At 71.7% G+C, this 56,412-nt stretch carries 51 protein-coding genes and 3 tRNA genes (1 of these 54 running past the window's edge); 30 read left to right on the top strand and 24 right to left on the bottom strand.

Features of this window, described 5'->3' with window-relative positions:
- Nucleotides 1–262: ATP-binding protein (locus NGF19_RS14650; protein ID WP_252425313.1), on the top strand; the 262-nt coding region annotated here is incomplete at its 5' end.
- Nucleotides 263–310: 48 nt separating this feature from the next.
- On the opposite strand, the gene NGF19_RS14645 is transcribed toward NGF19_RS14650, so the two are convergent.
- From NGF19_RS14645 to NGF19_RS14630, 4 genes are all read right to left on the bottom strand, one after another.
- Nucleotides 311–383 (bottom strand) — tRNA-Gly (locus NGF19_RS14645).
- 262 nt (nucleotides 384–645) lie between these two features.
- Nucleotides 646–718, bottom strand: a tRNA-Gly gene (locus NGF19_RS14640).
- Nucleotides 719–770: 52 nt separating this feature from the next.
- Nucleotides 771–2,066: a M6 family metalloprotease domain-containing protein gene (locus tag NGF19_RS14635; RefSeq protein ID WP_252425312.1), complete on the bottom strand. Its 1,296-nt coding sequence runs from the start codon at nucleotides 2,064–2,066 to the stop codon at nucleotides 771–773.
- A gap of 258 nt (nucleotides 2,067–2,324) precedes the next feature.
- The gene (locus NGF19_RS14630) at nucleotides 2,325–2,828 is read right to left on the bottom strand and encodes a MarR family winged helix-turn-helix transcriptional regulator (protein WP_252425311.1); all 504 of its coding nucleotides are present in this window, start codon (nucleotides 2,826–2,828) and stop codon (nucleotides 2,325–2,327) included.
- 194 nt (nucleotides 2,829–3,022) lie between these two features.
- Between NGF19_RS14630 and NGF19_RS14625 the strand changes: the two genes are divergently transcribed.
- The gene (locus NGF19_RS14625; RefSeq protein ID WP_252425321.1) at nucleotides 3,023–3,790 is read left to right on the top strand and encodes a dioxygenase family protein; all 768 of its coding nucleotides are present in this window, start codon (nucleotides 3,023–3,025) and stop codon (nucleotides 3,788–3,790) included.
- Nucleotides 3,791–4,268: 478 nt separating this feature from the next.
- Nucleotides 4,269–5,267 carry a sigma-70 family RNA polymerase sigma factor gene (locus tag NGF19_RS14620; RefSeq protein ID WP_252425310.1) on the top strand — a complete coding sequence of 333 codons (999 nt, stop codon included), beginning with the start codon at nucleotides 4,269–4,271 and terminating at the stop codon, nucleotides 5,265–5,267.
- Between the two features lie 396 nt (nucleotides 5,268–5,663).
- Here NGF19_RS14620 and NGF19_RS14615 read toward each other — a convergent pair whose 3' ends face one another.
- Nucleotides 5,664–6,638, bottom strand: coding sequence for a helix-turn-helix transcriptional regulator (locus NGF19_RS14615; protein WP_252425309.1), 975 nt, complete (start codon nucleotides 6,636–6,638; stop codon nucleotides 5,664–5,666).
- 62 nt (nucleotides 6,639–6,700) lie between these two features.
- Between NGF19_RS14615 and NGF19_RS14610 the strand changes: the two genes are divergently transcribed.
- Nucleotides 6,701–8,227 carry an MFS transporter gene (locus NGF19_RS14610; RefSeq protein WP_252425308.1) on the top strand — a complete coding sequence of 509 codons (1,527 nt, stop codon included), beginning with the start codon at nucleotides 6,701–6,703 and terminating at the stop codon, nucleotides 8,225–8,227.
- A gap of 161 nt (nucleotides 8,228–8,388) precedes the next feature.
- On the opposite strand, the gene NGF19_RS14605 is transcribed toward NGF19_RS14610, so the two are convergent.
- The 4 genes from NGF19_RS14605 to NGF19_RS14590 all read right to left on the bottom strand — a co-directional run bounded on the left by NGF19_RS14605 (nucleotide 8,389) and on the right by NGF19_RS14590 (nucleotide 12,330).
- Nucleotides 8,389–9,147, bottom strand: coding sequence for a DUF6227 family protein (locus tag NGF19_RS14605; protein ID WP_252425307.1), 759 nt, complete (start codon nucleotides 9,145–9,147; stop codon nucleotides 8,389–8,391).
- Nucleotides 9,148–9,304: 157 nt separating this feature from the next.
- Complete coding sequence (locus NGF19_RS14600; protein WP_289734910.1) at nucleotides 9,305–10,504, bottom strand: L,D-transpeptidase; 1,200 nt, start codon at nucleotides 10,502–10,504, stop codon at nucleotides 9,305–9,307.
- 158 nt (nucleotides 10,505–10,662) lie between these two features.
- Entirely contained in the window at nucleotides 10,663–11,691 is a 1,029-nt protein-coding gene (locus NGF19_RS14595) for a P1 family peptidase (RefSeq protein ID WP_252425305.1), read from the bottom strand.
- Nucleotides 11,692–11,853: 162 nt separating this feature from the next.
- On the bottom strand, nucleotides 11,854–12,330 hold the full coding sequence (locus NGF19_RS14590; RefSeq protein ID WP_252425304.1) for a hypothetical protein: 477 nt from the start codon (nucleotides 12,328–12,330) through the stop codon (nucleotides 11,854–11,856).
- 58 nt (nucleotides 12,331–12,388) lie between these two features.
- On the opposite strand from NGF19_RS14590, the gene NGF19_RS14585 reads away from it, so the two are divergent.
- Nucleotides 12,389–12,562: a hypothetical protein gene (locus tag NGF19_RS14585; RefSeq protein ID WP_252425303.1), complete on the top strand. Its 174-nt coding sequence runs from the start codon at nucleotides 12,389–12,391 to the stop codon at nucleotides 12,560–12,562.
- A 31-nt stretch (nucleotides 12,563–12,593) separates the two neighbouring features.
- Here the strand turns inward: NGF19_RS14585 and NGF19_RS14580 are convergent, their stop codons facing one another.
- The 5 genes from NGF19_RS14580 to NGF19_RS14560 form a co-directional block, all read right to left on the bottom strand.
- Entirely contained in the window at nucleotides 12,594–13,229 is a 636-nt protein-coding gene (locus tag NGF19_RS14580) for a hypothetical protein (RefSeq protein WP_372505657.1), read from the bottom strand.
- A 156-nt stretch (nucleotides 13,230–13,385) separates the two neighbouring features.
- The gene (locus NGF19_RS14575; RefSeq protein WP_252425301.1) at nucleotides 13,386–14,219 is read right to left on the bottom strand and encodes an S-methyl-5'-thioadenosine phosphorylase; all 834 of its coding nucleotides are present in this window, start codon (nucleotides 14,217–14,219) and stop codon (nucleotides 13,386–13,388) included.
- Nucleotides 14,220–14,307: 88 nt separating this feature from the next.
- Complete coding sequence (locus NGF19_RS14570) at nucleotides 14,308–14,643, bottom strand: FmdB family zinc ribbon protein (protein WP_252425300.1); 336 nt, start codon at nucleotides 14,641–14,643, stop codon at nucleotides 14,308–14,310.
- A 68-nt stretch (nucleotides 14,644–14,711) separates the two neighbouring features.
- Complete coding sequence (locus NGF19_RS14565; protein WP_252425299.1) at nucleotides 14,712–15,983, bottom strand: MFS transporter; 1,272 nt, start codon at nucleotides 15,981–15,983, stop codon at nucleotides 14,712–14,714.
- A 204-nt stretch (nucleotides 15,984–16,187) separates the two neighbouring features.
- The gene (locus NGF19_RS14560) at nucleotides 16,188–17,735 is read right to left on the bottom strand and encodes a potassium/proton antiporter (RefSeq protein ID WP_252425298.1); all 1,548 of its coding nucleotides are present in this window, start codon (nucleotides 17,733–17,735) and stop codon (nucleotides 16,188–16,190) included.
- A gap of 267 nt (nucleotides 17,736–18,002) precedes the next feature.
- Here NGF19_RS14560 and NGF19_RS14555 point away from each other — a divergent pair, with 267 nt between their 5' ends.
- Nucleotides 18,003–20,900 (top strand): penicillin acylase family protein, encoded by a 2,898-nt coding sequence (locus NGF19_RS14555; protein ID WP_252425297.1) that lies wholly within the window; start codon nucleotides 18,003–18,005, stop codon nucleotides 20,898–20,900.
- 108 nt (nucleotides 20,901–21,008) lie between these two features.
- On the opposite strand, the gene NGF19_RS14550 is transcribed toward NGF19_RS14555, so the two are convergent.
- Nucleotides 21,009–21,614 carry a 5-formyltetrahydrofolate cyclo-ligase gene (locus tag NGF19_RS14550; protein WP_252425320.1) on the bottom strand — a complete coding sequence of 202 codons (606 nt, stop codon included), beginning with the start codon at nucleotides 21,612–21,614 and terminating at the stop codon, nucleotides 21,009–21,011.
- Nucleotides 21,615–21,717: 103 nt separating this feature from the next.
- On the opposite strand from NGF19_RS14550, the gene galU reads away from it, so the two are divergent.
- From galU to NGF19_RS14515, 7 genes are all read left to right on the top strand, one after another.
- Nucleotides 21,718–22,620: a UTP--glucose-1-phosphate uridylyltransferase GalU gene (galU, locus tag NGF19_RS14545; protein ID WP_252425296.1), complete on the top strand. Its 903-nt coding sequence runs from the start codon at nucleotides 21,718–21,720 to the stop codon at nucleotides 22,618–22,620.
- A 5-nt stretch (nucleotides 22,621–22,625) separates the two neighbouring features.
- Complete coding sequence (gene glp / locus NGF19_RS14540) at nucleotides 22,626–23,999, top strand: molybdotransferase-like divisome protein Glp (protein WP_252425295.1); 1,374 nt, start codon at nucleotides 22,626–22,628, stop codon at nucleotides 23,997–23,999.
- A gap of 111 nt (nucleotides 24,000–24,110) precedes the next feature.
- On the top strand, nucleotides 24,111–24,590 hold the full coding sequence (gene moaC, locus NGF19_RS14535) for a cyclic pyranopterin monophosphate synthase MoaC (RefSeq protein ID WP_252425294.1): 480 nt from the start codon (nucleotides 24,111–24,113) through the stop codon (nucleotides 24,588–24,590).
- Nucleotides 24,587–25,168: a MogA/MoaB family molybdenum cofactor biosynthesis protein gene (locus NGF19_RS14530; RefSeq protein ID WP_252425293.1), complete on the top strand. Its 582-nt coding sequence runs from the start codon at nucleotides 24,587–24,589 to the stop codon at nucleotides 25,166–25,168. Before moaC ends, NGF19_RS14530 begins: the two co-directional genes overlap by 4 nt.
- Entirely contained in the window at nucleotides 25,165–25,815 is a 651-nt protein-coding gene (locus NGF19_RS14525; protein ID WP_252425319.1) for a GNAT family N-acetyltransferase, read from the top strand. Before NGF19_RS14530 ends, NGF19_RS14525 begins: the two co-directional genes overlap by 4 nt.
- Nucleotides 25,816–25,988: 173 nt before the next feature.
- Nucleotides 25,989–27,179 carry a divisome protein SepX/GlpR gene (gene sepX / locus NGF19_RS14520; protein WP_252425292.1) on the top strand — a complete coding sequence of 397 codons (1,191 nt, stop codon included), beginning with the start codon at nucleotides 25,989–25,991 and terminating at the stop codon, nucleotides 27,177–27,179.
- 96 nt (nucleotides 27,180–27,275) lie between these two features.
- Nucleotides 27,276–27,349: transfer RNA gene (locus NGF19_RS14515), tRNA-Ala, on the top strand.
- A 422-nt stretch (nucleotides 27,350–27,771) separates the two neighbouring features.
- On the opposite strand, the gene NGF19_RS14510 is transcribed toward NGF19_RS14515, so the two are convergent.
- On the bottom strand, nucleotides 27,772–28,293 hold the full coding sequence (locus tag NGF19_RS14510; RefSeq protein ID WP_252425291.1) for a GNAT family N-acetyltransferase: 522 nt from the start codon (nucleotides 28,291–28,293) through the stop codon (nucleotides 27,772–27,774).
- A gap of 90 nt (nucleotides 28,294–28,383) precedes the next feature.
- Here NGF19_RS14510 and NGF19_RS14505 point away from each other — a divergent pair, with 90 nt between their 5' ends.
- From NGF19_RS14505 to NGF19_RS14475, 7 genes are all read left to right on the top strand, one after another.
- Complete coding sequence (locus tag NGF19_RS14505; protein ID WP_252425290.1) at nucleotides 28,384–29,187, top strand: exodeoxyribonuclease III; 804 nt, start codon at nucleotides 28,384–28,386, stop codon at nucleotides 29,185–29,187.
- A 117-nt stretch (nucleotides 29,188–29,304) separates the two neighbouring features.
- Nucleotides 29,305–30,060, top strand: coding sequence for a nucleotidyl cyclase domain-containing protein (locus tag NGF19_RS14500; RefSeq protein ID WP_252425289.1), 756 nt, complete (start codon nucleotides 29,305–29,307; stop codon nucleotides 30,058–30,060).
- A gap of 98 nt (nucleotides 30,061–30,158) precedes the next feature.
- Nucleotides 30,159–32,345, top strand: a complete 2,187-nt coding sequence (locus tag NGF19_RS14495) for an amino acid adenylation domain-containing protein (RefSeq protein ID WP_252425288.1) — start codon at nucleotides 30,159–30,161, stop codon at nucleotides 32,343–32,345.
- A 2-nt stretch (nucleotides 32,346–32,347) separates the two neighbouring features.
- Nucleotides 32,348–34,117: a vWA domain-containing protein gene (locus NGF19_RS14490; protein ID WP_252425287.1), complete on the top strand. Its 1,770-nt coding sequence runs from the start codon at nucleotides 32,348–32,350 to the stop codon at nucleotides 34,115–34,117.
- A 23-nt stretch (nucleotides 34,118–34,140) separates the two neighbouring features.
- Entirely contained in the window at nucleotides 34,141–34,818 is a 678-nt protein-coding gene (locus NGF19_RS14485) for a vWA domain-containing protein (protein ID WP_252425286.1), read from the top strand.
- 283 nt (nucleotides 34,819–35,101) lie between these two features.
- Nucleotides 35,102–36,382, top strand: coding sequence for a protein phosphatase 2C domain-containing protein (locus NGF19_RS14480; protein WP_252425285.1), 1,281 nt, complete (start codon nucleotides 35,102–35,104; stop codon nucleotides 36,380–36,382).
- Entirely contained in the window at nucleotides 36,379–38,061 is a 1,683-nt protein-coding gene (locus NGF19_RS14475; RefSeq protein WP_252425284.1) for a hypothetical protein, read from the top strand. Before NGF19_RS14480 ends, NGF19_RS14475 begins: the two co-directional genes overlap by 4 nt.
- Nucleotides 38,062–38,092: 31 nt before the next feature.
- On the opposite strand, the gene NGF19_RS14470 is transcribed toward NGF19_RS14475, so the two are convergent.
- From NGF19_RS14470 to NGF19_RS14460, 3 genes are all read right to left on the bottom strand, one after another.
- Nucleotides 38,093–38,824, bottom strand: a complete 732-nt coding sequence (locus NGF19_RS14470; protein WP_252425283.1) for a Crp/Fnr family transcriptional regulator — start codon at nucleotides 38,822–38,824, stop codon at nucleotides 38,093–38,095.
- A gap of 38 nt (nucleotides 38,825–38,862) precedes the next feature.
- Nucleotides 38,863–39,381 (bottom strand): Pycsar system effector family protein, encoded by a 519-nt coding sequence (locus NGF19_RS14465; RefSeq protein WP_252425282.1) that lies wholly within the window; start codon nucleotides 39,379–39,381, stop codon nucleotides 38,863–38,865.
- Nucleotides 39,382–39,483: 102 nt separating this feature from the next.
- Nucleotides 39,484–40,146, bottom strand: coding sequence for a MerR family transcriptional regulator (locus tag NGF19_RS14460; RefSeq protein WP_252425281.1), 663 nt, complete (start codon nucleotides 40,144–40,146; stop codon nucleotides 39,484–39,486).
- Between the two features lie 142 nt (nucleotides 40,147–40,288).
- On the opposite strand from NGF19_RS14460, the gene NGF19_RS14455 reads away from it, so the two are divergent.
- The 4 genes from NGF19_RS14455 (at nucleotide 40,289) to NGF19_RS14440 (ending at nucleotide 43,998) form a co-directional block, all read left to right on the top strand.
- On the top strand, nucleotides 40,289–41,815 hold the full coding sequence (locus tag NGF19_RS14455) for a flavin-containing monooxygenase (RefSeq protein ID WP_252425280.1): 1,527 nt from the start codon (nucleotides 40,289–40,291) through the stop codon (nucleotides 41,813–41,815).
- Nucleotides 41,812–42,774, top strand: coding sequence for an alpha/beta fold hydrolase (locus tag NGF19_RS14450; protein ID WP_252425279.1), 963 nt, complete (start codon nucleotides 41,812–41,814; stop codon nucleotides 42,772–42,774). The genes NGF19_RS14455 and NGF19_RS14450 overlap by 4 nt, the downstream gene beginning before the upstream one ends.
- Nucleotides 42,771–43,655, top strand: a complete 885-nt coding sequence (locus NGF19_RS14445) for an SDR family oxidoreductase (RefSeq protein WP_252425278.1) — start codon at nucleotides 42,771–42,773, stop codon at nucleotides 43,653–43,655. Before NGF19_RS14450 ends, NGF19_RS14445 begins: the two co-directional genes overlap by 4 nt.
- 103 nt (nucleotides 43,656–43,758) lie before the next feature.
- A complete protein-coding gene (locus NGF19_RS14440) occupies nucleotides 43,759–43,998 on the top strand; it encodes a hypothetical protein (protein WP_252425277.1) in 240 nt (79 codons plus the stop codon).
- An 83-nt stretch (nucleotides 43,999–44,081) separates the two neighbouring features.
- Here NGF19_RS14440 and NGF19_RS14435 read toward each other — a convergent pair whose 3' ends face one another.
- The gene (locus NGF19_RS14435; RefSeq protein WP_289734856.1) at nucleotides 44,082–47,429 is read right to left on the bottom strand and encodes a S41 family peptidase; all 3,348 of its coding nucleotides are present in this window, start codon (nucleotides 47,427–47,429) and stop codon (nucleotides 44,082–44,084) included.
- A 186-nt stretch (nucleotides 47,430–47,615) separates the two neighbouring features.
- On the opposite strand from NGF19_RS14435, the gene NGF19_RS14430 reads away from it, so the two are divergent.
- Nucleotides 47,616–48,248 (top strand): TetR/AcrR family transcriptional regulator, encoded by a 633-nt coding sequence (locus tag NGF19_RS14430; RefSeq protein ID WP_252425275.1) that lies wholly within the window; start codon nucleotides 47,616–47,618, stop codon nucleotides 48,246–48,248.
- 160 nt (nucleotides 48,249–48,408) lie between these two features.
- Entirely contained in the window at nucleotides 48,409–50,628 is a 2,220-nt protein-coding gene (locus NGF19_RS14425) for an MMPL family transporter (RefSeq protein ID WP_252425274.1), read from the top strand.
- Between the two features lie 69 nt (nucleotides 50,629–50,697).
- Here the strand turns inward: NGF19_RS14425 and NGF19_RS14420 are convergent, their stop codons facing one another.
- Nucleotides 50,698–51,084, bottom strand: coding sequence for a hypothetical protein (locus NGF19_RS14420; protein ID WP_252425273.1), 387 nt, complete (start codon nucleotides 51,082–51,084; stop codon nucleotides 50,698–50,700).
- A gap of 259 nt (nucleotides 51,085–51,343) precedes the next feature.
- Nucleotides 51,344–51,685: an SsgA family sporulation/cell division regulator gene (locus tag NGF19_RS14415; RefSeq protein ID WP_252425272.1), complete on the bottom strand. Its 342-nt coding sequence runs from the start codon at nucleotides 51,683–51,685 to the stop codon at nucleotides 51,344–51,346.
- A 172-nt stretch (nucleotides 51,686–51,857) separates the two neighbouring features.
- On the opposite strand from NGF19_RS14415, the gene NGF19_RS14410 reads away from it, so the two are divergent.
- The 4 genes from NGF19_RS14410 (at nucleotide 51,858) to NGF19_RS14395 (ending at nucleotide 55,709) form a co-directional block, all read left to right on the top strand.
- Nucleotides 51,858–52,892 carry an energy-coupling factor ABC transporter permease gene (locus tag NGF19_RS14410; protein WP_252425271.1) on the top strand — a complete coding sequence of 345 codons (1,035 nt, stop codon included), beginning with the start codon at nucleotides 51,858–51,860 and terminating at the stop codon, nucleotides 52,890–52,892.
- Between the two features lie 28 nt (nucleotides 52,893–52,920).
- Nucleotides 52,921–53,691: a cobalt ECF transporter T component CbiQ gene (gene cbiQ / locus NGF19_RS14405; RefSeq protein ID WP_252425270.1), complete on the top strand. Its 771-nt coding sequence runs from the start codon at nucleotides 52,921–52,923 to the stop codon at nucleotides 53,689–53,691.
- Nucleotides 53,679–54,464 carry an energy-coupling factor ABC transporter ATP-binding protein gene (locus tag NGF19_RS14400; RefSeq protein WP_252425269.1) on the top strand — a complete coding sequence of 262 codons (786 nt, stop codon included), beginning with the start codon at nucleotides 53,679–53,681 and terminating at the stop codon, nucleotides 54,462–54,464. The genes cbiQ and NGF19_RS14400 overlap by 13 nt, the downstream gene beginning before the upstream one ends.
- Nucleotides 54,465–54,548: 84 nt before the next feature.
- Nucleotides 54,549–55,709: a serine hydrolase domain-containing protein gene (locus NGF19_RS14395; RefSeq protein ID WP_252425268.1), complete on the top strand. Its 1,161-nt coding sequence runs from the start codon at nucleotides 54,549–54,551 to the stop codon at nucleotides 55,707–55,709.
- Nucleotides 55,710–55,825: 116 nt separating this feature from the next.
- Here the strand turns inward: NGF19_RS14395 and NGF19_RS14390 are convergent, their stop codons facing one another.
- On the bottom strand, nucleotides 55,826–56,104 hold the full coding sequence (locus NGF19_RS14390; protein WP_252425267.1) for a DUF1876 domain-containing protein: 279 nt from the start codon (nucleotides 56,102–56,104) through the stop codon (nucleotides 55,826–55,828).
- Nucleotides 56,105–56,178: 74 nt separating this feature from the next.
- Nucleotides 56,179–56,412, bottom strand: the 3' portion of a protein-coding gene (locus NGF19_RS14385) for an NAD(P)-dependent oxidoreductase (protein ID WP_252425266.1). It continues 657 nt past the right edge of the window; only the last 234 of its 891 coding nucleotides appear in the window; the start codon falls outside the window, past its right edge; the stop codon is at nucleotides 56,179–56,181.

The raw sequence follows: 56,412 nt of genomic DNA, 5'->3' as shown, positions 1-56,412 counted from the left end.
CCAGCACGGGCGGGTGCCGGGGGGCGACTTCTGTCTCCGGCTGGTCCTTGATGGGGAGTTGGGCGTGGTGCGGATCGAGGTCGATGACGCCTCGGGTGCGAAACGGCCCCCTGAGAGCCCGCCCTCGTCGTACCCCGAGGGCGAGTCGGGCCGTGGGCTTCTTCTGGTGGACGTTCTGGCGGTTCGCTGGGGCTCGGCGCCTCGTCATCCGTTGGGCAAGACGGTCTGGGCGGACGTGTCGATCGATGCTTCAGTCCACTGACCATGCAACGTACGAACCCCATCCCGCAGTTCGCGGAATGGGGTTCAGTGGAGCGCCGGGCAGGCCTTGCACCTGCACCTCCCCGCAGGAAGCGGGGCGTCTTTCCTTGGACCACCGACGCATCACCAGGTTCCGGGAGTTCCCGTGACCTCGTGATCATGAGTCTATGTCATACCGGCGGATGATCCAACTCGCGTGCCACCCACCCGATATCGGCGATCTCCAGCGCTGCCGTCCTCTCCGTGCAGGGCATGAACGGCAGGGTGTTCGTGCGGCCGCCTTGTGGCGGTCGGCGGCGTGGGTGGTGCAGTGTCAATGGGGCGTCGAACACACCTTGAACAACGCGAGAACCCCATCCCGCAGTGCACGGAATGGGGTTCTATTGGAGCGCCGGGCAGGCCTTGCACCTGCATCTCCCCGCAGGAAGCGGGGCGTCTTTCCTTGGACCACCAACGCATTACCAGGTTCCGGGAGTTCGTTCCGGCGACCTCGTGATCATGAGTCTACGTCATGCCGACGGATGATCCAACTCGCGTGTCACACGCACCCGGTAGCCACCGGAGGCGTTCGTTCCCTCGACGGTGACGGCGATGCCCGCCTTCGGGTCCCTGAAGGTCTGCCCGGGGGTGTACGGCGCGTCGGAGAGTTCGGCCTGGACGTTGGGGCTGCGGGTGCAACCGCCGCTGTCGGGGCGGGAGTCCTGCACCGTGATGGGCCCGTTGCCGGTGTCGACGTCCGCGTCCACCCGGTAGACGAGGACCCCGGGTCGGCACACCACCGTGTCGTTGCCCTCGGGGGTGCGCAGCTCAAGCGCGTACCCGGCCTGGGAGTTGATCGGTACGAAGACCAGCTTGCGGCCCCCGGCGCGGCCCAGCGGCGCGAGCGTGTACTCGGTGCTGCCGCGCCTGCTCGCACAGCTCACCTGGGAGTCGTCGAGCCAGCCGAGCTTCCACTTGTGCCAGGCGAGCAGGTCGTTGTCGGCGCCCCAGTCCTCGCTCATGATGTCCCAGTGCCCGGCCGCGGCCCCGCCCTCCTGGGTGTAGAGGTCCGGCAGGCCGAAGACATGGCTGTTCTCGTGCGGCAGGACCCGGTAGCCGGTCAGCGCGTAGGAGCCGGAACCGTCGTCCTGGCGGCCGTAGATGAAGGACGCGTTCGCGATCGGCACGCCGTCGGCGTCCGGGGCCTCGGCGTTGGCCGCGAAGGTCACCGACAGGACCGTGTCCAGGGCGGAGGGGCCCGCATTCGGGGTGGCCAGGACGTTCAGCAGGTCGTAGCGGCGGAAGTCCACCTGGGGGCCGGCGGCGGTCACGATGTCCCGGAGCAGCGCGCGGTAGCCGGGGTCGAAGGGGGCGCCGCGTTCGATCCCGTAGGCCTTGAACGGCTTGGGCATCCGCAGCCAGTGGCCTATCGGGGCCTGGGGGCGGTAGTCGAGGCGGCCGTACGAACTGGTGCTGAACCACTTGCGGGTCTGCGGGAAGAACTCGGCGTACCGGTCGAGTGCGCTGCCCTGGCCGGGCGCGTCGGAGAAGTCGATCATGAGGATCAGGGCCCGGACGGTGCCGGTGGAGCGGGCGTAGCCGGGGGCGGTCGGGATGCCCTCCGACATCTGGACGCCTATGCGGCCGTGGATCATGCAGGGGCGAAGGGCCGAGGAGCGGCCCGGGGCTATCGCGCCCGCCGTCGCCGGATCGTCCGCGCGCAGGGGCCCGTTGGTGGCGGAGGTGCTGACCGCCAGCGTCAGCAGGGTGACCGAGGCGAGTGCGGCGGCGCGGCGCGGGCGTATCCGGCGGCTGGACGGCTGCATGCAGTGCCCTTCGCTCCACGGCAGCCACCGGCCTCCGGCTGCACCCTTGCGATCACCCTCTGGCGGGGCGCGCGGGGGCGCTCGTTGGAGCGGCCCGAACGAGGGGTTGTCGGGTGCGGAAGGGGTGAAGAGCGGGGGAGCCGGGGCGTTCCGGCCGGGGGCGGGGCGGGGCGGGGCAGGGCAGGGCAGGCGGCACGGCTCCGCCTCGGTCGATCCGGTCGGGCTCAGTGCAGCCAGGGCGGGTCCATCCGGTCCGGCTCAGCGCAGCCAGGGCAGGTCCGCCCCCGACTCCTTCGGCTGCAGCCCCTCCGCGACGATCGTCATGATCTCGCCGAGGGCCGTCCGCTGCTCGGGGGTGAGCCGGTCGAACAGCGCCTGGCGCACCGCCGCCACATGGCCGGGCGCGGTGCGCGTCAGCGCCTCGTACCCCTCGTCCGTGAGGATCGCGAGTTGCCCGCGCTTGTCGGAGGGGCAGCTCTCGCGTCGTACCCAGCCGTTCTTCGCCAGGCTGGCGACGGCGTGGGAGAGCCGCGAGCGCGTGATCTTCGCGCGCCTGGCCAACTCGGTCATCCGCAGCCGACGGTCCGGGGCCTCGGCAAGCTGGACGAGCAGCCCGTAGTACACGTGCGGCATCCCCGCGTCCCGCTGCAACTGCCGGTCGAGATGGTCCTCGAGAAGGGTCACGGCGTGCATGTAGGCACGCCAGGTGCGCTGCTCCTCGTCGGTGAGCCAGCGGGTGCCCGCGGCGGATGCCCTCTCCATGCCCCCAACTGTACGAGAACTGTTCTTGAAGATTGAACAAGTGTGGCGTTACGCTGCCGGAGGGAAAGCTTGAGACTTCAAGCAACTCACAGCTCACCAGCTCACCAGCTCACCGGCTCGTCAACTCACCAGCTCATCGGCCGAGTACTGAACGACCGAGCAACCGAATCAACTGGAAGGGAGTCGCCGTGCGTATGCCCGCGCTCTATCTGAGTCATGGCGCGCCCCCGCTGGCCGACGACCCGGTCTGGCCCGGTCAGCTCGCCGCCTGGGCCGCCGACCTGCCACGGCCCAAGGCGGTCCTCATGGTCTCCGCCCACTGGGAGGAGGCCCCGCTGGCCCTCGGCGCGGTGCGCACCGTCCCCCTCGTGTACGACTTCTGGGGCTTCCCCGAGCACTACTACCGGGTGACCTACGAGGCTCCCGGCGCCCCGGAACTCGCCGACAGCGTACGGAAGTTGCTGCGCGCCCCCGGGGTCCCCGTACAGGACGTCCCGGAACGTGGCCTCGATCACGGCGCGTATGTCCCGCTGGTCGAGATGTTCCCCGAGGCCGACATCCCCGTTCTTCAGATCTCCCTGCCGACCCTCGATCCGGTGAAGCTGATGGAGATCGGCCGCAAGTTGGCGCCGCTGCGCGACGAGGGCGTCCTGATCGTCGGGTCGGGGTTCTTCACGCACAACCTCGCGGCCCTGCGTCACGCCGGCGGGGGAGCGCCGGGCTGGTCGGTGGAGTTCGACGACTGGGGGCGTCGTGCCCTGGACGACGGTGATGCCGACGCCCTCCTCGACTTCGCCCACGCGTCCCCGGCGGGCTCCCTCGCCCACCCCCGCACCGAGCACTTCGCCCCGCTCTTCGTGACGATGGGCGCGGCGGACGCGACGGGCGAACTGCGTGCGCAGCGGTCGGTGATCGACGGGTTCTGGATGGGGCTGGCGAAGCGGTCGGTGCAGTTCGGGTAGCGGGCGGCGGCTCGGGCGCGCGGCGCCCCGGGGTTGTCAGGTGCGCGCGTCAGGTCGCGCGCACCCACGGGTCCATCGCTGTGGCAACCATCGGCCGGTCTGGGTCGTCTTCAGGGTGGGAGAGCGGACGGGGAGCATTGCTCTTCCGGTGTGAAGACCTTGATGTCAGATGTGACGGGCGTCTCATTCATGACGGGGTGGGGGGCGCGCGTGAGGGCGGTGAGGTCACCGTCGACTCCCGGTCTGACCTGCACCTCACTACGTATCGTCAGCATCCTGTACCGCCGTGTGGTGGCGCAGGATACTGCATGATCACGAAACTTGAGGGACGGGTTGGGAATTCTGTCCGGATTCCAGTCGTTGTTTCCATCAGATGCCGGGCACCCGAAAGGTGGCCGAAGCGTCGCAGGACCATCGCCAGCCCTCCCCTGCTCTCGGGCTTGCTCGAGCGGGGGACCCCAACCGCAAGGGAGCACGCATGGCAACCCGTGCCGTCGCCCGTCGCAAGGCCGCCGCAGGCGGGACCATCGACGCGGCACACAGTGTTCGCGCCCATGGCGGCGAGATCGCCGATCGCGACCTGGTCGGCATGTACCTGGACGAGATCGCGCGTACGCCGCTGCTCGACGCCGCGAGGGAGGTCGAGCTGTCCCAGATCATCGAGGCCGGTGTGTTCGCGCGACAGATCCTCGACGGCGAGGAGAAGGCCAAGGCCGACGCCACGCGCGAGGAGCTGGAGGCTCTGGTCGCCGAAGGGGAGCGGGCGAAGGACGTCTTCATCCGCTCGAACCTCCGGCTCGTCGTCGCTGTGGCGCGCCGCTATCCGCGCAGCGGTCTTCCGCTGCTCGACCTGATCCAGGAGGGAAACGCAGGTCTGGTGCGCGCGGTCGAGAAGTTCGACTACCGCAAGGGCTTCAAGTTCTCCACCTACGCGACCTGGTGGATCCGTCAGGCCATCACGCGCTCCATCGCCGACCAGTCGCGGACCATCCGGCTGCCCGTCCATCTGGTCGAGGAGCTGGGCCGGATCCGCCGTGTCCAGCGGGAGTTCAACCGCGAGCACGGGCGCGAGCCGGAGCCGGGCGAGATCGCGGCGGAGCTGGGCGCGACCCCGGAGCGGGTCATCGACGTGCTCGACTGGGCCCGTGACCCGGTCTCGCTGAACATGTCGGTGGACGACGAGGGCGAGACGCAGTTCGGCGATCTGCTGGAGGACACCTCGGCGGTGACGCCGGAGCAGTCGGTGCTCACGCTGCTGCGCAGCGAGGAGTTGGACGACCTCATCGGCCGACTCGACCAGCGCACGGCGTCGATCATCAAGATGCGGTACGGCATCGAGGACGGCCGGGAGCGCACGCTGACGGAGGTCGGCAAGGAGCACGGCCTGACGCGTGAGCGGATCCGCCAGATCGAGAAGCACGCGCTGCTGGAACTGAAGAAGCTGGCCCGGGACACGGGGTTCGACGCGGCGGCGTGACCGCCCGCGCGGGCCTAAGACGCGTGGGATGTGGCGCTGTTACGTCGCTTCGACCTCGCGGACCGGGGCACAAGACCAACGAGCCCCTCGCTCGACGACAGGGGGCCGGGCCGGTACGGCTCGCGCCCCCGCAGACCGAGTCCCGACGCACTCCCCCCGGCGGCGGGACTCTCCCCGAGCCGGGCTTCGGCGCCGTTCCCCCGGGCGTCGGGGCCCGGCTCCACTCATGCCCCGTGCCGCAGGTCTCCGTACGGGTCACGCCCTGTGCGGGGCCTTGAGCACAGGCTCGACGGGCCGCCCCGGACCTGAACCCCGGGGCGGCCCGGAGCGCCGATTGTGCCACAGCGACGTAACCCGCTGTCCGCGCCCGGTGTCTCTCCGCGAGCGGGAACGCCCTTATGTGCCGGGGGAGTTCGCGGCCCTGCTCAACCGTTCCCCCAAGTCCCGTACCGCCGCGACCAGTTCGGGCGGCTGGTGCACGGTGAAGTCGCACTCGGCCAGCGCGAGGCGCACCGCGAGCCACTCCACGGAGTCGCTCGCGGTGCCGCGCAGCCGGCAGCTCTCCCTGTCGAGCGGTTCGGGCGTGCCGAACCAGCGGGGCAGCCGCGCCGCGACCAGGTCGGCGGGCGCGGCGAAGGTCACCTCGAACGCGTATGTCTCCTGCCTCCGTCGGACCGACCGTCGCAGATACTCCGCCGCGTCCCCCGTCGGCAGCTCCCGCGGCGTGAACCGCGCGCCCGTCGCGAACGGCTCGTCCACCCGGTCGACCCGGAACGTCCGCCAGTCGTCGCGATCGACGTCGTAGGCCACGAGGTACCAGCGGCGTCCGGTCGACACCAGCCGGTGCGGCTCCGTGAGGCGTCGCGACGGGGTGCCGTCCTTGGCGCGGTAGGCGAAGCGCAGCCGCTCCTGGCCCGCGATCGCCGAGGCCATCACGGTGAGGGTCTCGGGCGCGACGCGCACCCCGTCGCCGAAGGCCACGGCGGTGGTGGCGGCCTGCAGCGTGGCCACGCGGTGGCGCAGCCGGCTCGGCAGCACCTGCTCCAGCTTGGCCAGGGCCCGTACGGAGGCCTCGTCCACGCCCTCCACCGCGTGCCCGGCGCCGGCGCGCAGCCCCACCGCGATCGCCACGGCCTCCTCGTCGTCCAGCACCAGCGGTGGCATGGCCTTCCCGGCGGCCAGCCGGTAGCCGCCGTCGGCCCCCTTGGTGGCGTGCACCGGGTAGCCCAGCTCGCGCAGCCGGTCGATGTCCCGGCGGACGGTGCGCCGGGAGACACCGAGCCGCTCGGAGAGTTCCCCGCCGGGCCACTCGCGCGGCGTCTGGAGGAGCGAGAGGAGCTGGAGGAGGCGCGCCGGAGTGTCGGTCGTCATACGTTCCAGGGTGCCGCACCAGTAGGACACGATCTGACCTAATGGCCCCATAGCTTCGCGGCATGACCTCACCCGAGAGCACACTCAGTACCGCCGCGGGCGCGGACGACCGGCGTCGCTGGATCGCGCTCGCCATCGTGATGACCGCGGCCTTCATGGACCTGGTCGATGTCACCATCGTCAACATCGCGATCCCGTCGATCCAGCGGGACGCGGGCGCCACGTTCAGCCAGATCCAGTGGATCACCGCGGGGTACGCGCTCGCCTTCGCCGCCGGGCTCATCACCGGGGGCCGCCTCGGTGACATCCACGGTCGCAAGCGCGTCTTCCTGCTCGGCGTGGCCGGGTTCACGCTCGCCTCGGCGCTGTGCGGCTTCGCCGCGAACCCGGAGATGCTCGTCGCCTCGCGGATCCTTCAGGGCGCGATGGCCTCGTTGATGGTGCCGCAGGTGCTCGCGATCGTGCACGCCAGCTTCCCGGCGCACGAGCGGGGCAAGGTCTTCGGGCTCTTCGGCGCGATCGTCGGCCTGGGGGCGGTCTCGGGGCCGCTGCTCGGCGCGCTGCTCACCCAGTGGAACCTGTTCGGTCTCGAATGGCGCCCCATCTTCCTGATCAACCTGCCGGTCGGTTTCGCCGCGCTGGTCCTGGGGCGGCGCTTCATCACGGAGTCGAAGGCCCCGCGGGCGCTGCGCCTGGACCTTCCCGGGGTCGCCCTGGTCACCCTCGGCCTGCTGATGCTGCTCTACCCGCTCACCCGGGGCCGTGAGCTGGGCTGGCCGCTGTGGGGGTATCTGTCGATGGCGGGCGCGCTGGTCGTCTTCGCGGCGCTGGTCGCGTACGAGAAGCGCAAGGCGGCGCGCGACGGCTCCCCGCTGGTCGAGCTGTCCCTGTTCCGGGTGAAGAGCTTCGCGGCGGGCATCGCGGTGCAGACGGTGTTCGGGGTCGGCCTCGGCGTCTTCTTCCTGGTCTGGACGCTGTATCTGCAGGTCGGGCTGGGCTGGAGCGCGCTGCGGAGCGGGCTCACGGGCGTGCCGTTCTCGATCGCGGTCTCGGCGGCGGCCGGGATGTCCGTGCAGAAGCTTGTCCCGCGCTTCGGGCGCAAGGTGTTGCAGACGGGCGCGCTGGTGATGGCGGCGGGCGTCCTTCTCTACATCGCGGCGGCCGACCGCTACGGACCGGCCATCACCGCTTGGCAGATGATCCTGCCGCTGGTGGTCATGGGGGTGGGCATGGGCCTGATCGTGGCCCCGCTGACGGACGCGGTGCTCTCCGAGGTGCCGCGCGAGCACTCCGGGTCGGCGTCGGGTCTGATCAACACGGTGCAGCAGATGGGCAACGCGCTGGGTCTCGGGCTGGTGTCGGTGGTCTTCTTCGGTGAGATCGACGACCGGCTGCGTCCCGAGCAGGTGGGCCCGGCGTTCGCACACGCCTTCCAGCACGCACTGGGCTGGGTCGCGGCGGTCCTGGTGACGATCTTCCTGTTGATGTTCGCCCTGCCGAAGCGCCCGGCCCAACACGTCGAGGGCGCGGGGGACTCGGCGGCGTCCACCGAGACGGAGACGACCGAGGACCGGGTACTGGTCTCCTGAACGGTGCGGAAGCGCCGGGCAGTTGCTGCCGGGGCGCCGGCGGGTCTCGCACACGACGCGACCCGTCGGGCGCCGCTGTGCGCCGCGCGTGACCGCGGTGCTTCGTGCCATTCGTGCCATACGGGCCCCGCGGTGCTTCGTGCCGGGTGGGACGCCCGGGGTCAGCGGCCTTGGCCGCGTGGGGTGGCGCGGCGTTCCATCGCCTGGCGTGCCGCCTCCTCCGTCGTGTAGACCTCACACATATGGCGGCCGTCCGGCGTCGCCGTGTGCTCGACCTCCCACAGGGACAGCTCCCGGCCGTCGCGCAGCAGGAACGCGTGCTCGTAGAGCGAGAAGCACAGCCCCGCCCGGCCCGCCCGCCACGGCCGCCCGAAGGTCTGGGTGATCTCGTGAGCGAAGGCCGAGCGGAGCAGTAACGTCGTCAGATCCGGGCCCGGCCGGTCCGGGTTCTCCGCCCGGCGCAGCAGCCGGCGCGCATGGTCCGCGGAGTCGTCCGGCAGATACACATGGCGGGGCTCGGGGATCGACGCCAGATGCACCAGGACCGGCAGGTCGATGTCGGGGGTGTCCTGCGGCAGCGGAAGCCGCGCCGTGGCGGCGCGCAACTCCTCCTCGTCCACATACACCTCGTGCTCCAGATGCCCGCCCGGCGCCGTGTTGTGGACCAGCTCCCACAGGGTGACCGTCGAGCCGTCGGTGAGCAGCCAGGTGTGCCGGTACGTCTCCCGGTACAGCCCGGCGCTGTGGAGCGCGGAGTGCAGCGAACTGTCGTGCGCCAGCGCGCAGTCGAGCCGCTCGACCGTCTCGTCGGGCAGCTCGAAGGAGTTCAGGGTCCGGCCGAGGAGTCGCGCGAGGTGCTCCTCAGGAGACTCGGGCGACTCGGGTGGTTCGTACGCTGCCGTCTCGTACGGAACGCTCAAGGTCCCTCCCGGCGTTGCTACATGTCACCTAGTGGGTGCATACCGTAGCCCCTCGGTCGGACATCATGTCCGAGAACCGAGAAAACGTACGGGGGAAAAACGGGCGGGCCGCGCGACGAGTTCCCGCGCGGCCCGCCCTGCTGTCACCGTGCCCGGATCAGACGGCACTTCCCGCGGTCCACTCGCTCCACGGCATGTTCCAGCCGTTCAGGCCGTTGTCCGGGGAGACCGTCTTGTCGGGGGAGTTCTTGACGACCACGACGTCCCCCGTCAGCGAGCTGTCGTAGAACCACTTGGCGGAGGTGGCGCCCTGCCCGCCCTGTACGTCCGTCATGCCCACACAGCCATGGCTGGTGCCCTCGCGCCCGAAGGGTGGATTGCTCGGGTTGTACCAGTAGTTGCCGTGGATGAACGTGCCGGACTGCGTCAGCCGCATCGCGTGCGGCACATCCGCGATGTCGTACTCGCCGCCCATGCCGACCGTCTGGCTGTTCATCCGCGTCCGCAGGAACTTCTCCGAGATCACCATCTGCCCGTTGTACGTGGTGTGCTCCGCGCTGCCCGTGGACACCGGGATCGTCTTGACGGTCTGCCCGTCCCGCACGACCGTCATCGTCTGCGTCTGCGCGTCCACCGTGGAGACCTGGGAGCGGCCGACCGTGAACGTCATCGTCTTCTTCTGCACGCCGTAGACGCCGCTCGCGCCCTGCACCTTGTCGAGGTCGATCTTCACCGTGACCTTGGAGCCGGCCTTCCAGTAGTCCTCGGGACGGAAGTCCAGCCGCTGCGTCCCGAACCAGTGCCCCACGACCTGCTGCCCGCTGCTCGACGTCACCGAGATGCGCGACTGCACCGTCTTCCGGTTGGTGATCGCCTTGTCGAAGGTGAACGACACCGGCATGCCGACCCCGACCGTCGTCCCGTCGTCGGGCGTGTACGTCCCGATGAAGCTGTTGGCCGTGGTCACCGTGGTGAAGATGGAGTTGGCGGCGGCGACGCGGTCGTCCCCGTCCTTGGCGGTGGCGCTGATCTCGTACTTCGTCCCCCGTTCCAGCCGCTCCTTCGGCTTCCAGGACGTTCCGTCCGCGGCGATCTCCCCCGCCACGGCCGTGCCCGTCCCGGCCACCGTCATCTTCACCTCGGTCAGCTTCCCGTCACTGACCTTCACCCCGGTCGCGTTGATCGACGCACCCGTCGATCCGTCCTTCGCGGAGATGACGATCTTCGCGTCGGAGCTTCCGGCCGCGTTCTTCCCGCCGTTGTGGTTGTCGGCGTTGGCGCTGCCGCCGCAGGCAGTGAGGGTCAGGGCGCCGATCACAAGGGCGGCACTGGCCCCCAGTACGCGCCGCTCTCGCATGTTCGGCGTTGTCACGGGCTTCTCCCAAGTCATCGTCGTGGTGTACGTGGTCCGCTCGAGTACGTGGACATAGAGCGAAGGTCGCACCAAAGGGTTCCCGCACGCCGCGGGGAGCGCCATTGCGTGACAGAACCGCGACAATCGCCCGGCCCCGGTGATCACCGGCTTCCGTACAACTCCTCGTAGGACGGCCAGGTTCCGCCCGATCCGTCCACCGATACGGCGGCACGCACGGCCCGTACGATCGCGCGCGTCACCAGGTCCGCGCCCACCGCGAGCAGGTCGTTGAGCGCCAGCGGATGCGCGGGGGCCAGGGGCCGCGCTCCGGTCGCCAGCGCGAACACCGTGTCCCCGTCGTTGAGCAGATGCACCGGGCGCAGGGCACGCGCGATGCCGTCGTGCGCCGTACCCGCGAGCTTCTGCGCCTGCGCCTTGGTGAGATCGGCGTCGGTCGCCACGACCGCGAGCGTCGTGTTCAGCGTCGGCCGCCGGTTCGCGGCGTCGGCCTCGGCGAGCCGCCGACGCGCCGCCTCGTGCACCTCGCGCGCCGGGTGTTCGACCGGCCCCTGGAACAACTCCCCGTACAGCACGCCCGTTTCGGGGTCCAGCGCCGAACCCGCCGCGTTGCACACCACCAGCGCGCCGACCGTGATGCCCGAGTCGAGCACCGTACTTGCCGTCCCGACCCCGCCCTTGAGCGCCCCGACCACCGCGCCCGCACCCGCGCCCACGCAGCCCTCGGCGACGGGCGCCCCCGGCTCGGTCCCGGCGGCGGCCTCGACCGCGGCCCGGCCGACGGCCGCGTCCGGTCGTGCCCTGAACTCCCCACCGCGACCCAGGTCGAAGACGCAGGCGGCAGGCACGACCGGCACCACATGCGCCGGGTCGGGGCCGACGCGCACCCCGCGCCCCCGCTCCTCCAGCCAGGCCATCACCCCCGACGCCGCGTCGAGCCCGTACGCGCTGCCGCCCGTCAGGACGACCGCCTCGACCTTCTGCACGAGGTTGCGCGGATCCAGCGCGTCGGTCTCCTTGGTGCCGGGACCGCCGCCGCGTACGTCCACGGCCGCGACCGCGCCGCCCTCCGGAGCGAGCACCACCGTGGTGCCCGTGAGCCATCCCTCCCCGATCCGTGTGGCATGCCCCACACGCAGACCAGCGACATCCGTCAGAGCGTCAACTGTCATGAGTTCACGATCCATTGCTCCTCGGCGCCACGACCTCACACGCGGCCGTCCCTGCCGCCATTGTCCCCCCTCACGGCCACGACGGCCCCAAGTCCCGCGCCGATCACCGCCGTCGACGCCACCGCGGTCGATGCCACCGCCGCGGACGCCGCGGGCGCGCTGTCAGCGGAAGCGGTGGCCGTCGCGTATGCCGGGCGGGGGCGCGTCGGCTTCGTCGCGCACGTTGCGTCCCACCCTCACCACGTATGCCACGAGGCCAAGGGCCAGCGCGGTGCCCGCATACCCGATGAACATGTCGGTCCTGCGAGGCGACTCGGCATAGGCCTCGCCCTGAGCCGACACCCAGATCTGCTGACCGGTGACGTCCATGCCCAGCCCCTCCTCGTCCCACACGCCGTCCTCGGGCACGCCGTCGATGGGGCCGCGCACCGTGTGACCCGCCGGGTCCCTCCACGCGAAGACATCGGGGCCGTGCCCGTCGGTGACGACGGTCCGGTAGCCGGACAGATAGGCGTGTGTGGAGAACAGCCCGTACCCCAGCGGGAGCGCCACGACGACCAACGCCACCAGCCACCAGAACACCCGTGCCTTCCGGCGCGAGGTCTGGGGGCCGCGCCCCTTGTCTCCGCTCCCGCCCACCCTGTCCCTCCTGGAACCGTCCCGGCTCGGGCTTCCGCCAGGGACGTACCCTGGGGTCATGAGCACCGCCCCCGAACCGCGCGAACCCAAGAACGTACTGATCTTCGACGACCCGCTGGACCAGCAGTCCTCGGACGACACGGACCGCGGATGGGGCGAGCGGCCCGGCAGTGACGACAGCGCGGCCGACCTGAAGCGCTTCCTCGACGAGAAGCCGCCCCACCACATCTGACCCCCTCGGTCGACGAGCCGCCCCGGCGCGCTCAGCACAGCGTCACCGCCAGCCGTGAGGTCGCTCCCGCACCGGCCAGCCGCGCAGCCGTGGCACGCGGCACCGACAGCAGGAGCAGCGCACCGCTCTCCGCGACAGCGACGTCCGGTACCCGCGTCACCCGGGCCCCGGCCGCGACCACCTGTGCGGAGCCGGATCCGCCGTCGGCCGCGATCACGTCGACCCGGTCGCCCGGCCGCAGCATCCGTACCGTCGCCCCGTCCGCGATCCGCACGGGCGCCGTCACCGTCTCGACCGGGGGACGCTTCCGCGCGGGCTCGGCTGCCGCCGCCGCGCCGGTCTCGGGCCCCGGATGCCCCCGCGCCCCCTCGGCAGCGCGCGGCCCCGCCGCCACGAGCGCTGCGGCGCCGACGGCCAGGCCCATGGCCACCGCCCGCCTCCGATGCCGTACAAGACACCGCAGCCGCTGCCGCCCGCCGCGTACACGCACCGGGGCGAAGCGCGGCACCGCGCAGGTCGGAGGCGTGTCCGTACGCACCCCGACGCCCCAGCCCGGCCGCCGCGCGGAAGCGCCGACAGACAACGAGCCCGGCCCTGCGGAGGACCGGCCTGCCCCGGACCGGCCGACGGAGACGGGGAGTTGAGCCATGCTGACCACCACCTGCATCACGAGATCCACGAGAACGGGACGTGATCCACGATGAGGCCTCGAGCCGAAGTCCGCTGACGGCCGTGGACTACCGGCCGGTTGTGGACAACTCACTCACCCGAAGGGGGTGTTCCGGTCGCGCCCCGCACCCGCCCCGCCACCGCACCCGCCCCGCTACGGCAGCGCGAACCCCGGATCCATCCCGCCCAGCGCCTTCGTGCACAGGCAGTCCCGCTTCTCGTTCGCCGGAAGTCCCGCGACCGCGTCGAACAGCACGCCCCGCAGCCGGTCCACGTTCGCCGCGAACACTTCGAGCACCTCGTCGTGCGAGACGCCCTCGCCGGTCTCGGCGCCCGCGTCCAGATCCGTGACCAGGGTCAACGACGTGTAGCACAGCTCCAGTTCACGGGCGAGCGCGGCTTCGGGGTGGCCGGTCATGCCCACCACGGACCAGCCCTGCGCCTGGTGCCACAACGATTCGGCACGAGTGGAGAACCGCGGGCCCTCGACCACGACCAGGGTGCCGCCGTCCACCGGCTCCCAGTTCCGCCCCCGCGCCGCCGCCAGGGCCGTCCTGCGGCCGGTGGGGCAGTAAGGGTCGGCGAGGGAGACATGCACCACGTTCGGCACGGTGCCGTCGGGCAGCGGCAGCCCGTCGAAGTACGACTGCGCGCGGGTCTTCGTACGGTCCACCATCTGGTCCGGCACCAGCAGCGTCCCGGGGCCGTACTCGGCGCGCAGCCCGCCCACCGCGCACGGTCCGAGCACCTGGCGCACCCCGACCGAACGCAGCGCCCACAGGTTGGCGCGGTAGTTGATGCGATGCGGCGGCAGATGGTGGCCGCGGCCGTGGCGGGGGAGGAAGGCGACCCGGCGGCCGGCGATCTCGCCGAGGAAGAGGGAGTCACTGGGCGCGCCGTAGGGGGTGTCGACCTGTATCTCGGTCACGTCGTCCAGGAACGAGTAGAAGCCCGAGCCGCCGATGACACCGATCTCTGCGTTCTCCATGGCGAGCACAGTAGCGGGCCCGGGAAACACCGAGGACCCCGCCGTCGCGACGACGGCAGGGTCTGCGGAAGGAGCTGCGGAAGGGGCCTTACGCGGCAGAGCTGGAGGAGCTGCTGCTCGACGACGATCCGGACGACCCGGAGCCGGACGAGGACGAGGAGTCGCTCGACTTCGAGGAGGACGAGGACGACGAAGCGGAGGAGCTCGACGACTTCGACGACGACGCGGGGCTGCTGCTCGACGACGAGCCGCGGCTGTCGTTGCGGTAGAAGCCGGAGCCCTTGAAGACGATGCCGACGGCAGAGAACACCTTCTTCAGGCGCCCACTGCAGCTGGGGCACTCGGTGAGGGCGTCGTCGGTGAACTTCTGCACCGCCTCGAGGCCCTCGCCGCACGCGGTGCACTGGTACTGGTAGGTCGGCACTTGTCTTCCTCCTGGCACTCTCACTCAATGAGTGCTAACGACGTTCCATACTGGCTTATTCCGAGGGATCAGTCCACTGCTACCGGCGCGCGGTGACCGACACCACGTGCGGCGGTGCGCTCGCGCGGGCCGGTCGCCAGCCACGATCGCAGGGCCACCAGGGTCGCCAGCGCGAGCACCGTACCGGTCATCGGGACCAGGAATCCGGCACCGTCCCACAGGCGGTCCTCGAGCTGTCCGGCCACCGTGACCGCGGCTGCCTGGCCGAGCGCGACCGCGCCGGTCAGCCAGGTGAAGGCCTCGGTACGGGCTTCGGCCGGGACCAGGTCCTCGACCAGCGTGTAGCCGATGATCAGGGTGGGCGCGATGCACATGCCGACCAGGAGGCCGAGGCCCGCCAGGACGAGCGCGGAGTGCGCGAGCCACAGGCCGGAGGCGGTCAGCGCTAGCGCCGTGTAGCCGATGACCAGGCGCCGCTGCGGGGCGGTCTTCCAGGCGACGGCACCGCACACGGCGCCGGAGAGCATGTTGCCGACGGCGAAGACCCCGTACAGCACGCCGGTCAGGCCGGGCTTGCCGATCGACTCGGTGAACGCGGCGAGCGAGACCTGCATGCCGCCGAAGACGGAGCCGATGCCGAGGAAGGTGACGACCAGCACGCGCACCCCGCGGACGCGCAGGGCGGACGTGTGCTTCACGCGCGCGTGCGTCGCGTCGGCGACGGACGGCTGCGTGCGCTTCTGCGCCGCGAACAGCAGCCCGCCGGCCAGCGTCAGCGCCGCCTCGGTGAGCAGGCCCGCGGCCGGGGCCACGGCCGTGCACAGGGCCGTCGCCAGCAGCGGGCCGAGCACGAAGGTCAGCTCGTCGGTGACGGACTCGAAGGCCGCCGCCGTCGCCATCAGGGGCGTGCCCCGGAGCTTCACGCCCCAGCGGGCGCGCACCATGGGGCCGATCTGCGGCACCGAGGCGCCGGTCGGGACGGCTGCCGCGATCAGCGCCCACAGGGGGGCGTCGGTCAGCGCGAGCACGGTCAGGGACACCCCGGACAGGGAGTGCACCAGGACGCCGGGCAGCAGCACGGCGCGCTGGCCGTAGCGGTCGGCGAGCCGGCCGCCGTACGGGGCGAACAGCGCCATGGAGACGCCGGTGACCGCCGCGACGGCGCCCGCGGCCCCGTACGAGCCGGTCGTGTGCTGCACCAGCAGCACGAGGGAGATGGTGAGCATCGCGAACGGCTGACGCGCCGCGAAACCGGGGAGCAGGAACGTCCAGGCGCCGCGCGTGCGCAGCAGTTGCCCGTAGCCCGGACGGGACGACTTCGAGGTGACCGTGGACGCCACGGCCCGTGCCTTTCTGCCGCCTGGTAGCCCGCCCGTGCGAGGGCGCGCCGAGAGCTGTCCTCTTGCGCGGACTGCGGTAGATGCCGACGCCCGCTGAGAGGGACGCCCCGGCCGCCATACGGTCGCGCCAGCTCTGCGTCAGGCAGAGTTGGTTCGATCAGAGAGCGCCTCGATTGTACAGACGCGGGGTCCTGGCGGACCCGGTCAGCGCCCCGGTCTTCCGCCCCCGGCCGCCGCACTCGCGCCCCCGGCCGTGCCCAGCCAGCCGGCCAGCTTGCCGCCCTGGTCGACGGCGCGCAGACGTCTCTCGGCTGCGTCGCGGACCTGGTCCGTGGCGACCACGAGGAGTTCGTCGCCGTGCTGGAGCAGCGTCGTCGGCAGCGGTACGGAGGACTTGCCGTCCCGGACGACGAGGGTGACCGCGGACCCCTGGGGCAGCCGCAGCTCGTTGATCTCGACGCCGTGCATCCGCGAGCCCGCGGGGATCGCGAAGGACAGCAGATGCCCGCGCAGTCGTTCGAGGGGCGCCGACTCGATGCCGAGGTCGGCGGCCTCGGTGCCGTCGCCCAGGCGCAGCCTGCGGGCCAGCCAGGGCAGCGTCGGCCCCTGGACCAGGGTGTAGACGACGACCAGGACGAAGACGATGTTGAAGATGCGGTGGGTCTCGTCGACGCCGTTGACCATGGGGATCGTCGCCAGGATGACGGGCACCGCACCGCGCAGCCCGGCCCAGGACAGCAGCGTCTGCTCCTGCCAGGGCATCCGGAACGGCGCGAGGCTCAGGAGCACGCTCAGCGGACGCGCGACCATGGTCAGCACCAGGCCGATCACCAGCGCGGGCAGGATGTCGTTGCCCAGCTCATGCGGGGTGACCAGCAGTCCGAGCAGGACGAACATGCCGATCTGGGCGATCCAGCCGAGCCCCTCGGCGAAGCCGCGCGTCGCGGGCCAGTGCGGCAGCTTGGCATTGCCGAGGACCATCGAGGCGAGGTAGACGGCGAGGAAGCCGCTGCCGTGCGCCAGCGCGCCGGTCGCGTAGGCGGTGACCGAGATGGCCATGACGGCGATGGGGTAGAGGCCGGAGGCGGGCAGCGCCACATGCCTGAGGCCCCAGGCGCCGAGCCAGCCCACCGTGAGGCCGATGGCGGCGCCGATGGCCAGCTCCAGCGCGATCTCGCCCACGAGGACGTACCAGTGCTCCACGGGGCCGACGGTGGACAGGGCGACGACGAGGATGACCACCGGGGCGTCGTTGAAGCCGGACTCGGCCTCCAGGATGCCGCGCACGCGCGTGGGGAGCGGGACCTTCCGCAGCACGGAGAAGACCGCCGCCGCGTCCGTAGAGGACACCACCGCTCCGATGATGACCGACTGCCGCCACCCGAGCCCGGTCAGATAGTGCGCCCCGGCCGCGGTGACGCCGACGCTCACGGCGACGCCCACCAGCGCCAGCGAGGAGGCGGCGGGCAGCGCCGGTCTGATCTCCCGCCACTTCGTCCCGAGACCGCCCTCGGCCAGGATGACGACCAGGGCCGCGTACCCGATGACCTCGGTCAGCGCCGCGCTGTTGAAGGTGAGATGGCCGACCCCGTCCTGGCCCATGGCGATGCCGATGCCGAGGTAGATGAGCAGGCTGGGGAGCCCGCTGCGCGACGAGAGCCGTACGGCCGCCACCGCGACGAGCAGGACGAGCGCGCACACGAGCAGGAGCTGGTTGAGGTGGTGGACAGTCAGCGGCCGTTCCCTTCTCACCGATCCGAGCGTCTCGGTACGACGTCTCGATCCGAGCACGTGAGGCCCGGTACTGCCACGGCCTTCAACGCGACTACTTCATTACTTTACCTAACTCTTGACGCTTTCTTGACGCGGAGCCCCGCTTCGGGCACCCTTCCGCCTCTGCCGCATCCCGACTCCGCGTCAAGGCACGGCGGTTCCTGCGCCTATGGTTGCTCCAGCGCTCAGCGCTCCGTAGTAAGCACAGCCCGCCCTGCCGCTCGCGTAAGGACAGCAAGGACAGCGATGCCCCCCAACACCACCGCCTCTTCCGGCCAGAAGCCCGGCAAGTCCGGCAGGAAGAAGGGGCGCAGAGCCCGTCTGCTCGTGATCGTCCTGGTTCTGGCCATCGTGGGAGGCGTCGGCTACGGCACGTACTGGTCGGTCAGTACCGTGCGTGCCTCCTTCCCGCAGACCACCGGTTCGATCAGCCTCGACGGCCTCTCCGGCCGCGTCGACGTCAAGCGCGACGGCTACGGGATCCCGCAGATCTACGCCTCCTCCGACGAGGACCTGTTCATGGCGCAGGGCTACGTCCAGGCGCAGGACCGGTTCTACGAGATGGACGTGCGCCGCCACATGACGTCCGGGCGGCTGTCCGAGATGTTCGGCAAGAGCCAGGTGAAGACGGACGAGTTCCTGCGCACCTTGGGCTGGGACCGGGTGGCCCGCAAGGAGTACGACACCAAGCTGTCGGCCTCCACCAAGAAGTACCTCCGGGCGTACGCCAAGGGAGTCAACGCGTACCTGAAGGGCCGGGACAGCAAGGACATCTCGCTGGAGTACGCGGCCCTGGGGCTGACCAACGACTACAAGCCCGAGGCCTGGACCCCCGTCGACTCGGTCGCCTGGCTCAAGGCGATGGCCTGGGACCTGCGCGGCAACATGCAGGACGAGATCGACCGCTCCCTGATGGCCGGCCGCCTCGGCCCGAAGCAGATCGCGGACCTGTACCCGGACTACCCGTACAGCCGCAACAAGGCGATCGTGCAGGAGGGCGGGTACGACGCCCTCAGCGGGACGTACGGGCCGGGCGCCGCGACGGGCACGCAGACGACGCCGCAGACCGGAACGCAGACCGGGACCTCCACGACCCCGCAGACCGGGACCTCGACCTCGCAGTCCACGACGCCGAACACCACGACGTCGAACGGCACGACGTCGAACGGCGCGACGCAGAACGGCACGGCGTCGAACGGCACGACGCAGAACGGCACGACGACCCAGGACAGCGCGGGCCTGCAGAGCCAGTTGGCGGGTCTGCACCGGGTCCTGGACAAGATGCCGACCGCGGTCGGTGTGAACGGCCACGGCATCGGCTCCAACTCCTGGGTCGTCGCGGGCAGTCACACGATCACGGGCAAGCCGCTGCTGGCCAACGACCCGCACCTGTCGGCCTCGTTGCCCTCGGTCTGGTACCAGATGGGCCTGCACTGCACGAAGGTCTCCAGCACCTGCCAGTACGACGTCGCGGGCTACACCTTCGCGGGCATGCCCGGCGTGATCATCGGCCACAACCAGAACATCGCCTGGGGCATGACCAACTCCGGCGTCGACGTGACCGACCTCTACCTGGAGAAGCTGTCCGGCGAGGGCTACCTCTACGACGGCAAGGTGAAGCCGTTCACCAGCCGCACCGAGACGATCAAGATCGCGGGCGGTGGATCCAAGAAGATCGTCGTGCGCGAGACGAACAACGGCCCGCTGCTGTCCGACCGTGACGACGAACTCGTCAAGGTCGGCAAGAAGGCCGGTGTCAGCGCGTCCGCGCCCGACCGCGGCGACGGCTACGGCATAGCACTGCGGTGGACCGCGCTGGAGCCCGGCAACTCCATGGACGCCGTCTTCGAGATCGACAAGGCCTCGAACTGGACGGAGTTCCGCAAGGGCGCCCGGTCCTTCGACGTCCCCTCGCAGAACCTGATCTACGCCGACACCCAGAACCACATCGGCTACCAGCTCCCCGGCAAGATCCCGACGCGCGCCCAGAACGACACCGGTTCGCTGCCCGCGCCGGGCTGGGACTCCAAGTACAGCTGGGGCGAGTACATCCCGCAGGACGCGCTGCCCTACGAGTTCGACCCGAAGCGCGGCTACATCGTCACCGCCAACCAGGCCGTGGTCGACAAGGACAAGTACCCCTTCACGCTCACCACGGACTGGGGCTACGGCACGCGCAGCCAGCGGATCACCTCCCTGATCGAGTCGAAGATCAAGGGCGGCGGCAAGATCTCGACCGACGACATGCGCCAGATGCAGCTCGACAACAGCAGCGAGATCGCCCGGCTCCTGGTGCCCAAGCTGCTCAAGATCGACGTCTCCGACCCGTACGTCCGCGAGGCGCAGAAGCTGCTGGAGAGCTGGGACTACACGCAGGACTCCGACTCGGCGGCGGCGGCGTACTTCAACTCCGTCTGGCGCAACATCCTCAAGCTCGCCTTCGGTAACAAGCTGCCCAAGGAGCTGCGGGTCAAGGGGCAGTGCCTGTGGGTGGAGCCGGTCAACACCACCGGGCCCGCGGACGCGAACCAGAAGGTGCGCGAGTGCGGTCAGCGCGACGCGGACCAGGCGCAGCCGGACGGCGGCGACCGCTGGTTCGAGGTGGTGCGCAACATCATCGACGACCAGGACAACGACTGGTGGCACACGCCCAAGACGCGGACCCAGCCCGCCGCCAAGACACGGGACGAGCTGTTCGCCCGCGCCCTGCGGGACGCGCGCTGGGAGCTGACCGCCAAGATGGGCAAGGACATCGACTCCTGGAGCTGGGGCCGGCTGCACCGCCTGTTCCTGAAGAACCAGACCCTGGGCACCAGCGGTCCCCGCGTTCTTCAGTACATGCTCAACCGCGGTCCGTGGGAGATCGACGGCGGTGAGGCGACGGTGAACGCCACCGGCTGGAACGCGGCGGGCGGTTACAGCGCGGTCTGGGTCCCGTCGATGCGGATGGTGGTCAACCTGGACGACCTCGACAAGTCGAAGTGGATAAACCTGTCCGGGGCTTCGGGGCACGCCTACAGCGCCCACTACACCGATCAGACGGACAAGTGGGCCAAGGGCGAACTGCTCCCGTGGCGCTTCTCGGAGGGCGCGGTCGACAAGAACACGACCGACACCCTGGTGCTCCAGCGCCCCAAGCCCTGACGGTCCTGAACCGGAACCGGCCCTCCACGCGTGCGTGGAGGGCCGGTTCCGGTTCACGGGCCACTCGCTGTGCGGGCCACTCGCTGTGCGGGCTGCGGGAGTTCGGGCTCAGCGGAAGCGGTGGACTCCCGAGGGCGTCACCACCGCGTGCACCGGGCGGTCGTGCGCCTCCTCGGGGACCCGCTCGACGACCTCCGTGTCGTACAGCAGCACCACCAGCGCGGGGTCGGCGCCCGCGCGCTCCAGGCGGGCCAGTACGCGGTCGTACGAGCCGCCGCCGCGCCCCAGACGCATCCCGCGCGTATCGACGGCCAGCCCCGGCAGCAGCACGGCGTCGGCCCGCTCGACGGCCTCCGGGCCCAGCCGCTCGCCCGAGGGCTCCAGGAGGGTCATCCGGCCGCCGTGCCGGACGGGGACGAGGGAGTCCGGCCCGGCGTACACCGCCCAGTCGAGGTCGTTGTCCGGGAGGAGTACGGGGAGCAGGACCCGGCGGCCCCGCGCGCGCAGCGCGTCCAGGAGCGCGAGGGTGCCCGGTTCGCTTCCCACGGAGACGTACGCCGCGACCGTGCGCGCACGCGCGAGTTCGGGCAGTTCCCGCGCGTGCCCGGCGAGCGCGACCGCCGCCTCGCGTACGTCATCCGCGGTCAACCCGCTCCTCACCGCGAGGAGCTCCCGCCGCAACCTTCGCTTGTCAGGCTCCGTCTCGCGTCCCATGGAAGCCACAGGTCAGCGCCCACCCTTCGTAAATGCGCTCATATGAGAGCAAATTATCCGGAACCTCGGATTCCGTATATAGCCAGCGGATATGGTTACGGGCATGACTGAGTCGCACCCCAGGATCACCAAGGCTGTCATTCCCGCAGCAGGTCTCGGCACCCGGTTCCTTCCGGCCACCAAGGCCACTCCCAAAGAGATGCTGCCGGTCGTCGACAAGCCCGCGATCCAGTACGTGGTCGAGGAGGCCGTGTCCGCCGGGCTCGATGACGTCCTGATGGTCACCGGCCGCAACAAGCGTCCGCTCGAGGACCACTTCGACCGCAACTACGAGCTGGAGTCGGCCCTGGAGAAGAAGGGCGACGCCGACCGGCTCGCGAAGGTCCAGGAGTCCAGCGATCTCGCCACCATGCACTACGTGCGCCAGGGCGACCCCAAGGGCCTCGGCCACGCCGTGCTCTGCGCCGCCCCGCACGTCGGTCACGAGCCCTTCGCCGTCCTCCTCGGTGACGACCTGATCGACCCGCGCGACCCCCTGCTGGCGCGCATGGTCGAGGTCCAGGAGCGGCACGGCGGCAGCGTCGTCGCGCTCATGGAGGTCGCCCCGGAACAGATCCACCTCTACGGCTGCGCCGCCGTCGAGACCACCGCGGACAGCGACGTCGTCAAGGTGACCGGCCTGGTCGAGAAGCCCGATCAGGCGGACGCCCCGTCGAACTACGCGATCATCGGCCGGTATGTCCTCGACCCGAACATCTTCGACGTGCTGAGCAAGACCGAGCCGGGCCGGGGCGGCGAGATCCAACTCACCGACGCCCTCCAGCAACTGGCCGAGGACGAGAAGATCGGCGGCCCCGTGCACGGCGTCGTCTTCGAGGGCCGCCGCTATGACACCGGCGATCGGGGCGACTACCTGCGTGCCATTGTCCGGCTCGCGTGCGAACGTGAAGACCTGGGCCCGGACTTCCAGGCCTGGCTTCGCCGTTACGTAGCCGAGGAGATGTAGCGATCGTGAGCGCCGCCGCGACCCGGACCAGCGGGCAGGACCACCTCTGGTCGGTGGACGACCATCTCAAGGACATCCTCGCCACCGTCCAGCCGCTGGAACCCATCGAGTTGAACCTGCTCGACGCCCAGGGCTGCGTCCTGGTCGACGAGGTCACGGTGGCGCTCTCGCTGCCCCCGTTCGACAACAGCTCGATGGACGGGTACGCGGTGCGGGTCTCGGACGTCGAGGGCGCGAGCGAGGAGTTCCCGGCCGTCCTCACGGTGATCGGGGACGTCGCGGCGGGCGCGGCCGGTCTGCTGGAGGTGGGCCCCGGTCAGGCCGCGCGCATCATGACCGGCGCCCCGCTGCCGCCCGGCGCCGAGGCCGTCGTCCCCGTGGAGTGGACCGACGGCGGGCTGGGCGGCGGTCCCGTCTCCGGGATGCGCGCCCGCAGCCTGTCGCCCGAGGACGCCACCGGGCAGGTGCGCGTGCACCGCCCGGTGGAGGCACGCGCGCATGTGCGCGCGCAGGGCAGCGACGCGAAGGCCGGCGACCTCGCCCTCGCGGCGGGCACGGTCCTCGGTCCGCCGCAGATCGCGCTGCTCGCCGCGATCGGCCGCGGCACGGTCCGCGTACGTCCGCGCCCGCGCGTGGTCGTCATGTCCACCGGCAGCGAACTCGTCCAGCCCGACGAGGAGTTGGCGAGCGGTCAGATCTACGACTCCAACAGCTTCGCCCTCACCGCCGCCGCCCGGGACGCGGGGGCCATCGCCTACCGGGTCGGGGCGGTCACCGACGACGCCGAGACGCTGCGCTCGGCCATCGAGGACCAACTCGTCCGCGCCGACCTCATGGTCACCACCGGGGGCGTGAGCGTGGGCGCGTACGACGTGGTGAAGGAAGCCCTCACCGCCATCGGCGAGGACGAGAACGACAGCGGCGAGAACGACAGCGGCGAGGGCGAGGGCGAGGGCGAGCCCGAGGCGGGCCACGGCGTCGAGTTCCGCAAGCTCGCCATGCAGCCGGGCAAGCCCCAGGGCTTCGGCCTGATCGGCCCCGACCGCACGCCGCTGCTCGCGCTGCCGGGCAACCCCGTGTCCTCGTACGTCTCCTTCGAGGTGTTCGTACGTCCCGCGATCCGCACCCTGATGGGCCTGGAGGACGTCCACCGCCCCCGGACCAAGGCCGTCCTGCGGGCGGACAAGGCGCTGACCTCGCCCGTGGGCCGCCGCCAGTTCCTGCGCGGGACGTACCGCGACGGCACGGTCACGCCGGTCGGCGGCGCGGGCTCCCATCTGATCGCGGCCCTCGCACAGTCCGACGCGCTGATCGTCGTCCCCGAGAACGACACCTCGCTGGAGCCGGGCACCGAGGTCGAGGTGCTCCTGCTCGGCTGACCGGCCGGGCCCCTTACCCGGCTGCGCGCGGCGCGTTGGAGGTACCGTGTCGCGCACACAAGGCCCGCAACGCCCTACCGCGCCGGGCCAGGACCGGGAGCGCCGCAGGACATGAGTACGCAGGACCGACTGACTCACCTCGACGACGCGGGGGCAGCCCGCATGGTCGACGTCTCCGGGAAGGACGTGACCGCGCGCACCGCGCGCGCCAGTGGCCGCGTCCTGGTCTCGCCGCGGGTGGTGGAGCTGCTGCGCGGTGAGGGCGTCCCCAAGGGCGACGCGCTCGCCACGGCGCGTATCGCGGGGATCATGGGCGCCAAGCGCACGCCCGACCTGATCCCGCTGTGCCATCCGCTGGCGGTCTCGGGCGTGAAGGTGGAGCTGTCGGTGGCGGACGACGCCGTCGAGATCACGGCCACCGTGAAGACCACCGACCGTACGGGCGTCGAGATGGAGGCGCTCACCGCGGTCAGCGTGGCGGCGCTGACCGTGATCGACATGGTGAAGGCGGTCGACAAGGGCGCGGTGATCACGGACGTGCGCGTGGAGGAGAAGACGGGCGGCGCGTCGGGCGACTGGAGCCGCGCATGACGGCCCCGCTCGCGCCGCCGCTCGGGGGCGCCCTGGTGGCGCCGTACGCCGCCCTGGTGGTGACCGCGTCCAATCGTGCCGCGCTCGGTGTGTACGAGGACAGGGGCGGGCCCCTGATCGTGGAGGCGCTCGCCCGGTTCGGCTTCGCGGTCGACGGACCGTGGGTGGTGCCGGACGGGGACCCGGTGGAGAACGCGCTGCGGGAAGGCGTCCGCGCCGGGTACGACGTGATCGTGACGACCGGCGGCACCGGCGTCTCGCCCACCGACCGCACCCCCGAGGCCACCCGCGCGGTGATCGACTACGAGGTGCCGGGCATTCCTGAGGCCATCAGGGCGTTCGGAAGGGAGAAGGTGCCCACGGCGGCGCTGTCCCGGGGCCTGGCCGGGGTCGCCGACGGAACCTTGATCGTCAACCTGCCGGGATCCACCGGCGGGGTGAAGGACGGACTGGCCGTCCTGGAGCCCCTGCTGGCGCACGCCGTCGACCAGATCCGCGGCGGCGACCACCGCAGGGCCGACGCGGGCGGCTCCACGACCGGCGAGAGCCCGTCCGGACCGACTGGGGGTGCGTGCTGAACAGCCCGTCCTGGCCCGTGGAGCTGGCGGACGGCGATGTCGTCCTCCGGCCGATAAGGCTGCGCGACCAGCGGGCCTGGCGCGAGGTCAACCGCCGTAACCGGGACTGGCTGCGGCCGTGGGAGGCGACCATCCCGCCGCCGACGCCCGCCGGTCCGGTCGCGCACCGGCCGACCTACCGCCAGATGGTCCGGCATCTGCGCGGCGAGGCCAACGCGGGCCGGATGCTGCCCTTCGTCATCGAGTACCAGGGGCAGCTCGCGGGGCAGTTGACGGTGGCCGGGATCACCTGGGGCTCGATGTGCTCGGGCCACATCGGCTACTGGGTGGACGAGGCGGTGGCCGGCCGCGGGGTGATGCCGACGGCCGTGGCGCTCGCCGTCGACCACTGCTTCCGCAGCGTCGGGCTGCACCGCGTCGAAGTCTGCATTCGCCCGGAGAACGGGCCGAGCCGCCGGGTGGTGGAGAAACTCGGATTCCGGGAGGAAGGGCTCCGGCCGCGTTATCTCCACATCGACGGGGACTGGCGGGACCATCTCGTCTTCGCGCTCACCGCGGAAGAGCTGCCCGACGGATTGCTGGCGCGCTGGCACCGGGAACGGTCGCGGCAGTCGGGGGCGGCGAACCCGGGTTCTTCGCGGAAATAAAAAGTATGTTCGAAATCGGTCGGTTACTGATCGTCCTGGTCTCGGGTATTAGCGGTCCGGGTGGGCTGGTGATCGCATGGGTCGCAAAAAAAGCTCGAAATATCAGCCAGATCGTGCGACACACCGGCCCAATTGGCGGATGGCCTCACGTAAACCCCTCTACCGTGTGAGGCGTGAGCAGCAGCGGCCTCATCTATGCAGTCATCGTCGGGGCCTGGGCCGCCTACTTGGTGCCGATGTGGCTCCGTAGGCAGGACGAGTTGAACGAGTCTCGTCCGACGGAACGCTTCAGTACCGCCATCCGGCTGCTGTCCGGACGGGCGGGCATGGAGCGCCGATACGCCAAGGACCTGCGGGCGCGCTCCACCGAGGAGGGGGAGCAGAGCCTTCCGGACGGCGTCACCGACTCGGTGGACGTCCGGGCCTTCGCCATGCCTCCGACCGACCCGCAGGCGCGCGTGAGAGTCGAGCCGGAGGCCCCGGCTCGGCGGGAGCCGACCGGCAAGGCGGCCTCCCGGCCCGCGGCGCAGCCCCCCTCCGAGGCGGACCCGGTCGCCCGGCCGCTCGCGGCCAAGGCCTCGCCCCGGGCCCGGAAGCCGTCCGGGGCCCAGGCCGCGGCGCGCGCTCGGCGCTCGAAGGTGCTCGCGCGTCGGCAGCGGACCACGGTGGTGCTCTTCACCGCGTTCACGCTCGGCGCGGTCGTCGCCGCCGTCGGAGGCCTCGCCTTCCTGTGGGCGCCCGGCGTGCCCGCCGTGCTGCTGAGCGTGTACATCGCGTATCTGCGGGCCCAGGAGCGCAAGCGGTACCGGTTCACGATGGACCGGCGCCGGGCCGAGGTGGCGGCGCAGCGGCTCAGGGAGCGGCAGCCCCGTCGCCGCCCCCCGCTCGCGACCGACTCCGACGAACCGGAGGAGGGACCCGAGCCGGAGACCGACCCCGGGCTCCTGGCACTCGCCGCCGACCGCCGGGCGCTCGTCGAGCAGACCGACCACGCGGAGTGGGTGGACCAGCAGCGCGAGCGGCAGCGCAGGCCGGGGCACGGCGAGACCTGGGACCCGGTCCCGGTGCCGCTGCCGACGTATGTGACCGCGCCGGTCGCGCCGCGGGCGACGCCGAGCGTGGACCTCGGGGCGCCGGACGCGTGGAGCTCCGCCCGGTCGAGCACGGCGGAGCCGCAGGCACCCGTACCGTCGGCGTCCGACGCCGAGCCGGGGCAGCCCGGGGCGGCGGAGCGGCCGGAGCCCGACGGTGGCCGCAGCGACGCCCGCCGGGCCGCGTCCGCACGGCGCTCCCGGGAGCGGGGACGCACCCCGCTGTTCGACCAGTACGAGGACGGGGAACGGCCGCGGGCCGCCAACGAGTAGGCGCCGCGACGGCCCGTCGCACCCCGCCCTGCTGACCTGGGGCGGAACGGATTTCCAGACTGGCCGATGGGGATGCTAGAGTTTCACTCGTTGCAAGGGCCTGTGGCGCAGTCCGGTAGCGCACCTCGTTCGCATCGAGGGGGCCAGGGGTTCAAATCCCCTCAGGTCCACCGCAACGACTCTCCGAGTTCCGGGGAGTTGAGGAGATCCCGTTCAGCTCATCGAGCTGAACGGGATCTCTGCGTTCCGGGACTTCTTCAACGTCTGCGGCCAGGGGGCCGGGAAGCACCAGTGGCATGACGTCCTTCCCGGCCCCGAGGCGATCGTCAGCGGAGTTCGCCTCGGGCGAAGCGACGTCGACGTAGCGGAGCTTGAACGTGCCGGGTACGGCGCGACCGGTGAGGTACGCGTGGTGGTGCAGGGACGCGGCGGCGATGAGCCGACGAACGGACCCAGCAGAGGAACCTGGCAGTGAACGGCTCGTCCGGGACGTCGAGTTGGGCTGTCGTCACAGGCGTGCTCCGTCGAAGGAGTGCATCCGGCCATGAGTACACAGTCCACGCCGGTCGTCTCGCCCCTGTCTGAGCGAGCCTCAAGGCGCTGCGCGCCCGCCGCCCGGGCCACCTGAATGCGAGGCGACGAGGTCCTTGGCGTAGCAGAGGCTGTCGTCGTGGAAGCGGTAGTAGCCGAACTTCTCGCACGGGGCGTAGCCGGTGGAGGTGTACAGGGCGACCGCCTCCGGTTGCTTGGTGCCGGTCTCCAGGACCATGCGGATGCGGCCCGCCGCGCGGGCGTCGTCCTCCAGGGCCGCGAGGATGCGCCGCGCCAGGCCCCGGCCGCGCATGCTCGCGACGACGAACATGCGCTTCAGTTCGGCGTCGCCGTCCAGGTTCCCCTCGGCGTTCTTGTCCTGGCTGCGCCAGCCGCCCGTGGCGACGGGGGTGCCGTCCGTGTCGTACGCGATCAGGTACAGGCCGTTCGGTGGCCGGAAGTCGGCGGGGTCCAGGAGGGTGGCGTCGCCGCCGTCGCCGTAGCGCACGTCGTACTCGGCCTGGACCTCGTCGTTGAGCTTGACGGCGTCCGGGTGGTCGAAGGGAACAGGGCGGATGAGCATTTCGTAACCGTATATCCAGCTCTGAGTAACAGGAGGGGCAGTATGTGGTCCCTTACCGGGCCTCGTCCAGTGTGCGGGTAAGGTGCCCGGATGCTGACTGTGACCTCTGCCAATGTGAACGGACTGCGGGCCGCCGCCAAGAAGGGCTTCGTGGAGTGGCTCGCGGTGACCGGGGCGGATGTGCTGTGTCTGCAGGAGGTGCGCGCCGAGCCGCATCAACTGCCCGAGCAGGTGCGCGCGCCCGAGGGCTGGCACGTCGTGCACGCGCCCGCCGCCGCCAAGGGCCGCGCGGGCGTCTCCCTCTACTCCCGCCGTGAGCCGGACCGGGTCCGGGTCGGCTTCGGGTCGGCGGAGTTCGAGACGAGCGGGCGGTATGTCGAGGTCGACCTGCCGGGTGTGACGGTCGCCTCCCTCTACCTCCCCTCCGGCGAGGTCGGCACCGAGCGGCAGGACGAGAAGATCCGTTTCATGGGCGAGTTCCTCGCCTACCTCAAGGAGCTGCGCGAGCGGGCCGCCGCCGACGGCCGCGAGGTGCTCGTCTGCGGCGACTGGAACATCGCCCACCAGCGGGCCGACCTGAAGAACTGGCGCGGCAACACCAAGAGCTCCGGCTTCCTGCCCGAGGAGCGGGACTGGCTGACCCGGGTCTTCGACCCGGCGGACGGCGGATACGTGGACGTGGTGCGCGCCCTGCATCCGGACGTCGAGGGGCCGTACACCTGGTGGTCGTACCGCGGACGGGCCTTCGACAACGACACGGGCTGGCGGATCGACTACCACGGGGCCACCCCCGGCCTCGCCGCCAAGGCCGTCAAGGCGTCCGTGGAGCGCGCGGCCACGCACGCCGAGCGCTGGTCCGATCACGCCCCCATGACGGTCGTGTACGACCACTAGACGCACACTTCTGCGAGCGATTCCGGCCATTCCTGTCAGTGCGCCACATGGCGTGGACCGCCTCCCTCCGTATGCCGTCTACTGGGAAGCCGTTCGAGCGGCGGGGGAGGCAGACCCATGGCGGGAGAGGCGACGCACCACTGGATCATGGTGCTGGACGTCGAGAACTTCAGTTCGCGCCGCGATCCCGTGCAGCGGCGGGTTCGCGCCGCGATGTACCGGGCGCTCTCCGGCGCGATGGAGCGGGCCGGGCTCGCCGCGGCCGACACCGTGACGGAGGACCGCGGCGACGGCGTGCTGATGCTGGTCTCTCCGGCGGTGCCCCCGGTCCTGCTCGCGGGGCCGTTCGTGACCGAGTTGGACACCGAACTGGGCGTCCACGCCGAGCAGTCGAACGAGGAGCACGCGCTCCGGCTGCGCCTGGCCCTGCACCAGGGGCTGGCGGCACCCGACGAGCACGGCTGGTCGGGCGACGCCGTCAACACCGCCTGCCGGCTGGTGGACGCCCAGCCCCTGCGGGACGTGCTGAGCGCCGCCCCGTCCGCGCGGATGGTGTTCGCCGTCTCGGACGAGGTGTACCGGGGAGTGATCGGACACGGGCACCGCGGCATCGACCCGGCCGCCTATCTGCCCTGCGCCTTCACCACCAAGCACGGCGAGCGGATCGACAGTTGGATCACCGTTCCGGGGCGTCCGGCCCCGCCTGGGCTGCCGCCCGAGTCGGCCGCCTCGGCCGCCAGCGGGTCCGCCGAGGGCGACCAGGACGCCCCGGGCCGCCCCACCGTCGTGCAGCACGCCCGGACCGTCCAGGGCGATCAGATCGCAGGTGACAAGCACGTCAGCGTCCACACCACCGGGAGCGTGCGGCTGTGACCGCCGGCGCGCCCGGAGGGGCCCCGGCCGCCGGAGCACCAGAGGGGAGCCGACCGGCGGCCGGAACGGGGGGACCCGGGGCGGGCGGAGCGGGCGGTGTGCCGCCCCAGCCGCCCGCCCCGGGTCCGGGCCCCGAAGCGGCCCACGGCCCCCCCGACAGCACGCCCCCGGCGCAGCCGACGACGGGTACGGACGACGGCGCGGCCCCGCCGCCGCAGTCGGGTCCGGGCGCGGAGTCGTACGAGGCGACCGGCCAGGTCGGGCTGGGATCGCAGCGGCGCGGGCATCTCCAGCACGCCGTGGCCAACGTCGAGGGCGACCTGGTCGGCGGCGACAAGTACGTCCTGGTGCTGGGCGGCGGCAGACGCAGACTGCGCGTGCTGTCCCCGCTCGTCGCCGAACGCGTCCGGCACGCCTACTGCGCGCCCGCCGACCTGCCCGACGCCCGTGACGCGCTCGCCCGGCAGCGGCTGCTGATCCTGCGCGGGGCCGCCGGGTACGGCAAGTCCGCGATGGCCGTACGGCTGCTCCTCGGGGCCTGCCGGGGCACGCTGTACCACCTGGACAAGGACGTCGACTTCGCCCACCTGGCCGAGCAGTTGGAGAACGACCGCGGGGTCATCGAGCCCGGTGCCGGCTTCCTGCTGGAGCGCCCCGAGGACATCGGCAACCTCGGGCGGGAGGCGTACGAGAAGGTCCAGGGCGCGCTGTCGCAGGCGGACGCGTGGATGGTCGTCACGGTGGCGGACGGCGAACTCGCGGACGGCGAACTCCTCGCCGGGGTACGGGACCTGGCGGACGCCCCGCGGTCCCTGGACGTGGTCCGCGCGCACCTGCGGTGGCGGCTGCGCGAACGCGACGCCGACCGGCTGCTCGACCGCGAGGACGTATGCGGCGTGATCGCCGAACTGCTCGGCGACCTCCCCGCCTGCCGCGAGGCCGGGGACCTCGCCGCGGCGCTGAGCGAGCAGTACGACGTCCACGGCGCCGTCGACCTGGAGCGGCTGCGCGAGCACCGGGCCCGGCTGGAGATGGAGGACTTCGAGATCTGGGCCGAGAGCCTGCCCGACGCCTCCGTCCGCAGCTTCGCGCTCGCCCTCGCCGTGCTCAACGGCCTGCCGCAGGAGGACATCGCCGAGGCCGCCCGGTCGCTGCGCGAGCGCCTCGCGGACGACACGCCGTACCTCAGGGCGGCGGGCCCCGACGGGCGCGTACCGCACTCCACGGACCTGTTCGAGACACCCCGGCGCCGCCAACTGCTGCGGCTGCGCGCCCAGGAGAGCGACAAGCCGGGCGGTGAGCCCGGCAAGGTGCTGGAGTACCTGGACCCCGGCTACGCGCGCAGGGTCATCGTGCACGCCTGGACCCAGTACGAGATCCAGAAGGAACTCCTCGACTGGCTGGCCGAGTTGGTGGTCCACCCGGCGGAGCAGGTACGGGTCTACGCGGCGGCTTCCGGTCTCGGGGTGCTCGCCGCCGAGGCCTACCGGCACATCGAACGCCGGATCCTTGCGCCCTGGGCGCGCAGCGACAGCGCGCCGCACCGCACCGCCGTCGCCTATGCCCTGTCCGTGGCCTGCCAGCACCCCTGGGTGCGGGGGCAGGCGACCGCGCTGGTCGACGGCTGGTACGCGGACGAGCGGCCCGCGCCGCGCGCGGCCGCCGCCCGGGTGCACGGCCTCAAGGCCGTGTCGGACCGCCCCGTCGACGAACTGGCCAAGCTGCTCGCGGTCGACAGCGTGACGGTGGCCGTGGCCATCGGCAACGCGCTGGCCGACCTGGTGGCCGACGACCAGGATGTGACCGGATCCGTACTGGCCATGCTGTGGGCGCGGGTGGAGGATCACCGCTCGGGCCGCGCGGCGACCCTCGCCTTCCTGATCGTCGCGGCCCAGGTGGTCGTGGAGACCAAGGACATCGAGCCGCCCGGCGGCTCGGCAGCGGGGGCCGCCGCGGTGCCCGAGTGGCCACTCCTGCTCCATCTGGCCCACCACCGGCCCGAACTGCGCGATTCCTTCGTCCGGTTGTGGCGCGCCGCGCTCAACGAGTCCTTCTTCCACGGCGAGGCGGAGCAGGTCCTGGGCAACTGGGCGGCGCTCGCCGAACAGGACTCGGAACTGCGCGAGATGCTCCGGCTGCTCGTCGGCGCCATCGCGCAGGGAGACCTGCGCTCCGGCCGGATCCTGCGCGGCTGCGCCGACGCCTGGATCCATCCGGACCGGATCGCGGGGCTGCCGCTGACGGCCGCCATGGTGCATGCGCAGCTCGACCTGGAAAGGGTGTGACGATGACCGTTTCGCTGATCCTCAACGACCGTGCGATCGCCCGCGGTCGGGTGGGTGAACTGCCGGATCTTCCCCCGTCGGTGGCGATCGTCTACCCGGTGGAGGGCGGCCCCTTCGAGGTCGAACGGGTCCGCACCCTCGGCCAGCGCTGGTTCGGCAAGGGCCGCGCCTGCTACGTCGTCGACCTCAGCGACCACCGGCGCCAGGCAGCCGTCACCCGAACTCCCTTGACCTGCAAGGACGGTGGGCATCGCTTCCAGGCGACGATCGACGTCGGCTTCCGGGTGCACGATCCGGCGCTGGTGGTGGCGAGGAACGTACGGGACGCGCTGGCGGTCGTGTACGGATACCTCACCGACCGGATCCGGCTGTGCGCCGCGCGGTTCGCGATCACGCAGGCGATGGAGGCCCAGCTCGCGATCAACCAGGAACTGGACCGCGAGATCCGGCTGCCCGACGGCATCACCATCTACCACTGCAAGATCCAGATGGAGCCCGACGCCGCGGCGGCCCGCCACATCCAGGAGCTGGAAGAGGCCAGGCGGCGCGCCCAACTGGGCGTGCACACCCATCAGATGAGGGTCGGCGAGGCCCGGTCCGACGAGCAGATCGAGGACATCCGGGCGGACGGCCGCAGACGGCGGAACGCGGCGGAGCGCGCCGTCCTGGACGGCACCCCGCTGGACTTCGACCACCTCGTCCGCGAGCATCTGGTCCGCCATCCCGAGGAGACGGTGCACGCGCTGGAACTGCTCGCGCGGGTAAGGGAGTCCGAGGCCGCGCAGCACGAGATCCGCGACCAGCGCCACGCCGAGATGGTCAAGTACCTCATCGAGCGGGGCGTGGTCCGCGAGGTCGACCTTCCCGGGCTGCGGCAGGGCGTGCTCGGCCCGAGCGCGCCCGGCACCGGGGTCGCCGGAGTGCTCGAACGCCCGGATGCCGGAGTCGCCCCGTCGTTCGTCTCGGGCACCGCGCCGTCGAGCCCCGGCTACGCGGCACCGCCCCAGGATTCCCGTGCGGGCCACCCGGCGTCCGCGCCCGTGGCCGTACCGAGCGGCGGGCCCGTGCAGTGGGGCGGCAGCACCCCGCCGCCTGCAACCGCCGCGCCGCCGAACGGACTGCTCCCGGTGTACGTCGTCCTGGACACCTCCTCGGCCGCGGCGGGCTGCGTCACCGAGCTGGGCAACGCGCTGCGCTCGGTGCAGACGCTGCTCGCCAACAGCCCCGACGTGTCCGGCGCGCTCCGCCTGTCGGTGCTCACCTACGCCGACGGCGCCGATGTGGTGCTGCCGCTCACCGAGGTCTCCTGGCGCACGGGCATCCCGGGGCTGAGCAGCACACCCGGCTGCCGCTACCAGCCGGTGCTGCGGCGGCTGTTGGACCTGGTGTCGCTGGAGACGGAGCGGCTCAAGGAGCAGGTCTCGCGCGTGCTGCGGCCCGTCGTCCTCTTCCTCGCCGTCGGCCAGGCCGAGGACGACGCCGAATGGCCCGCCGCACACGCCGAGTTGATGGCGCACAAGTACTACCCGCACCTGGTGGCCTGCGGGATCGGGCCGGGCCGGGTCAGGACGGTGCAACGGCTCGCCTCGCGGCCCGAGTTGGGCGTCGTCGCCGTCGAGAACATGGATGTGGCCCAGTCGGCGGTGCAGTTCTCGGTCCTGTTGCAGCGGACGCTGCTGCATCTGGGCCGGAGCGCACTCGCCGGGCAGATGGAGCTGCGGCTGGAGTGCCCGCAGGGGCTCAGACCCGTCGGGGCCGAGCAGGAGAGCTGAGAGGGTCGAGGGGAGAGAGTGGGATGGCTGAGACACTGGGGCAACTGCTGCCCGTGTACGTCCTCGCGGACGAGTCCGGGTCGATGGCGGAGTACGTCGGTGACCTCAACGAGGGCATGAAGTCGCTGCATGTCGCGTTGCTGGGCGAGCCGATGGCGGCGGCCAAGGTGCGCTTCTCGGTGCTCGGCTTCGCCCATGGCGTGACCGAGCGGCTGATCCTGGCCGACCTGAGAAGCGAGGCCGATCTGCCCCGGCTGTCCGCGGGCGGCGGCACGAACTACGACGCGGCGTTCGGGGCGCTGCTGAAGCGCATCCCGCAGGATGTGCGGACCCTGAAGTCCCAGGGGTACCGGGTGCACCGGCCCGCGGTCTTCTTCCTCAGCGACGGGCAGCCCACCTGCGGCGAGGAGTGGCGCGAGACGCACCGCAGGCTCACCGACCGGTCCGTCACCGGAGCGGCGCCGAACGTCATCGCGTTCGGGATGGGGTCGGCTCGGGCGGAGACCATCCTGTCCGTTGCGACGCAGTCGGAGTTCGCGTTCGTGTCCCTTCCTGGGGCCCAACTCGGCGACTCCATCGCCAAGTTCTTCACCGCGCTCACCAAGAGCGTGGTCGAGTCGGGCAACGCGATGGCATCGGGGCAGCCCGAGTTGGTGGTGGAGAAGCCGGAGGGCTTCAGGCTCGCGATCGACGAGGTCTGACGTGGACAGGTGGGCGTTCTGGCGGGGGAGGGACCGGTCGGCCGAGGACGCGGACACACCGGACGCGCAGGGCACATCGGATCCGGCGGACCCGTGGGATCCGCGAGAGCCGGTGGGTTCGAGGGACCCGTGGGATCCGAGAGAGCCGGTGGAGCGGAGGGACCCGAGGGACCTGAGAGAGCCGGTGGAGCCGAGGGGCCGGACGGAGCCCGCGCCGCTCCCGCCGCTCCCGCCGCCCCCGCCGAGCGCACCGCCCAGGCACACCCCGCCGTCCGCGCGGCCGGTGGGCCCGGCGCCCGCGTACGCCGTCCCCGACTACGTCGTCCCGGAGTACGAAGTCCCGGCGTACGGCGGCCCGGACCTCACCGCACCGCAGCGGTCAGCTCCGTCAGGGCCGGGACGGCAGGACACGTCGTGGTCGCAGTCCGGGCCACCGCGGCAGGGCGCGCCGGAAGCCCCCGGTGACCGGGAGATGCGCGGCGGCGCGCCGGGTGACGCCGCGGCTCCTCCCGCCGCCGGGCCCCGGCACGCGGCGCCGCGCCGCCAGGAACCCGCACCACAGCAACAGCCGCAACAGCCGCAGCAACCACACGGGCCGACGCGCGGGCCGTTGCTCGGGCAGCCGTACGGGCAGCCGTACGCCCCGCCCGCTCCCGACCCGCGGCGCGCGGACGACGAGGACCGATGGCAGCGGATCGTGCTCGGCAGGCCCTCGGCGCGGGTGGAGCCGAAGCCGCCGCCCGCCGACCCCTACCGGCCCGACACGATCTTCGACGGCTGGTCGACCCCGCATCTGACGGTGCGGCTGGCCTCGGTGCGCGGCGACGCGCACCGCTTCGGCGGCAGCCCCCGGCAGGACGACGTGGTCGTCGCCTGCCACGAGCCGACGGGCACGGTCGTCTTCGCCGTGGCCGACGGCGTCTCCTCGGCCCCTCTCTCGCACATCGGGGCCGCGCTGGCCTGTCGTACGGCTGTGAACGACCTGCTGGTCCAACTCGGCGAGAGACGGGAGGAGTTGGACTGGTCCAGGGTGCTGAACGCCGCCGCGTACCAACTGCTCATGCGGGTCGCGCACGGCCGGGAGCCCGCAGAGGCCGAGCACGCGGAGGCCACCAGGACGCTGGCCACGACCCTGGTGACGGGCACGGTCGCACCGGCCGAAGGCGGCATCCTGCATGTCACGCTGGTCCGCGCCGGTGACTCCTCGGCCTGGTGTCTGCGTGGCCGCGAGTACACACCGCTGCTGGACGACGAGGACCCGGGCTCCGAGGAGATCTCCAGTACGGCGGTGGTCGCGCTGCCCCGGCTGTCGGCGCGGTCGCGGTCGATCTCGTACAAGCTGCCCCCGGACAGCGTCCTGCTGGTGGGCACCGACGGATTCGGCGTCCCCCTCGGCGACGGTACGGGCCTGGTGGGGGACCTGTTCGCCACGGGCCTCGCGGTACCGCCGCCCGAGCCGAGGACCCTCGCCCATCTGCTGGACTTCTCGCGGGAGACGTTCGACGACGACCGCACCCTGCTCGCCGTCTGGCCACGCCATCGCCTGCCCGGCGGGCCGCGATGACCGGCGCGGGAGCCGTGCGGATCGCCAAGGACGACCTGGTACTGGGCCGGAGCCTGGGCGACGGGGGCCAGGGTGTCGTATGGGAGGTCGAGAAGCGGCTCATCAACAAGACCTGGCCGGTGGCCTACAAGGAGTACAAGCCGGACTGGCTGCACAAGCTGCACGTCGATGTCCTGGACCGCATGGTGGCGTTCCTGCCCGGCAGACCGGCCGCGGAGGGCGAGTGGATGGCACGGCACACGGCCTGGCCCGCGGCCCTGGTGACCCAGGGGCCGGACGTCCGCGGCTTCTTGATGCGGCAGATCCCGGACGAGTTCTTCATCAACGTGTCGGGCCGGAGGGCGGCCGGTTTCGAATTCCTGCTCAACCCCCTCGACTTCGTCGGCAGGATGGTGGGAGAGGTCTCGCCCCGGCAGATGTTCGGCCTGCCGCTCGCCCTCGCCGACACGCTCGGGCGGCTCCACGAGATGGGAGTGGTGGCCGGTGATCTGTCCCCGAAGAACCTGCTGTTCTCGCTGTCGGGGCCACGGCCCGGCTGCTTCCTCATCGACTGCGACGCCATGGGCCTGGCCGGTGCCTGGGCACTGGAGCCCGCGCAGACCCCCGGCTGGCAACTGCCCGCCGGTGAGGCACCCGAGACACCGCAGGGGGACGGGTACAAGTTCGCGCTCCTCGCCACCCGTCTCTTCCTGCACGAACAGCACGGAAAGGACCCGAGCGCGCTGCGGAGCGTCGACCGGGCCGTGGGCGACCTGGCCGAGCGCGGGCTGAGCGGCACACCCTCCGACCGGCCCGCCCTCACCGAGTGGCTCGACCCGCTGCGCCGTGCGGTCGACAACGCGCCCGTCACCTGGTCCCGCAAGCGGTCGGCCGCCGCTACGGGTTCCGGGAGCCCGCAGTCCGGAGGGCCGGGCGCCGGACCGCAGAACGCTCCGGGTCCCGGGACGGGCGGACCTGCCGGACCTGCCGGACCCGCCGGACCTGTCGGCGTGCCCGGCACCGCGCATGTCCCCCAGCCCGTCCGCCCTGCGGCGGGCGGTCCGCCCGGCTCCGGGTCGGGCGGCCGGGTGGTCGCGACGCTGATCGGGATCCTGTGCCTGATCGCTCTCGCCGTCTGGCTCACCCACCACGGCGGCGGCTCCGACGAGAGCGGCGACGGCGGATCGGGAACCGGGTCCGGCTCGGGATCCAGCTCCGGCACCAGCAGCCAGGAGGAGACGACCGAGACCACCTCGGCCCGCGAGGAACAGGCCCGCGCGCTGAGCGGCCTCCTCTCCGAGAACTCCGGTCGGCGCAGCGGGGTCTCCGACGCCGTGCGGTCGATGACCCGGTGCAGCGACCTGGCGGGCGACCGGCAGGTGTTCGCCGGGGCGGCCGACGCGCGGTCCGAACTGGTGGACAAGCTGGACGCGCTCGGCGTCGACCGGCTCCCGTCCTCCCTCGTGTCCGATCTGCGGACCGCCTGGCGCAGTTCGGAGGAGGCGGACCGGGCCTACGTACGCGTGGTGGACGTCGTGTCGGGCAACTGCACCCCCAGCGCTGTGACGGGGACGAGCGCCTGGCGGGACGCGGACTCGGCGAACTCCGACGCCACGACGGCGAAGCAGGACTTCGTCGCGGCCTGGAACCCTCTCGCGGACGAGTACGGCCTTCCCGGGCTGTCCTGGACGGACCTGTGAGCGGCGGGGTTGTGAGCGGAGGGCGGGCCGGTCAGCCGCTCCGGGCCGTCGGCCCGCCCTCCCGCGCCTGCTTCAGCGCGTCAGGGTTCTCGATGGTCAGATGGGTGCGGCCGGTGGTCACCCAGCCGTCGGCGCGCCACTGTTCGAGGACCCGGCTGACGGTTCTGCGTGAGCCGAGGACCAGACCGGCCAAGTCGTCCTGGGACAGCGGGAGTCCGATCTCCACGGCGCCGGAGGTGCGCCGCCGCCCGTGGGTCGCCGCGAGGTCCAGCAGCAGCCCGGCGAGCCGGGAGCCGAGCGGGTCCGCGCCCGCCGAGGTGCGCTGCCGGTCGGCGTCCCGCAGCCGTGCGGACAACACCTGGTGGACGGCGCCGGTGATGACCGGATGGGCGCGCGCCGCCGAGCGGAACGCGCCGGCCGGTATCACCAGGGCTCGCACGGGCGTGACCGCGCTCAGCGTCGCCGACCGGGGGCCGCCGTCCAGGCCCGCCTGTTCGCCGAGCAGGTCACCGGGGTTGCGCAGCGCGAGTACCGCCTGATAGCCGGCGGCGGACACCGTGGTGACCTTGACACAGCCGCGGCCCACGACGAGGAGATGGTCGCTGAGGTCGTTCTGGCGCAGCAGCTCCTCGCGGGCCGCGTACGCCGCCACCTGTCCGGCCCGGCGCAGCGCCGTGCGGGCGGGGTCGTCCAGCAGGTCCCAGAACGGGCTCCCGCCGGGCCCGCGTCCGACCGGGCCGGGACCCGGGAACTCCGCGGTCATCGACGTCTCCCTGACTCGATACGACTCGGTTCGCGTGGTCAGCCGGTGAGGGCCCCGACCGCGATCAGCAGGCAGCCGCCGACCGCGCACAGCAGGGACTGCCGTACCAGCCGCTGCTTGGTCCACAGGATGCGGCTCATGGCCACCATCTGGCGGGTCAGCGCGGGCAGTGGCTCGTGCCGGGAGAGGCTGTCGGCGAGTTCGGCGGGTGTGTGGTGACGTATGTGTCCGTAGAAGAGGAAGTCGTCGGCGTGGGCGGACCGGGCGCGGCCGTCGTGGTCGTGGCGGGGCACCACCGCGAGGACGGCGAGGACGGCGGCCAGGGCGAGCAGCGTCAGCCCCGTCCACAGGGCCGTCTCGGGCAGCGCTCCGGAGACGCGGCCCAGCCGCTGCCCCGGTCCTGACATCGCCACCACGGCGGCGAGCGCCGCGGACTCCATGGCCAGGGCGAAGGAGGCCTTGGCGTCGGCGGTGCGGGTCCACTCCGTGAGCGCGGCGTGCACCTGCCAGGCGTGCTTCGTCGCCTCCTCGCGTGTGAGCCGTTCCCCTTCGGACACTTCCGGGCTCCTCCCCGTCACCGGTCCGCCGCGCCCGCGCGGCAGAGCGGTCGGGCGGCGGCGGATGCGTATCTGACACGACGGACGCGTGATGCGGGGGAGTTACCCGTCCCCCTGCTTGCGCAACCTCCGGTCCAGCGCCAGGGACAGCTCCGCCTCCACCACGCTCTTGGCCAGCGGGCGCAGGCGTTCGGCGTCCTCGGAGGAGCGGGCGTGGGCGGCCATCAGGTCGGTGAAGACGTCCGCGAGGGCCTCCGTGTGGTCGCGGACGCGGCGGGCGGCGGTCAGGACGTCCGCGAGCGGGATGCCCTCGCGCACCAGGGTCGCGGAGACCTCCAGCAGGCGGCGGCTGATGTGGACGATGTCGTCGCCGTCCACGCCGAGGTAGCCGAGGTCGAGAGCCGCCGTCAGGTTCTCCGGGGTCGCCTCGGTGCCGAAGACGTCGGCGAGGGCCTCGGGGGTGAGCCGGACCGGGGTCTCCTCGGTGGGGGCGTCGAGGCCGAGCAGGTCGCCGACGTCGCGCCCGTGGTCGAAGGCCTCGGCCAACTCCGCGATGCCGCTGAGGGTGTGGCCGCGTTCCAGGAGCGCGGAGATGGTGCGCAGCCGGGCCAGATGCGCGTCGTCGTACCAGGCGATGCGGCCCTCGCGGCGCGGTGGCCGGATCAGCTTGCGCTCGCGGTAGAAGCGCAGGGTGCGCACCGTGATGCCGGCCGCCTCGGCCAGCTCCTCCATGCGGTACTCACGCCGCTCCCCGACATCTGCCACGCCCGCACCCTATGCCGTACCGCCGGGCCGTACCGCCGGTAACTTCCTTGCCCCCGCCCCCTACCCATCGGTACGGCGCTGCCCTACTCTCCCATTGCGCCAGTAATCACTGGCGCGGTTCGCGGAGCGGGAGGGCTGCGGGATGGCCGAGCACGAGCATGTACGGGTGGCGGTGATCGGGTCCGGGTTCGGCGGGCTCGGCGCCGCCGTGCGACTGCGCCGGGAGGGGATCACCGACTTCGTGGTCCTGGAGCGGGCGGACAGTGTCGGGGGAACCTGGCGCGACAACACCTATCCGGGCTGCGCCTGCGATGTGCCCTCCCATCTCTACTCGTTCTCGTTCGCGCCCAACCCCGACTGGCCGCGCACCTTCTCCGGGCAGGAGCACATCCGCGCGTATCTGGAGCACGTGGCCGAGGTCCACCGGCTGCGGCCCCACCTCCGCTTCGGCTGCGAGGTGAAGCGGATGGTCTGGAACGCGCGCGAGATGCGCTGGGACATCGAGACCAGCGGCGGCAGTTGGTCCGCCGACGTCGTCGTCTCCGCCACCGGTCCGCTGTCCGACCCGAAGATCCCGGACATACCCGGCCTCGACTCGTTCCCCGGCGCGGTCTTCCACTCCGCCCGCTGGGACCACGACTTCGACGTACGCGGCAAGCGCGTCGCCATGGTCGGCACGGGCGCGTCCGCGATCCAGATCGTGCCCTCGATCCAGCCCGACGTCGAGAAGCTGGTCCTCTTCCAGCGCACCCCGGCCTGGGTGATGCCCCGCGTGGACCGCGCCATCAGCGGCCCCGAACGCGCGCTGCACCGCGCGCTGCCCTTCACCACCCAACTGCGCCGCGGACTGCTGTGGGGCATCCGGGAGTTGCAGGTCCAGGCGTTCACCAAGCACCCCGACGAGCTGGGCCTCGTCGAGAAGCTGGCCACCTACAACATGACCCGCGCCGTCAAGGACCCGGCGCTGCGGGCCAAGTTGACCCCCGACTACCGCATCGGCTGCAAGCGGATCCTGCTCTCCAACACGTACTACCCGGCCCTCGCGCGGCCCAATGTGGACGTCGTCGCGAGCGGGCTCGCCGAGGTGCGCGGCCGGACCGTCGTCGCCGCCGACGGCACCGAGGCCGAGGTCGACGCCATCGTCTTCGGCACCGGCTTCCACGTCACGGACATGCCGATCGCCGAGCGGGTCGTCGGCGCCGACGGGCGCACGCTCGCGGAGTCCTGGAGCGGGGGCATGGCGGCGCTGCGCGGCGCGACCGCCGCCGGGTTCCCCAACCTGATGACGATCATCGGGCCCAACACCGGCCTCGGGAACTCCTCGATGATCCTGATGATCGAGTCCCAGCTCAACTACCTGGCCGACTATCTGCGGCAGTTGGACATGCTCGGCGAAGGGACCGCGCTCGTCCCCCGGCCGCGCGCCGTCGAGGCCTGGAACCACCGGGTGCAGGAACGGATGAAGCGCACGGTGTGGAACACCGGCGGCTGTACGAGCTGGTATCTCGACGCGGCCGGCCGCAACACCACCGTCTGGCCCGGCACGACGGCGGAGTTCCGGGGCGCGACCCGGCGCGTGAACCTCGGCGAGTACGAGGTGCTGAGGGCGCCCCGGACGGGCCCGGCGAGCGACCGGCAGGCCCCGGCCGCGAAGGCGGCCCACGCATGAGCGGCCCGGCGCATGTCCGCAGCGGGCCGTACGCGCCCCCCGTCCCCGCCCGGGAGCTGACCGTCCGCTCCGCCGACGGGGCCCCACTGCATGCCGAGGTGCACGGGCCGAAGGACGCGCCCACCGTCGTCCTCGCCCACGGCTGGACCTGCTCGACCGCCTTCTGGGCGGCGCAGATCCGTGAACTCGCCGTCGATCACCGGGTGATCGCCTACGACCAGCGGGGGCACGGGCGCAGCCCGGCAAGCGCCCGGTGCTCCACCGACGCGCTCGCCGACGACCTGGAGGCGGTGCTCGCCGCCACGCTCGCACCGGGCGAACGGGCCGTGATCGCGGGGCACTCCATGGGCGCGATGGCCATGCTGGCCGCGGCCCGGCGTCCCCGCTTCCGGGCGCACACGGCGGCTGCCCTGCTGTGCAGCACGGGAAGCGCGCGCCTGATCGCCGAGGCGCGGGTGGTGCCGCTGCGCGCCGGGCGGGCGCGGACCTGGCTCACGGCCCGCTTGCTCGGCTCGCGGCTCCCGCTCGGGCCGGTAACGCCGGTCGCCAAGCGGATCCTCAAGTACGCGACGATGGGCGCCGGTTCGGCACCGGAGATGGTCGAGGCCTGCGCGCGCCTCGTGCACGGCTGCCCGCGCGATGTCCGCCACGCCTGGGCGCGTGTGCTGGAGACGCTGTATCTCGACGACTGCATACGGGAGTTGACGGTGCCGACGGAGGTCGTCGTCGGCACGGCCGACCGGCTGACACCCCCGGTCCACGCGCGCACGCTGGCCGCCACGCTGCCCAACTGCGTAGGCAGCACCGAGCTGTTCGGGCTCGGCCATATGACCCCGGTGGAGGCGCCGGAGTGGGTGACCGGCAAGATCCGGGACCTCGTCACCACGTACGCGACGGACACCAGGACGGACACGGGCCTCGGGGTGGAGACGGGCCTCGGGACGGAGGAGAGCGCATGAGCACGGTGAGCCTCAAGGGACAGGTCGCGGTCGTCACGGGCGCCGCGCGGGGCGTCGGCGAACTGCTGGCCCGCAAGCTGTCGGCGCGCGGCGCGACGGTCGCGCTCGTCGGTCTCGAGGAGGACGCGCTCAAGGCGGTCTCCGAGCGGCTGTACGGCGACAGCGGTCACTGGTACGCGGACGTCACCGACCCGGAGGCGATGACACGGGTCGCCCAGGAGGTGAAGGAACGGTTCGGGAAGGTCGACATCGTGGTCGCCAACGCCGGGGTGGCGGGCGGCGGGCCGTTCACGCGGTCCGACCCCGAGGTGTGGCGGCGGGTGATCGAGGTCAATCTGATCGGCTCGACGGTGACGGCCCGCGCCTTCCTGCCGGTCCTGGTCGAGAGCCGCGGCTATCTGCTTCAGATCGCCTCGCTCGCCGCGATCACGCCCGCGCCGATGATGACGGCGTACTGCGCGTCCAAGGCGGGCGTGGAGGCGTACGCGCACAGCCTGCGCGCCGAGGTGGCGCACGAGGGCGTACGGGTCGGCGTCGGATACCTGTCCTGGACCGACACGGACATGGTGCGGGGCGCCGATCAGGACGACGTGATGCGGGAGTTGAGGCAGCGGCTGCCGTGGCCGTGCAACAAGACGTATCCGCTGGGGCCCGCGGTGGACCGGATCGTGGCGGGGATCGAGCGGCGGTCGAGCCATGTGTACGCGCAGTGGTGGCTGCGCGGGATGCAGGGCGTGCGCGGGTATCTGCCGGGCCTCGTCGCATCGGCGGGGCGGCGGGAGATGCGGAGGTTCGCGCCGCGGCTGCGCGAGATCGGAACCGGGCTGGTCGGGGCCGGTGGACAGGCCGACGCCCAGCGGTCGCGCACGCTGCGTAACTGATCGAAATGCGTGGGTTGTCCGGGCGTGTCAGTCTGGTCGAGGCCGACCCCCTCACGGTCGAGGCCGACCCCCTCACCCACTTCGGGAGTGAACCCACATGGGCATGAAGGACCAGCACCAGGACAAGTCCGAGCAGATGAAGCAGCAGGGCAAGCAGCAGCGGTCTTCGCAGCGCGGGCAGCAGAGCCAGCAAGGTCAGCAGCGCGGGCAGCAGAGCCAGCAGGGTCAGCAGCGCGGCCAGCAGAGCCAGCAGCAGTCCCAGCGCGGCCGTCAGACGCAGGACGACACGCAGCGCATGCGGGACGACTCGGAAGACCGCTTCGACCAGGACTACGACGCCTGAGCTTCCGCGCTCGGTCCTGGATGTGAGGTGGGGCACCCTCGTCGAGGGCGCCCCACTGCGCTGTCCCTGTCCTTCCCGACAGGTCAACTCGTCGCCCGCGGCGGCAGTTTCGGCCGGGTGCGGTCCGGGGCGTCGCCGTAGTCCGGGGGAGTCGCCGCCGGATGGGTGCGCAGCAGGTCCAGCGCCAGGACGACCGCGTCGTCCAGTTGCTTGTGGCGGCCCTCCGCCCAGTCCAGCGGGGTGCGTTGGATCTCCAGGTCCGGTTCCACGCCGTGGTTCTCGACGCCCCAGCCGTACGGCTCGAACCACGCCGCGTTCATCGGCACCGTGATCACCGTCCCGTCGCCCAGGCGGTGGCGGCCCGTCATCCCGACCACCCCGCCCCAGGTGCGCAGGCCCACCACCGGGCCCAGCTCCAGCAGCTTGATGGCAGCGATGATCATGTCGCCGTCCGAGGAGGTCGCCTCGTCGGCCAGCGCGACGATGGGCCCGCGCGGGGCGTTGGAGGTGTACGACACCGGCTCGGCGTTGCGCGTCAGGTCCCAGCCCAGGACGGTGCGCGTGAGCTTCTCGATGACGAGTTCGCTGATGTGGCCGCCCGCGTTGCCCCGTACGTCCACGATCAGCGCCGGGCGCGAGACCTCCTTGCGCAGATCCCGGTTGAACTGCGCCCAGCCCGAGCCGCCCATGTCCGGGATGTGCAGATACCCGCAGCGTCCGCCGCTCGTCTCCCGGACGACCCTGCGGCGCTTGGCGACCCAGTCCTGGTAGCGCAGAGGGCGTTCGTCGACCAGCGGGATCACCGCCACCCGCCGCGCCGGGCCCTCGCCGTCGGCCGGGGTGAACGTCAGCTCCACGGTCGTCCCGCCCGCGCCCGCCAGCAGTGGGAACGGTCCCGTCACCGGGTCCACCGGCCGCCCGTCCACATGCGTCAGGACGGCGCCCTCCCGGATGCCCGTACCCGCCAGCGGTGAGCGCGCCTTGGAGTCCGACGACTCGCCGGGCAGGATCCGCTTGATCGTCCAACGCCCGTCGCGCCGTACCAGGTTGGCGCCCAGCAGGCCCTGGTAGCGCTGGTAGTGCGGCGGGCCCTCGTTGCGCCGGGCCGGTGTCACGTACGCGTGCGACGTGCCCAGTTCGCCGAGCACTTCGCGCAGCAGATCGGCGAAGTCGTCGGGGGAGGCGACCCGTTCGACCAGCGGGCGGTACTGCGCCAGGATCGCGTCCCAGTCGATGCCGCACATGCCGGGCTCCCAGAAGTACGCCCGGATGAGCCGGCCCGCCTCCGCGTACGCCTGCCGCCACTCGGCCGCCGGGTCCACCACGTGCATGATCCGCCGTACGTCGATCCATACCGTGGTGTCGATGTCGCCGAGTTCGGTGGACGGGACCGCCCGCAGGACGCCCTCGTCGACGACCACCAGCCGGGTGCCGTCCCCGCTCACCGCGAACCAGTCCAGATGGCCGACCAGTTCGGTCTTCTTCGCCTTGGTGATGGTGAAGTGTTCGAGGGTCGGGCGCCCGGTGACGTCGTCCGGGTTCGCGAAGGTCTCGCCGAGCGCGCCCGAGATCGGCCAGCGCAGCCACACCAGGCCGCCGCCCGCGACCGGACGCAGCGCCGAGTACTTGGACGCGGCGACCGGGAACGGCGTCACCCGGCTCTCCAGGCCCTCCAGTTCGACGGTGACCGTGCCGTCCCCGCCCCCTTCCTCCTCCTCCAGCGGATCGAGCCCCCCGGCGGCGGGCCGCCCGTCCGGGTTCAGCGCGAAGGGGGAGGGGGTCGCCGAGGACAGCGGGACGAGATAGGGGCGGCAGCCCAGCGGGAAGGACAGGTCCCCGGTGTGCACGTCGTAGACAGGGTCGAAGCCGCGCCACGACAGGAACGCGAGATAGCGGCCGTCCCGGGTGAACACCGGGTTCTCGTCCTCGAAGCGCCCGTTGGTGACGTCGACGATCAGCCGGTCCTTGATCCGCGCCATCTTGATCTGCCGCAGCGTGCGGCCGATGCCCGGATGCGACCAGGTCAGCCAGGCCCCGTCCGGGGAGAACGCCAGATCCCGCACCGGCCCGTTCACCGACCGGATCAGCTCGGTGACCTCGCCGTCCGACCTCTCGGCCCCCGGCCCCTCGGTCCCCGGCCCCTCGGCCCCCGTGGCCGTCGCGTCCGCAGTCACCGTGAGCAGCAGCAGCCGCCCGTCGTGCGAGGCGATCGCGAGCCGCTCGCCCTGCCGGTCCGAGGCCATCTCCAGCACCCGGCCCAGTCGCCCGGAGGCCAGCCTGCGCGGCTCCCGGTGCCCGGTGGCGCGCGGCAGATACGCGATCTCGACCGCGTCCTCGCCCTCCGCGTCCGTGATGTAGGCGACCCCGCCCCCGCTGCCGAGCATCTCCGGCAGCCGGACCCGTACGCCGGGGGTGTCGGTGATCGTACGGGCGGGGCCGTCGCGGTGCGTGAGCCAGTACAGGCTGCCGCGGACGACGACCGCGCTGGCCCGTCCGGTCTCGCCGACCGAGATCCCGTCCAGATGCTGCGCGGCCGGGACCGCGTACTTGCGCCGCCCCGCGCGCGGCCCGCCCAGCCGTACGTCGAGACGGCGCGGCACCGAGTCGGCGGAGAGATCCTCGACGATCCACAGGTCGCCCGCGCACTGGTACACCACCCGGGTGCCGTCGCTGGCGGCGTGCCGGGCGTAGAAGGCGTCGTGGTCGGTGTGGCGGCGCAGATCGGAGCCGTCGTACGCGCACGAGTACAGGTTGCCGATGCCCTCGTGGTCGGAGAGGAACGCGATCCGCCCGCCGACGAACATCGGCGAGTCGAGATGGCCGTCGAGATCGGGGAGCAACTGCTGCCCCTGGAGCCACAGCCGCCCCGTGGCGCCGCCCCGGTAGCGCTTCCAGGAGGCCGGTTCGTGCGGCGGGGTGCCGGTGAGCAGCAGCGTGCGGTGCTCGCCGTCGACATCGGCGACCGCGATGTCCGAGACCGGGCCCCAGGGCAGCTTGCCGCCGGGGTCGCCGTCGGTGGGGACCTTGTAGGCCCAGGTGAAGTAGGAGAACGGCTCGCCGTGCGAGGCGACGGCGAGGAGGGATGCCTGGCCGTCCGGCTCGGGGGGCGTCCAGCCGCACACCCGGGTGTCGGCGCTGCCCCAGTAGGTGAGCCGTCGGCCGGGGCCGCCGTTCACCGGGGCCAGATGGATCTCGGGTACGAAGGTGCGCCAGCTCGTGTACGCGATGTGGCGGCCGTCGGGCGAGAAGCGGGGGTGCCCGATCTTCGTACGGTCGACGGTGAGCCGCCAGGCGCGGCCCGGCCCGTCCAGCGGGGCCACCCACAGATCGTCCTCGGCGACGAAGCAGAGCCGGTCGCCGTGCAGATGCGGATAGCGGAGATAGCCGGGGGCGTTCTCGTACACGTCGCTCGTGTCGCTCACCCATCCCATGCTTTTCCTCCGAACGGGCCACGGCAACTCGGCGCCCGCCGCGCCCGGGAGCATGGGCAGGGCTCGTGATGCAGGACACGTACGAAACGGTTTCGTTTCGCTGAGGGCGAGGGGTATCGTCTCAGACGTGCGAAGCCGTGCCGGGTCTTGTCGCCCCGGGCGCGGCCGGGGAGAGGCGGAAGTGACATGACCGAGGCATCCAAGGGCGCGGCGCCGGCCGCCGAGTCGGCGCTCACCGGGCGCCGCAGCCGCATCACGCCCGAGCGCGAGGCCGAGTTGTACAGGGCCGTGCTCGACCTGCTTCGGGAAGTCGGCTACGACGCCCTGACGATGGACGCCGTGGCCGCCCGTACCCGCTCCAGCAAGGCGACGCTCTACCGCCAGTGGGGCGGCAAGGCCGAGCTGGTGGTCACGGCCATCCGGCGCGGCAAACGGGGTCGCCTCGACGAGGTCGACACAGGCTCGCTCCGGGGCGATCTGCTCGCGCTGATCGCGCACGAGGACGACTGCACGATGGCGCAGAACTCCGCGCTGATGCGGGGCGTCGCCATGGCGGTCCACCACAACCCCGATCTGCGCCAGGCCTTCCGCGAGCAGCTCGTGGGGCCGGAGATGGAGCAGTCCCGGAGCGTTCTCCAACGGGCCGTCGACCGCGGCGAGATCCGGGCGGACTGCCCGGCGCTGGACTTCGTCCTGCACATGATGGTCGGCGGGTTCGCCACCCGCATGCTGCTCGACGACCAGCCGCCGACCCAGGCCTTCCTCACCTCGTACATCGACGCCGTGGTCCTCCCCGCCCTCGGCGTACGCGTCACCTGACACGCACTACCTGACACGCACCACCTGACCCGCACCACCTGACCCGCACCACCGATACGTCCCCCCAGCAAGCCCAGCACCTGACGTCACCGCTCACGTCGTCCGTCGGGCTGATCACCCCTGCCCTGCTACCACACGACCTGACCGGGAGTACGCCCTCGTGGCCACATTCCTCTATCGACTGGGCCGACTCGCCTTCAGGCGACGGCACTTCGTCGCCCTCGTCTGGGTGGCGCTGCTGACGCTCGCGGGCGTCGGCGCCGCCAACGCCCCCGCCGCGGGCTCCGCTTCGTTCTCCATCCCCGGCACGGAGGCCCAGCAGGCCTTCGACCTGCTGAAGGAACGATTCCCCGGGATGACCCCCAACGGGGCCACCGCACGTGTCGTCTTCAAGGCGCCGGACGGTGCGACGGTGACCGCCGGGGACAGCAAGGCGGTCGTCGAGAAGACCGTCAAGGAACTGAGCGGCGGCTCCGAAGTCGCCAATGTCGTCGACCCGTTCGCCGCGCACGCCATCAGCAAGGACGGCACCACCGCCTATGCGCAGGTGACGTACAAGGTCTCCGGGATGGAGCTGAAGGACTCCTCCCGCGACGCCCTGAAGTCGGCCGCGCAGGACGCCCGGGACGGCGGGCTGACCGTCGAGGTCGGCGGTGACGCGCTGATGGCCATGCCCGAGACGGGCGCGACGGAGATCATCGGTATCGCGATCGCCGCCCTTGTCCTCGTCATCACCTTCGGCTCGCTGGTCGCGGCCGGACTGCCGTTGCTGACGGCCCTGATCGGCGTCGGTATCGGCGTCTCCTCCATCACCGCGCTGGCCAAGGCGCTGGACCTGGGCTCGACCACCTCGACGCTGGCGATGATGATCGGTCTCGCGGTCGGCATCGACTACGCGCTGTTCATCGTCTCCCGCTACCGGGCGGAACTGGCCGAGGGCCGGGAGCGCGAGGAGGCGGCGGGACGGGCGGTCGGCACGGCGGGCTCCGCGGTGGTCTTCGCGGGCCTGACCGTGGTGATCGCGCTGGTCGGCCTCGCGGTCGTGAACATCCCGATGCTCACGAAGATGGGTGTGGCCGCGGCGGGCACGGTCGCCATCGCGGTCCTGATCGCCCTGACGATGATCCCGGCGCTGCTCGGCTACGCGGGCCGCAAGGTCAAGCCGGCCGGTGAGAAGAGCAGGCTGCTGGGCGGGGGCCGGGCCGCTGCCGCGCAGCAGGCGGCCAAGCCGAACATGGGCACGCGCTGGGCGAGCTTCGTCGTGCGCCGCCCGATCGCCGTCCTGCTGCTCGGTGTCCTCGGCCTCGGCGCGGCGGCCGTCCCGGTGGCCTCGCTGACGCTGGGCCTGCCGGACGACGGCGCCCAGCCGACGTCCACGACGCAGCGCCGCGTCTACGACCTGCTCTCGGACAACTTCGGCCCCGGCGTCAACGGCCCGCTGATGGTCGTGGTCGACGCGAAGGCGAGTGACGACCCGAAGGGCGCCGTCACCACGGTGACGGACGAGATCAAGGGCCTGAAGAACGTCGTGACGGTGACCCCGGCGGCGTACAACAAGGCCGGTGACACGGCCGTGGTCACGGTCGTCCCCGGCTCCAAGCCGTCCTCGACCACCACCGAGGACCTGGTGCACGACATCCGCGCCGCGGGCGCCGGGATCACCGCGGACACGGACGCGAAGCTGCTGGTCACGGGGTCGACGGCGATGAACATCGACGTCTCGCAGAAGCTGAACGACGCGCTGCTGCCGTATCTGGCGCTCGTCGTGGGCCTCGCGTTCCTGCTGCTGATCGTGGTCTTCCGCTCGATCCTGGTCCCGCTGAAGGCGGCGCTCGGCTTTCTGCTCTCGGTGCTCGCCGCGCTCGGCGCGGTGGTCGCGGTGTTCCAGTGGGGCTGGCTCTCCGGCCTGATGGGCGTCGAGGAGACGGGCCCGATCATGTCGATGATGCCGATCTTCATGGTGGGCGTGGTCTTCGGCCTGGCGATGGACTACGAGGTCTTCCTCGTGACCCGGATGCGCGAGGCGTACGTCCACGGCGAGAACCCCGGGCAAGCGGTCGTGACCGGCTTCCGGCACGGGGCGCGGGTGGTGACGGCCGCGGCCGTCATCATGATCGCGGTGTTCTCCGGCTTCATCGGCTCCAGCGAGTCGATGGTCAAGATGATCGGCTTCGGCCTCGCGATCGCCGTCTTCTTCGACGCGTTCGTGGTCCGCATGGCGATCGTCCCGGCGGTCCTGGCCCTGCTGGGCGAGAAGGCCTGGTGGCTGCCGAAGTGGCTGGACCGCGCCCTGCCGAACGTGGACGTGGAGGGCGAGGCCCTGACGTCCACCGCGACGGACCCGGATGCGGACCAGGACCGGGAGTTGGTGCGGGCGTGACGCCCACCGCTTGAATGGAACGCGAGGGGCGCCTCACCTGCGACGGGTGGGGCGCCCTTTCGTGTGTGCTCAGTTCTCCGCGTCGCCGGAGCCGTCGTCCGCGAACACCTCGGCGGCGGATTCGGCGGTGATGGCACGGTCGAACCAGCGAGCGAGGGTGTCGAGGTCCTTGCAGGAGGTGACGCGCTCGCGGTCGGCGTCGGTGAGGGGGACGGAGCGGAGGTCGAGGATGCGGAGGACGCCGGCGGCGCCGGCTTCGCTGCGGCCTTCAGTACGGCCTTCGGCGCGGCCCTGGTCCCGGATCTCTTCGGACAGCGCAGAGACGAAGAAGGAAGTGTCGATGGCCACGAGCTGCCTCCAGATTTCGATGGCCCGGGTCTTCTCGCCCAGGCCCTGGGCGGTGAGTTCTACGTACCTCGTCGCGGCCTCCGGATCGGAGACCTCAAGGCCCTTCACGGCTACGGACAGTCGGTCGGGAATTCTGCGGTTGCGGCCGGAGTATCGAACGGGAGACCGATTACCCGTAAGGCGCGTCCGAGAAAGCCGGGATCTTCGTGGAAGATCCGGTGCAGGGCTTCGTGTTGAGAGCTGACCATTGCCTGCGCTGTTCCTTTCGAGGTGAACAGCGGCGAGCATATGACAGGCAACTAGTCCTAAATCCAGCTCAATTGGGAATCGTCACTCTTAGAGGTGATGAGTCTGTCGGTGTCGTTGTTCAGTGATTCGTGGTCCCGGCCAAGTAGGTCCGGCGCAGGAAGCGCAGCAGGGTCTGGGATTCGAACTGCACCACCTCCACCCCCGCCGGTGAGTGGAACTCGACCACCGCCTGGACCCGGCCGCACGGCCAGATGCTGATGTCGTCCTTGCGGGCCGGGGCGCGCAGGCCCTCCTCCAGGAGGTCTCGGGAGAGTGCCCACTCCTGGGGGCCGGGCAGGCCGATGCGGACGGAGAGGGGGTCGGTGCTCGGGTCGTAGCGCAGGAGGACGGGGATCGCGTCCGGAGTGTCCGGGGAGTCCGTGACGACGTGGGCTCGTGCGTACTGTTCGACAACGGACATGGGACCGCTCCTCACGCGTGTCGACGCGGCATGTCGCAGCAGCGTCGTCGAAATCCGCCGCCCCTTCAATGTCGCATAACGGGATGAAGCCGGCCTCCTGTCGCGCGACTGTCGTTGCGGGGGTGCGACTCGCTCTTGCGAATGGTTCGCAATAAGCGGGTATCCTCGTACGGTGCATGTGCCCGACGGATTCATCAACGCCCCCATATCCGCCGCGACCGGAGTAGTCGCCGCGGGTGCCCTGGCTGTCAGCCTCAAGGGCGCCCGGCGCGAACTCGACGAGCGCACGGCGCCGCTCGCCGGTCTCGTCGCCGCGTTCATCTTCGCCGTCCAGATGCTGAACTTCCCCGTCGCCGCCGGGACCAGCGGACATCTGCTCGGCGGGGCGCTTGCCGCCATTCTCGTGGGGCCCTGCACCGGGGTCCTGTGCGTCTCCGTCGTCCTCCTCATGCAGGGCATCCTCTTCGCCGACGGCGGCCTCACCGCGCTCGGCGTCAACATCACCGACATGGCGATCGTGACGACCGTCGTCGCCTACGCCGTCTTCCGCGGCCTGGTCAAGGTGCTCCCGCGCACCCGCCGTTCCGTCACCGTCGCCTCCTTCGTCGCCGCCCTGCTCTCCGTCCCGGCCGCCGCCCTCGCCTTCACGCTGATCTACGCGCTCGGCGGCACCACCGACGTCTCGATCGGCAAGGTCGCCACCGCGATGATCGGCGTCCACGTCCTCATCGGCATCGGCGAAGCCGCGATCACCGCCCTGACCGTGGGCGCCGTCATCGCCGTACGGCCCGACCTCGTCCACGGCGCCCGCGGCCTGCAGCAGCGCCTCAAGCTGCGCGTCGACGGCGAGTTGGTCGACGCGCCCGTCGCCGAGCCCGCGCCCGTCGCCGCCCGGTCCCACCGCAAGCTGTGGGCCACCGGACTCGTCACCTCCCTCGTCCTCGCCGGGTTCGTCAGCTTCTACGCCTCCGCCAGCCCCGACGGCCTGGAGAAGGTCGCCGCCGACCAGGGCATCGACAAGAAGGCCGAGGAGCACGCGAGCGCCGACTCGCCGCTCGCCGACTACGGCGTCAAGGACGTCCGCAACGCCCGTCTCTCCGGCGGTCTCGCGGGCGCGATCGGCGTCGGCGTCACCGTCGTCGCGGGCAGCACGGTGTTCTGGGTGGTGCGCCGCCGTCGTACGGGCGAGCCCGCGCAGGTCGGCTGACGTGGGAGCCGGTGGGGGTACCTCCCGCGTGAGTGAATTCGAGCGTGGGGGAGCCCACAAGCTCTACCGGCACGGGCACTCACCCGTCCACGGGCTGCCGCCGCACACCAAGCTCGCGGCCACCTTCGCCTTCGTCGTCGTGGTGGTCTCGACGCCGCGCGAGGCGATGTGGGCGTTCGCGCTGTACGCCGTCCTGCTCGGCATCGTCGCGTACGTGGCCCGGGTCCCGGCGGGGTTCCTGCTGCGGCGGCTGCTGATCGAGATCCCGTTCGTCGCCTTCGCGGTCCTCATGCCGTTCGTCGCGGAGGGCGAACGGGTCGACGTCCTCGGGCTCTCGCTGAGCGTCAGCGGACTGTGGGGCGCCTGGAACGTCCTCGCCAAGGGCACCCTCGGCGTCGCCGCCTCCGTCCTGCTCGCCTCGACCACCGAACTGCGCGCGCTGCTCCTCGGGTTGCAGCGGCTCAAGCTGCCGCCGCTCCTCGTGCAGATCGCCTCGTTCATGATCCGCTACGGCGATGTCATCACCGACGAGATGCGGCGGATGCGGATCGCCCGGGAGTCGCGCGGCTTCGAGGCCCGCGGCATCCGCCACTGGGGCGTGCTCGCGAAGTCCGCGGGCGCGCTCTTCATCCGCTCCTACGAGCGCGGCGAGCGCGTCCACCTGGCCATGGTCAGCCGCGGCTACGCCGGTGCGATGCCGGTCATCGACGAGGTGACCGCCTCCCGCGCCCAGTGGTCGTACGCCCTGACCCTGCCCCTCGCCGCCCTCGTCGTCTGCCTGCTGGGATGGACCCTGTGACCGCCGTGACCTCTTCGCCGCCCTCGCTCGACGTGACCCACCTGGCCTTCGCCTACCCCGACGGCCACCAGGCCCTCTTCGGCGTCGACTTCCGTATCGAGCGCGGCGAGCGGGTCGCCCTGCTCGGCCCGAACGGCGCCGGGAAGACGACGCTCGTGCTGCACCTCAACGGCATCCTGAGCGGCGGCACCGGCACGGTGACCGTCGCCGGGCTCCCCGTCGGCAAGCAGCACATGGCCGAGATCCGCCGCCGCGTCGGCATCGTCTTCCAGGACCCGGACGACCAGCTCTTCATGCCGACCGTCCGCGAGGACGTGGCCTTCGGACCCGCCGCGGCCGGTCTCAAGGGCGCCGAGCTGGAGGCCCGCGTCGACAAGGCGCTCGGCCTCGTCGGCATGACGGAGTTCAAGGACCGCCCGCCGCACCACCTCTCCTTCGGCCAGCGGCGCCGGGTGGCCGTCGCGACCGTCCTCGCCATGGAGCCGGAGATCCTCGTCCTGGACGAGCCGTCGTCCAACCTCGACCCCGCCTCGCGCCGCGAACTCGCCGACATCCTGCGGTCGTTGGACGTCACCGTCCTCATGGTCACGCACGACCTGCCCTACGCGCTGGAGCTGTGCCCGCGCTCGCTGATCCTCAGCGACGGCGTGATCGCGGCCGACGGGAAGACCGCCGACCTGCTCGCCGACGACACGCTGATGCGCGCCCACCGCCTGGAACTGCCCTTCGGCTTCGACCCCCGCACCGTCGCGACGAGCACGGGCGGGCGGTGACGCCCGACGCCCACCGGGCCCCGCGGAATCGACGGCGCCGGGTGCGTGTTGCACTCACTGTCGACAAATGAAGGGCGGACGGGCGTGGACGTGAACGGCATGGTGGCCGAGGGCTTCGAGCCGGTCAGGGAAGCGTTCGTACGGAACTTCGAGACGCTGGGGGAGCGCGGGGCGGCGGTCGCGGTGTACCGCCACGGGCGCAAGGTCGTGGACCTGTGGGGCGGGACCCGGGACATCGACGGCACGGCACCCTGGGAGCAGGGCACCGCGCAGATCGTGCACTCGGCGACCAAGGGGGTGGCCGCGGCCGTCCTGCTGATGCTGGCCGAGCGCGGCGAACTGGACCTGGACGCGCCGGTCGGCCACTACTGGCCCGAGTTCAAGGCGCACGGCAAGGAACGCGCGCTGGTGTGGCATCTGCTCGCGCACCGCGCGGGCGTACCGGCCCTCGACCGCCCGCTCACCCCCGCCGAGGCGATCGACCCCGACTTCGCCGCCGCCGTGCTGGCCGCGCAGCCCCCCGCCTGGGAGCCCGGCACGGACCACGGCTACCACGCGCACACCTACAGTTGGCTGACCGGCGAGCTGGTACGCCGTGTCACGGGCCGCTCGATCGGCGCGTGGATCGCCACCGAGATCGCGGAGCCGCTGGGCCTGGACCTGTGGGTCGGCCTGCCCGAGGCCGAGGCCTGGCGGGCGGGCCGGGTCGGCCCCCTCAAGACCCCGGCCGAGAACAGCGGCGCCCTGCGGCTGCGCCCCAAGCGGGCGGTCGCCGACGCGTACGCCGACCCCACGAGCCTGACCCGCCGCGCCTACGCCGTGATCACCCCGCTGCCCGACGAGAACGACCCCGCCTACCGTGCCGCCGCCCTGTCCGCCGCGAACGGCATCATGACGGCCGACGGCCTCGCGCGCTTCTACGCGGCGCTGGCCGGAGAGGTGGACGGCGTACGGCTGTTCACACCCCGGACGCTGGAACGGGCCCGCGCGGAGGCCTCGGTGGGCCCCGACCGCGTCCTGATCCTCCCCATGCGTTTCGGCCTCGGCTACATGCTCCACAGCGGCGCGTCCCCGCTCCTCGGCCCCGGCTCCTTCGGCCACCCCGGCCGCGGCGGCCCCCTCGGCTTCGCCGACCCCGAGTCGGGCATCGCGTTCGGCTATGTCACGAACGGCTTCCGTACGAGCGTGACGGCGGACCCGCGGGCACAGGCGCTGGTACGGGCGGTACGGACGTCACTGGCGTGACGGCGCGACCGGTCCCCCGTATCCGTGTGTGCGTGTATGCGTGATGCCCCCCGTATACGTGATGCCCGTACGCCGCATCGCGTACGGGCATCAGCGGGGCGTCCTCGGGGTCGCCCTCAGTGCGTCAGCGGACGCGACGTTCGTCCCGAGGCCTCGTCGATCTCACTGTGCGCCTTCGTGAGCAGCCGCATCGCCAACTCGTTGAGCGCGCGCGCCCCGGCGATCTCCTCGCCGACGCGCGGCTGATTAGCGTCGGTGTGGTGACGGCTGGCGTATCCGCGCGAGCGGACCTCGCCGCCGTCGGGAAGTCGTACGAGCGCCGCCGCCCGCGTCTTGTCCGTATCCTCCTCGAATTCGAGTTCGACATGCCATCCCGCCGCGGTGTGCAGAACCATGACCTTCACCTCCGGATGCGCTGATTCCAGGGTGCTCCTCCTGGCCGCCGCATGCACACCTCGCGGGGCGGTCCTCAGGAGGCGGGCTTCTCCTCGAAGCTCGCGAAGTACGCGGCGGCCATGTCCTCGGCGCCATGGCCCTGGGCCGCGGCGCGGGAGAAGCGTTCGGCGGTCGCGGCGATCAGGTCGAGGCGGACGCCGTGCTGCTCACCGGCCCGTGCGATCAGCCGGGCGTCCTTCTCCGCGGTGGTCACCGCGAAGCTGGGCGGGGTGAGCTTGTCGTGCAGGATGGCGTCGGCCTTGGCGCG

The organism is Streptomyces macrolidinus, assembly GCF_023887685.1.
GTDB lineage: Bacteria > Actinomycetota > Actinomycetes > Streptomycetales > Streptomycetaceae > Streptomyces > Streptomyces macrolidinus.
Note: the sequence above shows the minus strand (reverse complement) of the source record. Positions and strands in the feature narration are given on the sequence as shown.

Coding starts and splice junctions, on each gene's coding strand:
- NGF19_RS14575 (WP_252425301.1), bottom strand. CDS start 14,219: ATGGAGAACGCAGAGATCGGTGTCATCGGCGGCTCGGGCTTCTACTCG.
- NGF19_RS14455 (WP_252425280.1), top strand. CDS start 40,289: ATGGCCGAGCACGAGCATGTACGGGTGGCGGTGATCGGGTCCGGGTTC.
- NGF19_RS14620 (WP_252425310.1), top strand. CDS start 4,269: ATGGCAACCCGTGCCGTCGCCCGTCGCAAGGCCGCCGCAGGCGGGACC.
- NGF19_RS14435 (WP_289734856.1), bottom strand. CDS start 47,429: ATGGGATGGGTGAGCGACACGAGCGACGTGTACGAGAACGCCCCCGGC.
- NGF19_RS14505 (WP_252425290.1), top strand. CDS start 28,384: ATGCTGACTGTGACCTCTGCCAATGTGAACGGACTGCGGGCCGCCGCC.
- NGF19_RS14490 (WP_252425287.1), top strand. CDS start 32,348: ATGACCGTTTCGCTGATCCTCAACGACCGTGCGATCGCCCGCGGTCGG.
- NGF19_RS14450 (WP_252425279.1), top strand. CDS start 41,812: ATGAGCGGCCCGGCGCATGTCCGCAGCGGGCCGTACGCGCCCCCCGTC.
- NGF19_RS14595 (WP_252425305.1), bottom strand. CDS start 11,691: ATGACAGTTGACGCTCTGACGGATGTCGCTGGTCTGCGTGTGGGGCAT.
- moaC (WP_252425294.1), top strand. CDS start 24,111: ATGAGTACGCAGGACCGACTGACTCACCTCGACGACGCGGGGGCAGCC.
- NGF19_RS14400 (WP_252425269.1), top strand. CDS start 53,679: ATGGACCCTGTGACCGCCGTGACCTCTTCGCCGCCCTCGCTCGACGTG.
- NGF19_RS14610 (WP_252425308.1), top strand. CDS start 6,701: ATGACCTCACCCGAGAGCACACTCAGTACCGCCGCGGGCGCGGACGAC.
- NGF19_RS14585 (WP_252425303.1), top strand. CDS start 12,389: ATGAGCACCGCCCCCGAACCGCGCGAACCCAAGAACGTACTGATCTTC.
- galU (WP_252425296.1), top strand. CDS start 21,718: ATGACTGAGTCGCACCCCAGGATCACCAAGGCTGTCATTCCCGCAGCA.
- NGF19_RS14440 (WP_252425277.1), top strand. CDS start 43,759: ATGAAGGACCAGCACCAGGACAAGTCCGAGCAGATGAAGCAGCAGGGC.
- NGF19_RS14635 (WP_252425312.1), bottom strand. CDS start 2,066: ATGCAGCCGTCCAGCCGCCGGATACGCCCGCGCCGCGCCGCCGCACTC.
- NGF19_RS14485 (WP_252425286.1), top strand. CDS start 34,141: ATGGCTGAGACACTGGGGCAACTGCTGCCCGTGTACGTCCTCGCGGAC.
- NGF19_RS14470 (WP_252425283.1), bottom strand. CDS start 38,824: ATGACCGCGGAGTTCCCGGGTCCCGGCCCGGTCGGACGCGGGCCCGGC.
- NGF19_RS14510 (WP_252425291.1), bottom strand. CDS start 28,293: ATGCTCATCCGCCCTGTTCCCTTCGACCACCCGGACGCCGTCAAGCTC.
- NGF19_RS14555 (WP_252425297.1), top strand. CDS start 18,003: ATGCCCCCCAACACCACCGCCTCTTCCGGCCAGAAGCCCGGCAAGTCC.
- NGF19_RS14625 (WP_252425321.1), top strand. CDS start 3,023: ATGCCCGCGCTCTATCTGAGTCATGGCGCGCCCCCGCTGGCCGACGAC.
- NGF19_RS14615 (WP_252425309.1), bottom strand. CDS start 6,638: ATGACGACCGACACTCCGGCGCGCCTCCTCCAGCTCCTCTCGCTCCTC.
- NGF19_RS14500 (WP_252425289.1), top strand. CDS start 29,305: ATGGCGGGAGAGGCGACGCACCACTGGATCATGGTGCTGGACGTCGAG.
- NGF19_RS14430 (WP_252425275.1), top strand. CDS start 47,616: ATGACCGAGGCATCCAAGGGCGCGGCGCCGGCCGCCGAGTCGGCGCTC.
- NGF19_RS14475 (WP_252425284.1), top strand. CDS start 36,379: ATGACCGGCGCGGGAGCCGTGCGGATCGCCAAGGACGACCTGGTACTG.
- NGF19_RS14390 (WP_252425267.1), bottom strand. CDS start 56,104: ATGGTTCTGCACACCGCGGCGGGATGGCATGTCGAACTCGAATTCGAG.
- NGF19_RS14415 (WP_252425272.1), bottom strand. CDS start 51,685: ATGTCCGTTGTCGAACAGTACGCACGAGCCCACGTCGTCACGGACTCC.
- NGF19_RS14600 (WP_289734910.1), bottom strand. CDS start 10,504: ATGCGAGAGCGGCGCGTACTGGGGGCCAGTGCCGCCCTTGTGATCGGC.
- NGF19_RS14550 (WP_252425320.1), bottom strand. CDS start 21,614: ATGGGACGCGAGACGGAGCCTGACAAGCGAAGGTTGCGGCGGGAGCTC.
- NGF19_RS14530 (WP_252425293.1), top strand. CDS start 24,587: ATGACGGCCCCGCTCGCGCCGCCGCTCGGGGGCGCCCTGGTGGCGCCG.
- NGF19_RS14630 (WP_252425311.1), bottom strand. CDS start 2,828: ATGGAGAGGGCATCCGCCGCGGGCACCCGCTGGCTCACCGACGAGGAG.
- NGF19_RS14445 (WP_252425278.1), top strand. CDS start 42,771: ATGAGCACGGTGAGCCTCAAGGGACAGGTCGCGGTCGTCACGGGCGCC.
- NGF19_RS14580 (WP_372505657.1), bottom strand. CDS start 13,229: ATGCAGGTGGTGGTCAGCATGGCTCAACTCCCCGTCTCCGTCGGCCGG.